Origin of the sequence: Devosia rhodophyticola (genome assembly GCF_028816475.1) — a bacterium.
Taxonomy (GTDB): domain Bacteria; phylum Pseudomonadota; class Alphaproteobacteria; order Rhizobiales; family Devosiaceae; genus Devosia; species Devosia rhodophyticola.
In genome coordinates, this window is the sequence record NZ_CP118247.1 from 2,558,250 (window position 1) to 2,613,490 (window position 55,241).

The window sequence follows — 55,241 nt, forward strand, 5'->3', positions numbered from 1 at the left end:
AGACCGACAGGATGCGCCCGCAGGTTGACGTCTTGTCGGTGGCGCGCAGTTTTGAGCAGACCCGATTGCGGTTGGCCGCGTTACGGCTAGGGCCGGCTGATCCCAAAATTCTTGGTCAGAACCGGATCGCAGACGCCGCTGCCCCAAAGCCGGACGATATCGAGGGGCCGCGTATTTCGGTGGCCGCGATTGATCCAACAAGCAGCGGCGCGCTCAATGCGATTGCCGCGCTCGTCCCAACGGCGGACGCGCCATCGCCAGCGCTGGCTTCAGCAAAGTTGGCCTATGCGCGCGCCAGTGCGCCGGTGACCGGGGAATTTGCAACGACGGAAAAAGTCTCGGTTTCGGACAAGCAGTTGTGGTGCCTGTCGACAGCGATTTATTTTGAAGCGCGGGGCGAAAACTATCGCGGGCAGGTGGCGGTGGCCCAAGTGGTGATGAACCGCACCAAGGCCGAGCTCTATCCCAGCACGATCTGCGGGGTTGTGTTTCAGAACCAGTCGCGTCGCAATGCCTGCCAGTTCTCATTTGCCTGTGATGGCATTCCAGAGAGGATTACCGAGCCCAAGGCCTGGAAGCAGGCGCAGGAAATTGCGCGCAAAGTTGTTGATGGCGAACTATATCTGACCGAAGTGGCGGATGCGACGCATTATCACGCCACTTATGTGCGACCCGACTGGGCGCGGCGCATGCAGCGCGTGACCCAGGTGGGCATGCATGTATTCTATAAATTCAAGAATGGCTGGCTATTTGGCTAACCGGTTCAGCACACGGTAGCGGTTTTGGTGAAAATGCACGTCAGGCCGGAGCTGGAGCTGATGATCTTGCCGGCGGCGGTGTTGAGGTAGGTAATTGAATTGCCCTGGGCGAGGGGCAGGCCGAGCCAGCCGTTACTGCCGGTCCAGGTGAAAAGCGTTGCCTGGGCGGCGGTGTTGACGCGGTTTACCTCGACACCTGGATATTTCACATGAGGCGACAGCATGGCCTCACTGGAATAGGTGCCGGTCGAGGTGGTGGTGATATCCACATAGCTGACCTTGCCATATTCGACTTTTTTGATCCGGACCTGCTTTTGCGGCTCGGTCGAAACGCTATCGTCATAATCGACCGAATAATCGCGCCCATCGACATGGAGCAGTTTGGAGGTGTCGATGCCGCTGGCGAAACCGTCGGCAAGGGCGGTTGAAACAAATCCAGATCCAGTGGCGGAAAGCGCCGTGGCGCTGATAGCGCCAAGAGCGAGGCCGAGCAGGAGATGACGCGTGGGCATTGACATGGTGATTGTCCCGAAATGGCGCAAAGGGCGACAAAGTCTTAAGGCTTTATCAACCATGATTGTTGCGCGCGGGGCAAAGTTTACCTGGCGTTAGGGTTAATATTCACAGGGCGTCAAGTTTGGCGCTGAGGGCATCAAAAGTGGTGACGAAGCGGTCGTGAGCTTCGCGCGTCGGGCAGGGGCGGATCAGACGCTCGAACTGGTCAAGATCAAATTCGGGCACACTGGGGGTGCCGAACAGGCGGCGCGCTTCGGGTGGTTCGAACCCGGCAAGGTGGACAGCTTCGAAATAGGCCGCTTCCCGGTCGGCCTTCTTGATCTGTTTGACCAGCGTGGCCGGGGGTACGGCGGAGAGCGAAAAGCGCAGATGGATGGCGCCGAGCAGGCGGTTTTCCACTTCCTTGTAATTGCCCCCCATCGCCGCCTTGAAGGGGGAAATGATGTCGCCCATGACATATTCGGGGGCGTCGTGGAGCAGGGCGTGCAGCGCCCCGGCGGGGGTGGCGAACGGATTATGGTTCTGGAACAGGTCGAGCACCAGAATGGAGTGCTGGGCCACCGAATAGGGATAATCGCCCTGTGTCTGGCCGTTCCAGCGGGCGACACGGGCCAAGCCATGGGCAATATCGCTGAGTTCAACATCAAGCGGGGAGGGATCGAGAATATCGAGCCGCCGACCCGACAACATGCGTTGCCAGGCGCGGGTTTTTTCGCGTGCCACAGTCAGCCCCCTATTGCTGCTTTAATAGAGTGCAAACGCTAAAGGGCGGGCGGCGATTCGCCAAATGGCTTTGGTGGGCGAGGGGTTATCCGACCGGCTTCCCGGTCGGATAAAGCCTAGAAGCGGCCTTTGGCACCGATATTGGCGGAGACGGTGAAAGCGTTGGTGGTGGAATAACCGGCTTCCATCCCGGCGGTGAAGTTGACACCGTGGTAGGCGTTAAAGGCAGTGTCGAGACCGACAAAGCCGCGTGCCTCGCTGGTATTGGTGCTGCCCGCGAGCGTCAGGCCAGTGCCCAGCAGATTGGCGGTGATCGCGTCGCCCCGGGTGAAAATGCCATCAACACCAGCGCGCACCGAGGTTTTGAGATCGCCATTTTCGATGTGGCGGGTATCAAGCGCGGCATTGACCTGGGCGCGCACTTCAAACACGTGGGTGTTTTGATTGCCAATTGTCAGATTGGCGATCGAGCCGGTTTCGCTATAGCCGTTCTGGAACAGACCGGCATAGCGCAGGCGCAGGCTGGGGGTGATGACCATGCCATTGACCTGTTGGTCGACTCCGACGGTGACCGAGGGGCTGATGAAAAAGCCATTGAAATTGGCGCTGGCGGTATCAACGCCGCCGGGGGCCAGATTGTTGAGCACCTGACGGGTGCTGTTGTTGAGCATGACGCCACCGGTAACGGCGAATTTGGCGAACAGGGCCTGTACCCGCTGGTCGAGATAGGCACCGCCAAACAGGCTGGTGCTGTCGATACGGGTGGCGGTGCCCTGAGGGCGGCCGGTTGCCGCACCAACAAAGACGCCTGCAGTGGTGTTGGGCGCCAGCGATCCATCCAGACCGGCAATGACGCCGCCCTGCACATAATCGCGATTGCCCTGATGACGATAGTTGCCAAAGACTTCGCTCCACCAGGCCAGACCATTGGCGGTGGGTTGGCCAGCGCTGGCCATGGTAGCGGTTGCGTTGGTGGCCTGATTGCCGGGGGCGGCGGCATAGCCAAGAGCCGAGGACGGGCCGGTGCCACCGGTAGCGGGGGAGGCGGTGTGATTATCAATCACATCGGCAATGGCGCGGGTGCTTTGGGTCAGCATGGTGCTGGCGCCATCAAAGCCGGTGGGATTGACCAGCGCCACAATATTGCCGCTGACCACATAGGGCTGGCCATTGGTATTGATGGTTGTCGGCATGCCGGTCAGGGTAAAGGCGGCATTGGCAAAGCCGGGACCGATATCAAGGGTTGCCGTGGCGGGATCACTAAAGGCAATGCCGCCCTGAATGAGCGTGCCGGGCAGCAGGTTCAGCGTGCCATTGTTGCTGTCAAATCTGACGGCATTGGACTGCTGGCTGATGAGCGTGCCGCTATTGGTGACGGTGGCGTTGAGGTCGGTGGCATCAATGCTCATGGCGTTGAAGCCCGTCGCTTTGATGGTGCCGCTATTGGTAATGGTGACAGTGTCGCGGTTGGAACGGATGCCGGCGGCGTTGTCGCCGGAGGTGCTGATGGCGCCGGTATTGGTGACGGTGGCGGTGCTGCCGTAGGCATAAATTCCACTGGCGGCCTTTCCGGTCGTATTGACGGTGCCGTTATTGGTGATAACCGAGTTGCTACCGGCGGAATAGAGGCCCAAGCCGCCGATGCCGGACGTATTGACGGTGCCATTATTGACAATGGTGGCGGTGGCGCCGTTGGAATAGACGCCCAAGGCGCTATCGCCTGAGATGCTGATGGTGCCGTTATTGGTGATGTTGGCGGTGACGCCGGCGGAAAAAATGGCGTAGGCGTTATCGCCCGCGGTGCTGATGGTGCCGCTATTGGTGATGGTGGCGGCGGGGCCGTTGGAATAGATGGCGTTGGCGTACTGGCCCAAGGTGCTGATGGTGCCACTATTGGTGATGCTGGCGGTGACGCCGGCGGAAACAATGCCGGCGGCGTTATTGCCCGCAGTGTTGATGGCGCCACTATTGGTGATAGTGGCAGTGGCGGCGGTACCGCTGGAATAAATGCCGTGGGCGCCGGCGCCGGCGGTGCTGATGGTGCCGCTATTGCTGATGGTGGCGGTGGCGCCGATGGAATAGATGCCGTTGGCGCTGTTGCCGGACGTATTGACGGTGCCACTGTTGGTGATGGTGGCGGTGGCGCCGCTGGATGAAATGCCGTAGGTGGCGGCGCCCGAGGTGCTGATGGTGCCGCTATTGGTGGTTGACTGGCCAGTACTGAGCATTAGGAGAGCGGGGTTAGCGCCGGTTGCAAGGGTGCCGCCCGCCTCGATCGTACCGGTGTCGTTGGGATCGTTCAGGGTCTGCGTGGTGGTTTCGGTTTGGCCGTTGATGATGGTGAAACTGGCGGCCAGCGCGGTGGCGGTGAGCAATAGCGGCAGGATTGCGGTGCCGATTAACAAATTGCGCTTGGACAGAACCATTGTGCGTAACCCTTAAAATGCAGCGACCAAGGGCGGCGTACCAATTGCCAGCCTGCCCCCAAGCGGCCCAAAACAAAATCAAATAATTTCTTATATAATCATTAGTATGCAAAGCGGCGGACATTGCAATAGATGCGGCTAAAATGAGGCGGGAAAGGTAAATGGGCGCGGCTTAAAGATTAAGCGTCGACGGCGAGACTATTTATCTGATTTCTATAGTTTTTTTTGAACAGGCGCGTACTGGCGCGGCAAACTATTGCCAAACGCACCAGCAGCGGACGAATCAAAATTCGTCCATGCGTGGCTGTCGGGCAACAGATTATTGGCGTTGTTTCCAAAAATCCGAAGCTGTTGTTGCAAATATCCCGAATGAGACCGCGCTATTGGGCATATCTACCACTGATCTATTGTTCGGCGGTGGAATCGCCCAACTGGTATGTGGCCCAATCGGGGACGGCGAGGGTAATGGGCGCGTCGGCGGCGGTGATGGTGGTGGGATCGGTCAGGCGATCAAGGCGGAGGATGGCGACGGCCTGATGGTTGAGGACGCGGCCGAGGGTGCCCGCCTCGCGATCATTGGCCATGACCGGGGTGCCGCTGGGGGCGGTGGTATTGGTGATCAGAACCGGGCGGCGGCGGGCGGTGCCGCGGTGTTTCATGCGGCTGACGACTTCCTGACCGACATAGCAGCCCTTGGCAAAATCGATGCCGCCCAGAATATCCATGGCGATATCATGGGCGAAAAGCTGGTTGGGTTCGAAATCCTGACCCAGTTCGCAAATTCCCGCTCTGATGCGGGCGCTGGCATAGGCTTTGTCGTCGGCCCAGTCGGTGGTTTGCTCAACCGGGGCGATGAGACGCCAGCCGAGATTGACCGGGCCGATTTGCTGGCGGTGGGCAAAGTGGCTCGGGCTTTCGGCATAACCGGGGCGGTGGGTCACGCGCAGATCCTCGATTTCGGCCTTGGCGCGGAGGCGGTACATTTTCATGCGCTTGAAAAAATCGTCGGCTACGGCGGCGTGCACATCGAGCCAGAGGGCGTCATCAGCCCAGCCGGCCATGCCTTCGGCCAGAATTTTGCCCTGCGGCGACAGTAGTGCCCACCAGGCGGCAATGTCGCCCGAAGCGGGGATATGGCCAGTAACCACATCGTTGAGCAATTTGTGGGCTTCGGGGCCGGAAAATCTGAAAATGGCGCGGTCGGCACGCAAAGAAATGGTCATACTCGCTTGCCCCTTTGGCGCAGCATCCGCTAAACCGGCGCCAAAGCCCCAATATTTGCGAACGGACCCCAGACATGGCGCACTATGACGTGATTTTCAAGAACGGTACGTTGGTCAATCATGATGGTGAGGGACTGGGCGATGTGGGGGTGCGCGATGGGCAGATCGCGGCGCTGGGTGCGCTTGGCGGCGACAGCGCCGACCGGATCGAGGATTGCAAGGGCCTGCACATTCTGCCGGGCGTGATTGACAGCCAGGTGCATTTTCGCGAGCCGGGTGGTGAATATAAGGAAGATCTGCAGTCGGGATCACTATCGGCGGTGATGGGCGGGGTAACGGGGGTGTTTGAAATGCCCAATACCAATCCGCTGACCGTTACCAAGGAAGCGTTTGACGACAAGATTTCGCGCGCGACCAACCGGATGCATTGCGATTTTGCTTTTTATATTGGCGGCACGCACGACAATGTTGGCGCGTTGGCGATGCTGGAAAAGCTGCCGGGGTGTGCGGGCGTCAAGGTTTTCATGGGGTCGTCCACCGGTTCTCTGCTGGTGCAGGACGATGATGGCGTTGAGGCGATATTGAGCGCGATTTCGCGGCGGGCAGCGTTTCATTCCGAGGATGAATATCGGCTGGAGGCGCGCAAGCCTTTTCAGGTCGCCGGGGATGTTTCGAGCCATCCGGTGTGGCGCGATGCGGAAGCGGCGATGATGTGCACCAAGCGGCTGGTGGCGCTGGCGCACAAGACGGGCAAGCGCATTCACGTGCTGCATATTTCAACGGCGGAAGAAATGGTGTTTCTGGCCGAGAACAAGGATGTGGCCAGCGTTGAAGTGACCCCGCACCATTTGACTCTGGATGAGACGGCCTACACCAGATTGGGCACTTATGCGCAGATGAACCCGCCGGTGCGCGATGCGGCACATCGCGCCGGGATCTGGGCCGGGGTCGATAATGGGGTGGCCGATGTTTTGGGATCGGACCACGCCCCTCACAGTCGCGAAGACAAGGCCAAACCCTATCCATCGTCGCCATCGGGGATGACCGGGGTTCAGACGCTGGTGCCGATCATGCTGGATCACGTCAATGCCGGTCGGATGAGCCTGGCGCGCTTTGTCGATATGAGTTCAGCAGGGCCGAACCGGCTGTTTGGCATTGCCAGGAAGGGACGGATTGCCGTGGGCTATGACGCGGATTTGACCATTGTTGATCTTAGGCGCACCGAGACGATCACCAATGATTGGGTGGCGAGCAAAACCGGCTGGACGCCCTATGATGGGGTGTCGGTTACCGGCTGGCCGGTGGGCACGATTGTGCGCGGGCAGACAGTGATGTGGCAGGGCGATTTGGTGACGCCGTCAATCGGCCGGCCAATGCGGTTTCTGGAAGCGCTACCGGCACAGGGTTAGTCGCCGAGCGAAAAAGTGCTGAGTTCGCCACTGGGCTCGATGGTCAGGCTCCAATAATAATAGGCGCCGTCCGAGGAAAGGCCTGCAGCGACGTCGGCTGGCAGGATGCGATAGGCGTCAACCAGTTGGCCGGGGGTGAGGCTGGTGACGTCGATGGCGGCGAGATAGGGCCAGATGTATATGGTGCGACCATCGGTGAAGCTGGTCTTGCCGTAAGGCATTTCGAGCGCGTTGCGTAGATCGGCCAGCACCTCGACGCCCTCTCCATCGCGGGAAAATTCCTTCAGCGTTGCGATGGGGTCGGCGACTTCACCATAGCTGACCTGAGGCGGGTATTGCTGGGCATCGAAGATGGGTTTGAGCGCAGCGATGTCGCCAGTCTCGGTGGCTGTGATCAATTGGGCGCGTTTTTGCTCAACCAGCTTTGGGAGCGCTGAAAGATCGGCGCTGATCTCGGTTTTGGCCTCGGTTTGATTCTGCGCCTGGGCGGGATGAACCAGCGTGAGGGCAAGCGCTGCGGCCAATACCAGTTTATGCATGACGCGTTATCTCCGAAAGCGTCGGCATGGTGACTGGGAAAGGCCAGCATTTCAAGCGGGTAGGGGTGGCATTTACCGAAAACTACTGCAGGACGCGATCGAGATTATATTCGCCCGAACGGATACGGTCGGGCAGAAGATCGACAAGGGCAGCGGTGGCGTCGTCGCCATGCATTTTGACAAAAGTGGCCAATGCCGCAAACAGGGAGGCGTGGGCCAGGGCCAGGGTTTCGACGCCTTCATCCTCGGCTGCGTTCCAGGCTTCGGCCAGATATTCAAGCGCAAGCTGGCGCTCGGACTGGTCCTGATCCAATGGGCCATCGGCGATGGATGATGCAAATGTGGGTTTACTGACGCTCATGAAAACTGGGTAGCATGGCATTTTGCGAGAGGCGCGCAAGAAGTCACTCAAAGGTTAATGTCTCCCCACAAATTGGATGTTGCTGTGGAAAACCGGTGCGACGGGCCGATCTATTCAGCGTAGCGGGCGTGAATTGAGCGGGCGAGTTTTTCAGCTTCGGCCAAAAGGCGGGTCAGTGCCTCGTGAGCGGACGGGGTGCAGGAGCGGTGAAAACGGGCATAGGCGGTGTAGCCTTCGTTAAAGGCACCAGCCAATCGTTGGCGGCGGTCCTCGTCGGGTTCGTCCAGATTGATCAGGTCGGCCATCTGGGCGCGCCAGTCATCGGCATCGGGCTGGCAAAGCGGTTGCAGGAAATAAAGGCTGCCCATGATTTCGGAAAGGCGCTCCATCTGGCGCTGATAGAGCGGGTCGAGTGCCGTGGCCGGGGTGGCGAGCGCCACGATCAGCGTCAGGGGCAGCAATATTCTTGAAATCAGGGACAAGGCAATTTCCGGCGTGCTGGGATGGGGCTGTCTAGCAGGTCAACGGCTGAGCGCGAAGGCTGTTTCAAGCACAAAATCGAGACGAGCGGTGGTGCGCAGCGCGCCAATGACATTGGGTGCGATCCATTGATGCGCTTTGATTTCGCTCGATGGCAGGATCTGGCCTTCGAATGTGGTGGTGGTAAAAATGGCCAGCTGGAACTGCTCATTTTGTCCCAACGCCTGGGTCATGACCGGGGTGAGGTCGAATACGGTCAGGCCCAGTTCTTCCTTGATCTCGCGGGCGGCGCATTGCTCAATGGTTTCGTCGGGTTCAATGCGTCCACCGGGCAGGGTCCAGAGATTTTGATAGGGCGCAAAGGCGCGCTGGATCAGCAAAACCTTGCCCGAGCGGATCAGGGCGACGCTGGCGGCGTTGGGAAGGGTGGACATTGGGCATCCGTTTGCGATTTCGATCCGGGCAGATTAGCGCTAAAAGATGAATGAAGGAGCCTGATATGTGCGGCCGGTTTGTGATTTCGATGTTGCCCCGACAGTTGCCAAAGCTGTTCAAGGTGGTCAATACGCCCGAAATGGTGGCGCGGTTCAATGTTGCGCCAACCCAGCCGGTGCTGGCGATCTGGGAAAGTGCAGGGCAACGAAACGCGGAACTGGCGCGATGGGGATTTGTGCCGGGCTGGGTGAAGGACCCGCGCGAATTTCCGCTGATCATCAATGCACGGGCCGAGACAATGGCGGAAAAGCCGACTTTTCGCGATGCGCTCAAGCACGGGCGCTGCATCATTCCGGCCAGCGGTTATTATGAATGGCGCACCGGGCCGGACAAGAAAAAGCAGCCGTTTTATATCACATTGGCCAATGATGATCCAATGGCGCTGGCGGGGTTTTATTCGACATGGGTCGGGCCTGAGGGCGAAGAGGTCGATACGGTGGCCACAATCACGGTGCCGGCCAATTCCGAGCTATCGGTCATTCATGACCGGATGCCGGCCATTCTGGATGCGGAGGGGATCGAAGAATGGCTCAATGTTCGCGATGTCCGGGCCAGACGGGCTGCCCAACTTGTGCTGCCGCTGGGGCCGGGACGGGTCAAATTTCATCCAGTCTCGACGCGGGTCAATTCGGCCCGTATTGATGAGCCTGGTTTGATCGAACCGGTACCGCTCGACAAGCCCGAACCGCCAGAGCCGAAGAAAGCGGGCGGGCAGTTGGATCTGTTCTAGACACCAATTTCGAAATAGCCCAGTGCATCGCCGATTGTCTCTTCCTCATAGCCAAGGTGGGAGAGCAGGACTTTTTCGAGCGTGTGATAATGATCGCGGGCGGCGGTGAAATTGACTGGACCAGGGTCGCGGGCCAGATCGTTGAGGGCGTCGACCAGCTTTAGCAATAGTTGATGTACGATGCCATGTTCTGCCTGCAAGCGGTTGGCGATTTTAGCAAAAATATCGCCCTGTTTGGCCAGTTCAGGAAAGATGGCATAGTCTTCGATGGAATGGTGGGTGTTGACGATCTGGCAGTGCTGGCCACACAGATTGCCGAAGCGGCGATAATTATGAACCATGCTCAGGGCCGAGGTTTCGGCCTCGATTTCGGCGGGCGTCACGGTGCCGGCGCTGGCGCGTTCGATCATCTTGCCGAGCACTTCCATGTTCTGGCGCAAATGATCGTGGATCATCTTGAGATGCTGGCCTGGCTGCTTTTGTGCTTCGGTCAGACCCTCAAGTTTTGGCGGCTGGGGACGCGTGGCATCGTCCAGAAATTGGATTTCATCGTCGTGCATAAAAATTCTCGTATTGGGTGGATGCGAGATAGGGTGCGCGCGCCGCGCGATCAAGGGGCGACGTAACTGCCAAGGTGGCGGCACGTCGTCAGGTTTTTGGTGTGGATCGACTATTTGCCGGCTTTTTGTTCGGCCAGCATCTCGTCGATGATCTTGTAGCCGCTGCCCCAGCCATTATCCATGCCGGACATCTTGTCGGCAAAGCAGGTGATTTCGGCCTCGGTCGGGTCGATGGGGATCTGGGTAAGGCGCACTTTGGTTCCGGCATCGGCGTCAGAGAAAGTGACGGTGGTCAACAGGGTGCGTGGCCAATCCGGCATCATCGGATTGGCAGCAATATTCCAATCGGCATCGGTTGAGGAATGGTGCCAGACCAGCTTTTGTTCGGTCTCGACCTCCATGAACAGGGCCTTGCTCTTCATGGATTTGTCGGCCCATTTCATTTCGTTGAGCCAGATGCCGCCGGGCTCGAGATCGAATTGGTGAATGATGGTTTCCACCCCCGGGCCATACCAGCGCGCCAACAATTCCGGCTCGGTCCAGGCGCGCCAGACAAGGGCGCGGGGGGCGTTAAACAGGCGGTCGAGCTGATATTCCGGGAGCTTACTCATGGTTCTGTTCCTCGGTGGTTCTTGATTGCAGGTCGGCCAAAACATCGTCCAACCGATCAAAGCTGGTGCCCCAAAAGGCTCTGAATTCGTCGAGCCAATTGACCGCCAGCGCCATATTGTCGGCGCGCAAGCGGGCGGGGCGGCGTTGTTCGTCGACTTCGCGCTGGATCAGGCCGGCTTTTTCAAGAACTTTCAAATGGCGCGAAACGGCAGGCTGACTCATCTGGAAGGGCGCGGCCAATTCGTTGACAGTGGCCTGGCCGGCGGCCAAGCGCGACAATATTGCCCGCCGGGTCGGATCGGCCAGGGCGCCGAATATGACGTCCAAATCAGGTTGTTGGCGTGTATAACCATTTTCTTCCATAACGAGAATGTTATATAAACTGCGACAGTGAGTCAAGCTCGACTGCTCTGGCGCTCAGGTCAGCATTTTGCCGGGGTTGAGGATGTTGTTGGGATCGAGCGCCTGTTTGATGGCATGCATCATTTCAAGCGCGACGGGGTCCTTGACCTGTTTGAGCAGTTCGGTCTTGAGCTGGCCGATGCCATGTTCGGCTGAAACGGAGCCGCCGAGTTTGAGCACGATTTCGTAAATGGCGGCGTGGACGGGGTCTGCACCGGCCATGAAGGTTTTGGGGTCGGCCCCGACGGGCTGGCTGAAATTGAAGTGAATATTGCCATCGCCCATATGGCCGAACGGCACGGCGCGAATGCCGGGGACAAGATTTTCAACAGCCTGTGTGCCCTCCACAATCAGGGCAGGGACATTGGCTATGGGCACGGATACATCGTGCTTGATCGAGGCGCCTTCGCGGGACTGGCATTCGCTCATCTGTTCGCGGAAGGCCCACATGCGGGCGCGGTCGGCCAGCGATTCAGCGAGCACGGCATTGGTGATCCATTCCTGCTCAAAGGCGGTTTCGAGTGCTGCCTGCAGCGTGCCGGTGGGGCCGCCTTTCATGCGCGAGACTTCGATCAGTCCGTACCACGGCGATGTGTCTGCGGTTGGATCGGCATCGAGCATATTGTGGCGCAACTGAATATCGAGGCCGATCCAGGGGATCAGTTCAAAGGCATTGAGGCGCGCGCCGGTGCGTTCGCGCATGGCCTGAAAAAGGGTAAGCGCCGCCTCGGGCGACTTGAGGCTGACCAGCGCTGTTTCATAATCTTCGGGCTGGGCGAAAATTTTAAGGGTGGCGGCGGTGATGATGCCAAGGGTGCCTTCGGCGCCGATCAGAAGATCCTTGAGATCATAGCCGGTATTGTCTTTTTTCAGAGAGTTGAGGCCGTTATAGAGGCGGCCATCGGCCAGGACCGCTTCAACGCCCATGCAGAGTTCGCGGGCATTGCCATAGGCCAAAACGTTGACCCCGCCAGCGTTGGAAGAGAGGACGCCACCAATGCGGGCCGAGCCTTGCGAGGCAATCCACAGCGGGAACATGGCCCCTTCGGCTTCGGCAGCATTGTGGGCTTCTTCAAGGATGAGACCGGCTTCAACGGTCATGGTGCCGGCGGCGACATCAATATGGCGCACGCCATTGAGTCGGGAGAGGGAAATGATCACCTCGTGCCCGCTCAAGGGGACCTGGGCGCCGACAAGACCGGTATTGCCGCCCTGGGGGATCAGCGCCACTCCACTGGTGTTGGCAAAGCGGGCGATGGCCTGCACTTCGGCCACGGTGCCGGGCAGGACAACCGCGAGTGCTGGCTGGTGGAAGCGCTTGCGCGGTTCGTTGAGATAGGGGCCCATCTGTTCGGGCGCTGTAATCAGGTGCGCGGCGCCGGTAATCCGGGTGAGCGCGTCGACAATTTGGGAAGTGGGCAATGACATGGGCGCACCATAATCGCCGACGGGGATTGGGAAAAGCGAAACCTTGCCGGTCTGGGCGGCCTGTGGCACAAGCGAGACAAACAGGAATGAGGAATTTACGATGGCCAATGGTTTGATGGCGGGTAAGCGCGGCTTGATCATGGGGCTGGCGAACAATCGGTCAATCGCCTGGGGCATTGCCAAGGCATTGCATGCGCAGGGCGCGGAAATGTGTTTTTCCTATCAGGGCGAAGCGCTCAAGCGCCGGGTGGAACCGCTGGCCGCTGAAGTTGGTTCCGATTTTCTGGTCGAATGCGACGTCAGTGATGAAGCGGCAATGGACATGACATTTGCCGAGATCAAGAATCGTTGGGGCAATCTCGATTTTGTCGTTCATGCCATCGGCTTTTCCAACAAGGATGAGCTTGAAGGGCGCTACATTGACACCAGCCCCGACAATTTCGCGCTGACGATGAATATTTCGGTCTATTCGTTTACGGCGGTGGCCAAGCGTGCCGAAGCGTTGCTCAATCCGGGCGGATCGCTGCTGACGCTGACCTATTATGGCGCGGCCAAATATGTACCCAATTACAATGTGATGGGTGTGGCCAAAGCGGCGCTGGAGGCCTCGGTGCGTTATCTGGCGGTGGACATGGGCAAGAAGGGCATTCGGGTCAATGCGATTTCGGCGGGTGCGATCAAGACGCTGGCAGCGTCTGGCATTTCCGGGCTTCGCGACATGCTGCACTGGCAGGAAGCCAATTCGGCGCTGCGCAAGAATGTGACGACCGACGAGGTCGGCGGTTCAGCGCTTTATCTGCTCAGTGATCTGTCGAGCGGCGTTACAGGGGAAATCCATTATGTGGACGCTGGTTTTAATGTCGTGGGTATGAAGCTGATGGATCAGGATACCCCGGCTGCCGAATAGTCGTTTTGCTGTAATATCGGTGCGCTAAACGCATCCAATACCCAACCAAGTGAGCCCGTTATGACTGCCCTGGTCTGGCCCGAGGTCTATTTTATTCGCCATGGTGAAACCGCCTGGAATGCGGAGCGCCGCTATCAGGGGCGACGCGATATTCCGCTGAACGAAAAAGGACAGGGGCAAGCCGACCAGAACGGGCGAACACTGGCGGCGCTACTTGAGGCGCGGCAGGTCGATCCGGCGGGGCTGGAATGGCACGCATCGCCTTTGGGGCGGACGCGCGAAACCATGGAACGGGTGCGCGCCTCGATCAAAGCAGATTTGCCCGAAATCATCATTGATGAGCGGTTGGTGGAGATTTCTTTCGGGGCGCTCGAAGGGCTTTTGCATGAGGAACTGGACCAGCATTTGGCGGTTCCTCCGGGACAGCGCGACGCCAGCTATTGGGAATTTCGCCCCGAGGACGGGGAGAATTATGTCGATGTGGAAGCGCGGCTCAGTGATTTTGCCCTGAGCATGGGCGGCCCATCGGTGGTGGTGGCCCATGGCGGGATTGCGCGGGTATTGCGGGTTCTGATCGAGCACGCCCCGATCGAGAAAATTCTGAACTGGTCGCCGCCGCAGGATGTGATCCTGCATTTCAATGAGGGCAAAGTCGAGTTCATCGGTTGGGATGATGTGGCAGGCGCCAAGGGCTAATTGACCTTAGCGGTGGCGGTGCCTAGAAAGCCCTATCTCGCGCAAAGGGTTTTTTGCAATGTCGTTCAATACATTCGGCCAGATGTTCCGCTTTACCACCTGGGGCGAAAGTCACGGACCAGCGTTGGGCGTCGTGGTGGATGGTTGCCCGGCGGGCCTGACATTGACCCCGGAGATCATTCAGCGCGATCTTGACCGGCGCAAGCCGGGGCAATCCAAATTCACCACGCAACGGCGCGAGGCGGACGCGGTCAAAATTCTGTCGGGGGTGTTTGAAGACGAGCGCACCGATGGCCCCCGCACCACGGGGACGCCAATTTCGCTGGTGATCGAAAATACCGATCAGCGCTCCAAGGACTATTCGGAAATTCGGGACAAATATCGCCCGGGCCATGCTGATTATACCTATCATCAGAAATATGGCATACGCGATTATCGTGGCGGCGGGCGCACATCGGCGCGCGAAACGGCTGCGCGGGTGGCGGCGGGCGCGATTGCACGGCTTGTGGTGGGGGATGTCAATATCCGGGCGAGCCTTGTGCAGGTTGGACCGCACAAGATCGACTATGCCAATTTTGACTGGGAACAGGTCGGTCAGAACCCGTTTTTTTGCGCCGATGCCAAGGCGGCTGCGCTGTGGGCGGACTATCTCGATGATATTCGCAAGCAAGGCAATTCGGTGGGGGCCGTGATTGAAGTTGTGGCAGAAAATGTCCCTGCCGGGTGGGGCGCGCCGATTTATGGCAAGCTCAGTTCTGACCTGGCGGCGGCAATGATGAGTATCAACGCGGTCAAGGGCGTGGAAATTGGTGCGGGAATGGAAGCAGCGAGCCTGACGGGCATTGATAATGCCGACCAGATGCGCGCCGGACAGTCCAAACCCTATTTTCTGTCCAATCAGGCCGGTGGCATTCTGGGCGGGATTTCGAACGGCGATCCGGTGGTGGTACGGTTTGCAGTCAAGCCGACCTCGTCGATCATCACGCCGCGCCAGACGGTCACGACGGACAATCGCGATACCGATATTGTCACCAAGGGGCGGCACGATCCGTGTGTTGGTATTCGGGCGGTGCCGGTGGGTGAGGCGATGATGGCGTGCGTTTTAGCCGACCATTTTCTGCGGCATCGCGGCCAGACCGGCCGCGAGGGCGCGGTCGGATTTCATCACGAGGATATTTAGTGGGCCACAGCAAAAACGCCGCCCACAAGGGGCGACGTTGTTGTCTTCAGGGCCGAAAATCTACCAGGTCTGATAGCTGGTGATCTTGTTGTTAAACGTACCCAGATGGGCCTTCGAGCCGGTCAGTGTGCGGCAGCCAGCGGCATAATTTACACCCTTACAGACCTGCACCTGGGCGCCACCGAAAAGTTTGATCGACGAAATCTTGTTGTTCCAGCCGGCGCTGAGATGGCCCTTTACCTTCCCGGCCTGGACGCAATAGTTGGCGCCGCCGAAGTTGGAATTCTTGTAAAAGCAGACCTTGGCAGCAACTGGGACCGGAGCTGGTGGTGGCGCATCGCCCAGGCCGAAGGAGAAGGACGGTCCGCCGGGGCCAACTGTCACCCCGAAGTTGAACGGAATGTCGGGCTCCGGTGCTGGCGCTGGCGCGCCGCCACCACCGCCACCTGTGGCAGCAAGGTAGTTGCCTGAGACCCAGCCATCGGGGCCAATGTGCTGGATTTTACACCAGGAGCCGTTACAGCCTTCAACATCGACGGTTTCGCCGGCATGCAGGCTATCCACGATGCCGTAGCCGGTGCCGGGGCCGGAGCGGACGTTGACCGCTGTGGTTGCCACAGCGGCGGCAGCAAGCGCTGCGCCGGTTGTGCCCAGAATTGCGATGGCGACGATGCTCGAAACGATAGTCTTGCGATTGTTGATCATTGTTCAAATCCCTGTTTTGACTGTTCAAGGCTCATAAGTGAGCCAAGTTGATGAACAGCAGTAAACAGGAATTGGGCTGAACTCGTTCTGAACGCGATGTTTATCGGGACCAGCATTTCATTCAGATTGACACCGGCCCGGCGATTTACTTTGGAGTCAATAGACTCGGATCGAAGATACGTTGTTGTTGAGGTAGGTGTTGAGTACCGGCTGGCTTTTGACGATGCGAGCGCAATAACTAGAGAAATAGGCGTCGCGACAAACCGTGGCACCTGCGGTGCCATTGACCTTGATCGAGGAATAGCGATTGTCGTTGCCCCAGAACACGAGGTCGCGGAACACTTGTCCGGTGCTGGCGCACAGGGAGGTACCGGTATAGTTGGTGCCGGTGTAAAGGCAGACGCTGCCGCCAGAGCCGTAGTTCAGGCGGGGACCGGACCAATGATCGGCCGAAGTCTGGCCAAATGTGATCGCGTGTTGGGGTGCCCAGCCATATTGACCACTGCCGCGCACCTTGCACCAGCGCATAGAGCAGCGTTCGACGCGAATGGCGCTATCTTCGGGAATGGTGCCGACGGCGGCATAGCGATTGCCGGGGCCTGCCTGCAAGAGAAGCGGGGTGGTGCTCCAGGCGGCGGACCCGTATGGAGGCGCTGCGCTTGCGGGCTGGCTCAAGAGTAATGGAGCCAGGAGCGCCAGTATAGAGAAAAAGACTTTGGCCGAACGGGCGAATACGCGATGCATCATCTTGGCTCCATATTGCAGCAGCTTTGGGGCCAGAGTAACGGCTGGTCTTGTGTTCTCCAAGTCCTAAATTTGATCAAGGCACCGCCGAAGCGATGCCTTTTCCGGGGAGGAAGATTATCGGACGCGGGCCGACACTATCGTATTGTTGAAGTTGCGCAGATTGGAAGCGCTGGTGGTGTAGGTGCGGCAATCGCGGAAGCGCGGGCGGGCGCAGACATCCACGCGCAAACCAGCAGGATTGCGGATTGAGGATATGCGATTGGCGAAATCGCCCAGATTGCGCAGGCTCTGGCCGCGGCTGAGGCAGAACCTCTGGCCGCGATAGCGGCTGCGGTCATAGAAACAGACGTCGCGATCAACGGGGCGCACGACCGGCGGACGCTGATTGCCGGTGCCAATGCTGAAGGACGGGCCGTTAGGGCCAACGGAAAATCCGAAGTTGACACTGGGTTGCCCATTATTGCCGCCCGTGCGGCTCAAATAGCTGGCCGATACCCACCCTGAGGTGCGGCGGTTACGCACTTCACAGAAATTGCGACTGCAGGAGCCGACCTCGACACTGGTGCCCCGCACCAAGGTATCGACAACGCGGTAATTGGTGCCAGGGCCCGAGCGCACATTGACGTTTGCCGTTGCCTGGGCCTGTGCCGCCTGGGTTGCGGGCAGGAAAACAACCGTGGCGGCCATGGCTACGGCGATCCCGGTGGCGATGTTCAGCAGCAGTTTACGGGTCTGGCGTCTCATTGGTAGCTCCTGATGTGCTGCATGGGCGCCATTTGAACCATGGCAGAATTGCAGCATCGTTTCTGTGAGGGTAGCAACGGGGAAAGTTGGGAAAGAGTTCCAGTGAGGTGGAACGCCGTTGGCCGCCAGCATCGTACTGGCGGCCAAAATATCGGGTTTTGATCAATAGACTTCAAGCGAGCTGATATCGCGATCAATCTGGCGGGCAAGGCGGCTGCGGCTGCGATTAAGGGTTTGGCAGGTGCCGAACAAGTTGCGGTCTGTACAGATGTCGACTGTGGCGCCATTGAACAGTTCGACCGAACGAATGCGATCGTTCCAATTGGGTCGCAGGGCACGAACGCTTTCGCCTTCCTCGACGCAGAAGCTGTTGCCGGAAAAATTCTGGCCGCTGTAAAAACAGGCCTGGGCGATATCATCGACGGGTGGTGGCAGGGGCACGGGCTGTGGCTGCGGACGCGGCGGACGCGGACGTTGGGGACGCTGTGGCCCGGGCTGGTTAGGCGGATTGATGCCGAAATTGAAGCTGCGCTCGCCATCGGGGCCGATCTGGATGCCGAAATTGAAACCGGGCGTGGTGGGTTGGGTCGGCGTTGGCCGTTGCGGGCGGGGCTGGCCAATATAGTCTGCTGAAACCCAACCAGCGGTACGATTGGCCGAAACATAACACCAATTGTCGCGACACTGGGTTACCTCAACACTGGTGCCGATGCGCAGCATGTCAACGATGGCATAGCTGGTGCCGGGGCCGGTGCGGACATTGACATTGGACGTGATCTGGCCGGGAGCGGCAAGAGCGGCGGCGGCGCCGGCCAAAAGGGTGGCGGTGGCTAGAATGGCAGTGATGGCGTGGCGGAAGGTTTTCATAGGATTCCCCATAGTCAGCCGCATTGTCGGGCTCTGTGCCAGATATGACGCAGGTCAGCTGAACGCTGGCTGAACAAAACCCACAATCACGCCGAAGGTATGGCGCGCTTGCTGCCGTCCTCGCCCAGCGCCACATAGACAAAGCGCGCGTCAGTTACCTTGACGCGGTCGTCGAGGCGATTGCGGCGGGCCCAGGCTTCGAGCGCAATGGTAATGGAGGTGGTGCCGACGCGCTCAACGGTTGTGTAGACGCACAGGATGTCGCCGACCTTGACCGGGGCAATGAAAGTCATGGCTTCGACGGCAACGGTCACGACACGGCCATGTGCGCGTTCAACAGCGGCGATGGCGCCGGCAATATCCATCTGGCTCATGACCCAGCCGCCGAAAATGTCCCCGGCAGGGTTGGTATCGGCGGGCATGGCGAGCGTGCGGATGGTCAGTTGGCCGGTGGGCTCGGTGCCGTTGGGTTGCATCATTCGGGTCCTTTCACGGGCCAGCGGCCAATGGCTTCTTCCCAATGTTTGCGGCACAGGGAAACATAGGCCGATTTTTCGACCGATACCTGTTCGCCTTCGGTCAGAACGCGGCCATCCAGACTCTGGCGTACCACCATGGTCGCCTTGGCGCCACAGGTGCAGATGGTGCGGATTTCGCGCAGGGTATCGGCGATAGCCAGCAATTCGGACGATCCGGGAAACAATTGTCCGCGAAAATCGGTACGCAGGCCAAAGCACATTACCGGCACCTTGAGCCGGTCAGCCACGCGGGCAAGCTGCCAGACCTGGTCGTAATTAAGAAACTGGGCTTCATCAACAAAGACGCAATCGACCTTGGCTTCGGCAATGTGATCCTTGATCACCTGATAAAGATCGACACTTTCGTCATAAAGCTCGGCGACTTCGGAAATGCCAATGCGCGAATGAATCCGACCGACGCCGCCTTCGGCATATTTGGCGCTGGTGAACAGCAGCGGGCGCATACCGCGTTCGCGATAATTGTAGGCGGCCTGCAGCAAAAGCGTTGATTTGCCCGCGTTCATTGTGGAATAGGAAAAATAGAGTTTTGCCATGTTCGTCCGCCAGCCTTGTCGGTTCTGTTATTGCGGAGCAGGGGCGAGGTGGCGAGGATAAAGCGCGTGGGTCCACAAAAAAAGACCGCCCAGGGCGCGGGCGGTCAGAGGCCGGTCAATGCCGGACAAGAGGCGGGATGGCAACCCGACCTCCTGGAAATTGCCATGCGCGGCACCTTTGGCGTGCGGGGCAGGCTTTCGATCCAGACGTCTTGGGAACGTTCAGGATCGGTTCATAAGCTAGCCATTATCTGTGACGACAGCGTGACGCCGCCGATTTGGCCGGGGGTATCATAGCGGTGCCAAAATTGGTTGCAAGATTAGCCGCCAAAAGCCGGAGAATTAGAGTGATGAAGACATTGATTATTGCCGCAATGGCCATGATGGGAATTGCCATGGCTGGCCTGCCGGTTGCGGCGCAAACACTAAACCCCGAGGGGCGCTGGGAAATTGAGAGCCGCGATTCACGTTATGACGTGAAACTGTGTGGCGATGACGGTACCAGACTGTGTGCGACGCTGGTGTGGCTGGGCAATGGCGGGGATTCGCCGGAAAATCGGCCCTATCTCAACACGATGATCTTGGACACAATTCCGCTGGTTGGCTCGGCCAAATGGCGGGGTACGCTTAGTCTTTATGGCCATCAGGCGCGCGGGACCGTGACCATGGTTGGCCCGGACCAGATGAGTTTGCGCGGCTGCTTTTTGGGGATTATCTGCCGGACCTACCAGATGTACCGCTATAACGGGTAGCGGTCAGGGGTGCATGATTTCGGCGGCGGAAACGCGAAGCCGCCGTTTTTCAAGCACTGCTGGCACGGTTTCGACCACAACAATGGCGATGAAAAGCACGCTGGCGCCGAAATAGCCGACCAGCGGCAGGCGCTCGCCCAGCACCACCGCTGCGCCAAGGGCCGCGAACAGGCTTTCGGCTGACAGGATGATGGCAGCGTTGGCCGAGGGGACATATTGCTGGCCGATGGCCTGGAAGGTGAAGGCAACGGCGGTGGAGAGAATGCCGGTGTAGGCGATCTGGATCCAGCCGGCCTGCAGCGCCGCGATATTGGGTTGTTCAAGCACCAGAGCGAAGACGAGCGCCATCAGGCCCGCCGCTAGAAAGCTGATGGCGGACACATAAATCGGCAGGCCGGTGGCGCGGGCAATGTAGCCGAGCATGAGCACGTGACAGGCCCAAAAAACTGCGCTGAAGACGATGATGCCGTCGCCGAGGTTGAAACTGTCGAGGCCGCCACCGTTCAGATAGTAAATACCCACCAGTGCCAGCGGTACGCAAATCAGCACCACGGGATGTGGTTTGGTGCGCATGACGATAAAGGCGATAGCTGGCACGAAGAACACATAAAGCCCGGTGAGAAAGCCGCCATTGGTGACGGTTGTCGAAATCAGGCCTTCCTGCTGCAGCCATGAGCCCAGGAAAAATACCACGCTCAGGACCATGACCAGACCCCAGTGGCGAGGCGACAGCGGGGTTTTCTTGCGCTTATGCTCGAACAGGGCCAACGGCATGATGACGAGGCCGCCCAACAAATAACGGGCGGCGGCAAAGGTCAGCGGTCCCATTGAATCCATGGCCGACTTTTGCGCCACGAAGGCAAAACCCCACAGCATGGTGCAGGCAAGGAGCAGGAGGGTGGCAAGAGGGCGGGTCATGGCGGCTCACATAACAGACATGATTGGCTGTAGAGCACAGATCGACATTGAATTCCAAGCCTCCCATGCTCCCAAATGAAACGTTGATCTAGGCGAGTTCGGCTTCGAGCGCGCCGATCAACTGGTCGATTTCGGCCGGGGTGGTGTAGTGGGTAAATGACAGGCGCAGAACGCCATGGTCAGGCGCAATCCCGAGGGCTTCAAGCAGGCGATAGGAATAGAAATGGCCAGCACCAGCCATGATGCCATGCCGGGCCAATCGCGTTGCCACGTCGCGACCCGGTTCGCGCAGGACCATTGAAATGGTTGGGGCGCGGTCGGCGGGATTTTTCGGGCCAATCAGGCGTACCGAATTTTTGTTGGCCAGATAGTTCAGCAACGGCGTTGCCAGCGCGATTTCCTGGGCACGCATGGCGGTGTGGGCGCGGCGGAACGGGTTTTCGCCCGTAATGGCGGGATCGGCCAGTCCGGCGACGGCTTCGAGATAATCAGCGATACCAGCGCATGCGGCGATCTGGGCATGGTCGGGGCCAGCGGGCGTCAGGCGGTAGCGGGGCTTGTCATTGTTGAAATAATGCCCCTGATTGGGCAATTGTGCCGCCAACTCGGGGCGAATGGCCATGACGCCCTGATGCGGCCCATAAACCTTGTAGGCGGAGAAAAAATAGATATCGACGCCGAGCGCTTGCAGATCGGGCAGGCCGTGGGGGGCGTAACTGACGCCGTCGATGATTGTGAGGGCGCCTACAGCCTTGGCGCGGGCGGCAATATCGGCGACCGGATTGATTTCACCAACAATGTTGGAGCAGTGCGGCGCGGCGATCAGTTTGACGTCCTTGTCGAGCAAGGCATCCAGATCGACCAGATCAAGGTGTCCGGTCTGGGGATCGACTTGCCATTCGCGCACGATGATGCCGCGATCGGCCAGGCGTCGCCAGGTGCCGGTATTGGCCTCATGGTCCTGATTGGTGACGATGATGACGTCGCCGGGCTTGAGCCAGGCGCCAAAGGCCTGACCGAGCACATAAGTGTTGGCGGAACTGGAGGGGCCGATGTGGATCCAGTCAGGGGAGACATTGAAGGCCTCTGCCATGCGCTCAAAGGCCAGATCCATGGCCTCGCTGGCGACAATTGAGGCGGGAAAGACTCCATAGGGCTGCACCTTGGTGCGGCGATAATAGCCTTCGAGACGATCAAGCACCTGCCGGGAAGTGTAAGAGCCGCCCGCACATTCGAAAAATGCCTGACCGGCCAGAGACGGTTCGTCAAATGACGGAAAATTGGCGCGAACGCGGGCAGAATCGAGCGGTAGGGAGGAAAGGGGCATCGGTTGGTTCCATTGAGCAGTTACCGATTGGTAATCGGTGTGTCCGAATGAGGCAACCCAGATGCAGCGATCCCCGGCCGTTGAGGGCCGAGGACCGTTATGCGCGCTGGCTGAGGGGGAGGTTCAGCGCGCGCAGGGTGACGGCGTGCCGGGTCCGCAGGAGGGACGGAACCGGCAGCCGAACTATTGTCAGTTAGCCGTTGATGACTGGGGCATCAGTGGGGGCTACGGTGTTGGTGACTTCGGGCGCACCGCGACGGTCACTGTCATGCTGGCGGTTGCGGTCCTCGTGGCGCTGGTTGCCATCGCCGCGACCCATCTGGCGGCCGTTTTCACCGGCACGGCGTTGGGGCGCAAGCTTGGTTTTCTGTTCGTCGGTCAGGCTATCGGCGAAGGCCTCAAGCCGTGGCAGCACTTTGGTCAGTGCATCGGCATGGGCGGTTTCAATCGCGGCGCGAGATTTGATCCTGTCAACCATATCGGGTTGCGTGTTGGCATCGGCGGCGGGTCGGGCAGCGCTGACTGTGGCGGCGAAATTGCCTTGAGCGGCCAAAGCCGTGGTCTTTAGATCGTCCAGCAAAGTCTTCTGCTGATCGGTCAGATCAATGGCGTGGGATATTTTGACTACCGCAATTTCAATGCCTTCGGCGCCGCGGCGGAAGTTGAGCAGGCCACCGAGGGCACCGCCACGGGCGTTGCGATTGGCCAAGTTGCCATGTTGACGCTGGCCATTGCCGCGCTGGCCCATATCAGCCATTTTGGTGTTGTCGCCAGCTTTGGTCTGGGCGACGGGAGTTGCCGACTGGGCGGCGACTGGGGCGACGGCGGAAAGGCCTAGTGCAGCTGTCATCAAGGCAATGATGGCGGTTGAGTGAATGGTCTTCATCGGGGTCGTTCCTTTGCATGGGATGCTGGACTGTCCAGCACGAGAACGACCTTAGCGGGGACAAGCTATACCCAGCCTTGCGGCCAGATGAAGGTTTGGAAAGGATGGTAAGGTGACGGACGCAAAACCCCGGTCAGCGCCGCTGGCGCTGGGGGAAGTGATTGCGCGCCGATCCCCGGATCAGGAGGCGATATAGTCGCGCAGGGCTTCGGCGTCGCGTTCAGCCTGTTCGATCTTGAATTTGACCACGTCGCCAATCGAAATGATGCCGATCAGCTTGCTGCCTTCAAGCACCGGCACGTGGCGAATGCGGCGACTGGTCATGCGCTCCATCACCTCATCGATGCTGGTGTCGCGGGAGCAGGTGACGACCGTTGAGGTCATCAGGGCTGATATTGGTTTGGTCAGGGAATCGGCGGGCTGTTTGCCCAGGTGACGCACAAGGTCCCGTTCGGAAAAAATGCCCATTACGGAGCCGTCGTCTCCGGCAACAATGACCGCGCCGATATTGTGGGTGTTGAGCATGTCAACGGCGTCGGCCACGGTGGCGCTGGCAGGAAGAGTTTTAACGTCGCTGCCCTTGGCGCCCAGAATGGTGTCTACAAGCATGATGCAATCCTCCACATGTTCATCAAAGAGTTTGCACCGCTATCGGCCCATCGGCAAGCCCAATGCAAAAAGGGCTGGCATGGCGCCAGCCCAGTATTAATCCATGGAGTTTGGAGGTCAGCCCTCGCCCTGTCCTGGTTTCCAGTATTGGCGGACATTGCGCGGGGCAGGCGCCTGTTTGGGAATAGCGCCGCGCCAGCTTATGCGCGCGACTTCAAACAGGATTGCGAACACCAGCATGGTCAGCGGCACCATGAATGCCGCGATCTGGGGATCGATGGTTCGGGCGAGGCTGGCGGCGCTGGCAGGTGTAACCCCAACCAACAGCGCCATCACGGCACCACAAACAACGAGCGCAGACGAGGCAATGGCGTAAAGTTTGAAACTTTTGCGCTGACCAGACGTAGATTTGTGCATGGGATCGTCTCAACTTGCGTTCACAATGATGCCATCTAACGCTGCAAATGCGGATGGAGTTTGTGTCGAACGGGGTGATGCGCGTACCATTTGAGGGCAAAACTGTGGCAGAGCCCACCGTTGGAGCCGTTCAGACATCAACTGGCAGGAGGCTGGGATGCGTTACGTGCTTGCAATTGCATTGATGCTATTTTCTTTTTCCGGATTAGTATTGGCCCAATCCACAACGGATGACACGCCCTGGCAGGCGGTGGTCACTCAGCAAGTTGAGGCGTTTCGGTACGGTGACAGTGCTGCTGCGCTGGCGGTGGCGGGACTCAAGTTCAAGGAAAGTTTCGCCAATCCTGACGATTTTTACGCCGCAATCGAGCGCTCCGGCTACGCGCCGATCATAAAATCGCGCTCGCACAGCTTTGGTGATTTCCAGAAAATCAGCGATGCGCTGGTTGTGCAGGTGGTCAAGTTTGTCGGCCCCGACTATGGGCTCTATGAGGCGCTTTACCAGATGGGCAAGGAAAGCGATGGCTGGCGCGTGCTTGGGGTAGCGCTGAAGCGTGAGCAGGGGATTGGCGCGTGAGACGCGCTCGAATGGAGACGTCATGAAATTGCGGATTGCGGGGGCGCTAGTGCTGTTGGCGTTGAGCGCGGTTGGCATCAAGGCACAGGCGCGGTTGCCCGATGGCGACGTGGCCGCGGCGCGTGGACAGGGGGCTGTCAGGGCGTGGTATGCCAACCCCACGGATCGCTATGATCACGGGATATTGGGCGATGCCATCGAGGCAGGAAGCCTTGTGGCGGAGGATGCTGGCGGGCAACGCTATCAACTGGATTTGCCGCAATCCCAGGTTTTTGAAGATATTACGCCACGGTTGGCGGATCTTGATGGGGATGGGCGCAACGAAGTCATCGCCATCCGCACCACGATCAAGGCTGGTGCAGCGGTTGCAGTTTATCGGATCGGCGCATCTGGCCTTGAGGGGGTGGGCGCAACGGCCCCGCTGGGGCGGACGCATCGCTGGCTCTCGATTGCCGGGATTGCTGATTTTACCGGTGCGGGCGGGGCGCAGATCGCGATTGTCAAAACGCCGCATATAGGGGGAATTCTTGAGGTTCTGGCGCTCCGCAAGGGCAAACTGGTTTCGCTGTTTCAACCGGTCGGCGGCTATTCGAGCCATTTCATCGGTTCGCGCGATTTAAGCCTGGCGGGCGTCGGAGATGTCGATGGTGATGGGATCGCTGACCTGGTATTACCCGCTCAGGCACGCCGCAGCGTGACCGTCTTCAGCTTTGCCAAGGGCGTTCGGGCGCTGTTTGAAGCGGGCTTGCCCAGCGCCATTAGCCGGCCGATACGTGTTGACGGGGTCGGTCGGATCCGGGTGCCGCTGGAGAGCGGCAAAATTGTTGAGGTCAAGAGTCGCTGATTTGGCGGGCATAGCTTGCCCAATTTCGGGGCGCGTTCTATCAGAACCCATTATCAGGAGGCGATGATGGGTTTTTTGTCGGAAGCTTTGGGGCGTGTGGAGCCATCGGCAACCATTGCCATTAGCCAGAAGGCGCGGCAATTGGCGGCGGCGGGACGTGATATCATTGCCCTGTCGGCGGGTGAGCCGGACTTTGATACGCCCGAGCATGTGCGCAATGCGGCAATTGAAGCCATCAACGCGGGCAAGACGCGTTACACCAATGTCGATGGCATCATTGAACTCAAGGAGGCGGTTGCCGCCAAATTTTCGCGCGACAATGGGCTGAACGTAACGGCGGCGGACTGTTTTGTCGCCTCGGGCGGCAAGCAGATCATTTTCAATGCATTGATGGCAACGCTCAACCCCGGCGACGAGGTGGTTGTGCCGGTGCCGTTTTGGGTGAGCTATCCCGAAATCGTGCGCTTGTGTGGAGCCGAGCCGGTGTTTGCCGTGGCCGAGGCTTCCACGGGTTTCAAGCTGTCGCCCGAGGTTCTGGACGCAGCGATTACGCCCAAAACCAAGTGGCTCATACTCAATACTCCATCGAATCCCACCGGGGCGGCTTATTCGGCTGACGACCTGCGCGGGCTGGCCGATGTGCTGCTCAAGTATCCGCAGGTACATATTCTAACCGACGATATTTATGAGGCGCTGGTCTATGACGGGGGTGAATTTGCCACCATCGCGCAGGTGGAACCGAAGCTGATCGAACGCACCCTGACCATGAATGGGGTTTCCAAATCCCATGCGATGACCGGTTGGCGGATCGGCTATTGCACCGGGCCGCGCCCGCTGTTGCAGGCGATGACAAAGCTGCAGGGGCAGTCAACCAGCAACCCGACCTCAATTTCGCAATGGGCGGCGGTGGAAGCGCTCAACGGGCCGCAGGATTTTCTGGGTGAATGGCGCAAAGTGTTTCAGCAACGGCGCGATCTGGTGGTCAAGGGGCTCAATGCCAATACCGGGCTTGATTGCCTGACCCCGCAGGGCGCGTTTTATGTGTTTCCGTCGTGTCAGCGCCTATTGGGCAAATCCAGTGCGGGTGGCGCGGTGCTCAAGACGGACGAGGATTTTGTGATGGCGCTGCTCGAGGAGACCGGCGTGGCGCTGGTGCATGGCACGGCGTTTGGCCTGCCGGGACATTTCCGCCTCAGCTACGCGGCGGCGACGAGCGAATTGGAAGAAGCAGTACGCCGCATTCAGGCGTTTTGCGCCGGGATCAGCTAGAGCGCCCTGACACGGCCCACAAACCCATAAGGAAAGGCCTCGCCCGAGGGGATGGGCGAGGCCAAGGGGCCTGACACCTAAGCATCAAACCTTTCCGGTTCGGCGCCAATGGCTGCCGGAATGTCAATGCGACTATCGTTGAGATCGTCGTCCAGCACAAACGCGCAATCGGAAGATCAGCTATGCGGATCGAGCTGAAACAGGGCAAAAAAAAGCCCTGCTCGAAAGCAGGGCTGGTGATCGACAGAGCCGATCAAAAGTGGCGGCATCGGGCAAGGGAGGAGGATATGCCGTCTGCCGGGTGGGCCCAAGTCGAGGGAGGAGGATACGACTTAAACCCGGTCGTTGGGCAACGTGGTCCGCGGGAGGAGGATGCGGAGGACGTCGCGTCAACGTGGCCAATATAGGTTTTGACCAATCGGTCAGCAATGGGGCTATGGGTATGTCAGCCATGCGTTTTTTGCAGCGACAAGTTGTCAAGTCGCGGCGCTGGGAAGCGGGCAAAAAGAGGCTCCACTCTAAGAGTGGAGCCTGATGAGCGGCCGAAGCCAAATCTCAAGTAAAAGTAATGCGCAAGGGAGGAGGATATGCGCCTTACCGAATGGGCCTTGATCGAGGGAGGAGGATACGATCACGACCCGATGTTGCGATACAGCGACCCGAGGGAGGAGAATACGGGGCGCGTCTCAGCAACAAGTTCTAAATGGGCCACGAGGCGGAAAGTTGCAAGAGGCGGTTGGTCATGCCAGCCATGCATTTTTTGCGGGGGCTGAACTCGGGCCTGATCGCCGCAAAAGAAAAGGCCTCGTCCGAGGGGAACGAGGCCTTTTCTGTGTGGAGCAGGCTCCACAGGAGGGAACGCAACGAGCTAGAAGGGAGGGAGGGAACAGCTCGTTGTGTGACGGTGATATAGTACTGGGCTATGTGCCTATCAATTGGTCACATCGTTATGGCAGCCATGCGCTCAGTGGGAAGGTGTGCCATATTACAGGTGCTCCCTAGAAGCTCCACTCGCGGGCCTTGGCGACCAGAAAGTCGCGGAAAACCCCAACGCGCTTGGAGTTCTTGAGGGCCGGCGGATAGACGAAAAATGCTTCATATTCCGGGATCTGGATTTCATTGAAGACCTGAACCAGATTGTCTTCCTGCTCGGTAACGTAATCGGGAAGCATCGCGATGCCGGCGCCGGCGCGGGTCGCCTGCATCATGCCGTAGATGGCATTGACCTTGAGTGCGGCGCGGCGCGGGTTATTGTCGGCGCGGCCAAAGCGTTCAAGATAATTGATGTCACCCAGATAGGAGGGCACCGGTTCACCAAAACTGATGATGCGGTGATTATCGAGATCCTCGACATCCTTGGGCATGCCGTGCTCGGCAATGTAGTCTTTGGAGGCATAGAAGTGATTGTGCACGGTGAACAGCTTGCGCAGAATCATTTCGGACTGATTGGGCCGATGCAGGCGAATGGCAACGTCGGCTTCGCGCATCGCCAGATCAAGCTCGGCGTCGTTGAGCCGGATTTCAAGCTGGATCAGCGGATAAAGATTGAGGAATTCATCAAGACGCGAAGAGAGCCACGCCGAGCCGATGCCCACGGTGGTGGTGACAATCAGCGGGCCGGTGGGATCATCCTGGCTCTCCGACATCTGGGTTTCCACCTGCTGGAGTTCCCAATGCATGCGGTGGGCGGTGCGGAAGAGTTGTTCGCCCACTTCGGTCAGCACAAGACCGCGGGCGTGGCGAATGAACAGCTTCAGGCCAAGATCGTCTTCAAGCGCCGAAATCTGACGGCTGACCGCAGATTGGCTCATGCCCAGCTTTTCAGCCGCGTGGGTAAAGCTCCCCGACTCGGCAGCCGTATGGAAGATGCGGAGCTTGTCCCAATCCAGCATTTGACGCTTTCCCCTCATTGAAACGCGCCATTTTGGTACGGCGCGTCATCCCATTCTTGTTCCCGCCCTGCTTGTAACGGTTCTGGCACGAATTGGCTATTCGGCAGCTTCAGCCAATTCGTGTTCGGCCAGAAAGCGTTCGGCATCGAGCGCGGCCATGCAGCCCATGCCCGCAGCGGTTACAGCTTGACGGTATATATCGTCAGTGACATCGCCTGCGGCAAAAACGCCGGGGATATTGGTCTGGCAGGTGCCGGGCTGAACCTGCAGGTAGCCCCCCTGTTTCATGTCCAGCTTGCCCGCAAAGATTGCGGTCGCAGGTGCGTGGCCAATGGCGACAAACACTCCGTCAACGGGTTGTTCGGTGGTCTGGCCAGTGACGGTATCGCGCAGGGTGATGGAATTGACCGATGGTGGCATGGGGGCGCCGCCGATTTCGACGACCTCGGTATTCCAGCGCACTTCGATCTTGGGATTCTTGAACAGGCGATCCTGCAGAATTTTTTCAGCGCGGAATTCGTCGCGGCGGTGTACGACAATGACCTTTGAAGCAAAATTTGTGAGAAACAAGGCCTCTTCAACCGCCGTATTGCCGCCCCCGACAACAACCACCTGCTTGTCGCGGTAAAAGAAACCGTCGCAGGTGGCGCAAGCAGATACGCCAAAGCCCTGAAACTTTTCCTCGGACGGCAGGCCAAGCCATTTGGCCTGAGCACCAGTGGCGATGATAAGGCTGTCGGCGGTGTAGCGCGTGCCGCTGTCACCGGTCAGAACGAAGGGGCGCACATCCAGATCAACTGCAACGATCAGATCGTTGACGATTCTGGTGCCGACATGTTCGGCCTGCTTTTGCATCTGTTCCATCAGCCAGGGGCCCTGGACGACATCGGCAAAGCCGGGATAATTTTCAACATCGGTGGTGATGGTAAGCTGGCCGCCCGGCTGCAGGCCCTGGATCATGAGGGGTTCAAGCATGGCGCGAGCCGCATAGATGGCAGCCGTGTATCCGGCGGGACCTGAACCGACAATGATGACTTTCGCGTGCATCGCAACGCTCCCAGAATAACAAGAATTCCCTTCCCGCCAATAAAGAGGGGAAGGGAGGATGATTCAAGATAAAGTCGCGATCTTGCGACATTGTGACGGCGTAACGCACCGAAAAGTCGCGTTGAGGCAGCTATTTTCCCAAAGATCAGGCGCTAGAGGTACTTGACCTTGATGATCTCGTAGCTTCTTGCCCCGCCGGGGGCGGAAACCTCGAACGAATCGCCTTCTTCCTTGCCAATCATGGCGCGAGCGATGGGCGAGGAAATCGAAATGCGGCCAGCGCTGGCGTCAGCTTCGGGATCGCCAACGACCTGATAGGTTTTTTCTTCCTCGGTGTCCTCATCAATATAGGTGACAGTGGCACCAAACTTGACGCTTTTGCCGCCAAGCCTGGACACATCAATGATATCGGCCAGCGCCAGGGTGGATTCCAGCTCCTGAATGCGGCCTTCGTTGAGGCTTTGCTGTTCCTTGGCAGCCGAGTATTCGGCATTTTCGGACAGGTCGCCATGCGCACGTGCCTCGGCAATGGCCTCGACGATGCGCCGGCGCTCATGGGCCGTGCGGTGCTCATATTCAGCACTGAGGGCTTTGTGCCCCGAAATCGTCATTGGAATTTTTTCCATTTGTCTGGCCTCCATCGGCACGCATACAGGTTTACTTCCTGCCAAATTCCGTTCGGCATCACCGCGACGATATTTTTGGGGGAAGTTTTAACTAGACTGCCCGCCCAAACCGTTTCGGTCAAGCGGGCCCATACGACACAAGGTGGGGATTTGCTCTGGACTTACAAGAGGCGACGATTTTACCCCCGCTCGTACCAGTAGCTCCGGATATGGTTCGGGCGCGACGCTGCAGTGGCCGCGCCCGAACCGATGTTGTCAGTGTGATCAGGAGGCCGTCAGATTGTCGGCGGTGGATTTACCCGTCCGCTTGTCCTGAACGATCTCGTAAGTCACCTTCTGGCCCTCGTCGAGCCCGTTGAGGCCCGACCTTTGAACCGCAGAAATATGGACAAATACGTCCGCCCCGCCCTCGTCAGGTTGAATAAATCCGTAGCCCTTTTGACCGTTGAACCATTTTACGGTGCCAGATGCCATGATGCGCGTTCCCTCGTGCAGTCTGCTGTATGGCGACTAAAAACATACTGTTTTCAATCGGTTATCAATCGAAATTCGCTAATCACTTCAGCAGGCAGACTATTCGTCAACACGCCTTTGTCGATTGGTCGCAAGTTCCGACCCTAAATTTCTAGCTTGAAATATAACGTTCATCAATATGGCACATTAAACTTGGCCGATGAGTCGTTGGATGGGGGATGCAAGATGGTGCTTGATTTTGCCTGCGGAATAGTGGAAATGGCGATGCCGGTGTCTGACCGGTTTTTTCCCGGACAATATCGTCTTGCTCAAGGCGTTTTTATCATCTGGCGATATGATCGCTGATCGGCGGGCGGATCGCGCACGTCAGTATGCCGACGACGGCGACTATGCCGCAGCAGCTGAACTGATGGAGCAGGCGCTTGGACTGACGCCCTATTGGGCTGCCGGATGGAGCCTGTTGGGTGATTTTCATGAAAAGGCGGGCGCGATATCAAACGCGATATCGGCCTGGCGTTCGCTTGAGGCGCACGACGATGAGGGGCTGTTCGGCGCCAAGTTGAAACTGGCGGCCTATGGTGCGGGCAGTGCCGAAAAGGGCACAGCGATCAGCTATGTCGAGGCATTGTTTGACCAATATGCGCCGCATTTTGAAACCGCGCTGGTGGAACGGCTGAGCTATGGCGTGCCCACCATGCTGGCCGGGCTATTGTCCGCCACCATGGCAGAGACGGCGTGGGAGCGGTTTGAGCTGGCACTGGACCTTGGGTGCGGCACCGGGCTGATGGGCGACAGGATCCGGGCCGTGGTTGGGCGACTTGAGGGCGTTGATCTGTCGGCGGCGATGATTGCCGAATGCGCGGGCAAGCAATGCTACGACGCGCTGCACAAGGGCGAACTGGTTGAATATCTCAATGGGTTTGACGGGCAGGCCGATCTGGTGACCGCTGCCGATGTCCTGATTTACTGCGGCGCGTTGCCGCCTATTTTCATAGCCGCACACAAGGCGATGCGCGCGGGCGGGCTGCTGGTGTTTTCGCTCGAAGAGCATGAGGGCAGCGAAGCGCTATTTCTACGACCATCGCTGCGCTTTGCCCATAGTGTCGAGGCAACGCGCATCGCGTTGCTGGCCTCGGGATTTGAAGTGCTGCGGCTTGAGCGGGATACGCTGCGTCAGGATCGCGGCGCGCCGATCAAGGGCATGCTGATCGTGGCGCGTCGGCTTTGATTTTTGACTGAAAGCCGGGGTGGCTTTGGCGATTGGTTGGGGGTATCCCAAGGCGGTATTTTGTTTCTGAAGGCCCGCCACATGCATCCGATCCGCCATGATTTCCGTTCTGACACTGTTACCCGCCCAACCCCGGCAATGCGGGCGGCGATGGCTGAAGCCGACGTCGGCGACGATGTTTATGGCGAGGACCCAAGCGTCAATGCCCTGCAAGAGCGGGTGGCAGCAATGTTGGGCAAGGCGGCGGGGCTGTTTGTCCCTTCGGGAACGCAATCGAACCTTTTGGCGCTGATGAGCCATTGCGAGCGGGGCGACGAATATATCGTGGGTCAGATGGCTCATTGCTATCGCTGGGAGGCGGGCGGGGCGGCCGTTCTGGGTTCGATCCAGCCGCAGCCAATTGCGCATCTGGCCGATGGCACCATGGCACTGGCCGACATTGAAGCCGCCATTAAATCCGACGATATGCATTTTGCCCGCACGCGATTGATTGCGCTGGAGAACGCTTTTGGCGGCAAGGCATTGCCAATGTCCTATATGGAGGTGGTCGCGGCGTTGGCGCACAGCAAGGGGCTGGCGCTGCACCTCGATGGGGCGCGGGCTTTTAACGCCAGTGTGGCACTGGGCGTTGACATTGCCCAGATGGTGGCGCCCTTCGATACGGTGTCGATTTGTCTCTCGAAGGGATTAGGGGCGCCGGTTGGCTCAGTGTTGGTTGGGGCGCGGGCGCAGATCGACAAGGCGAGACGGTTGCGAAAAATGCTGGGCGGGGGAATGCGGCAGGCCGGAATTTTGGCGGCAGGTGGGCTATATGCGCTTGCGCATAATATCGACCGCCTGGCGGAGGATCATGCTCGGGCCAAAAAACTGGCGCTGGGATTGGACCAGTTCGCCGAATTGAATGTTGAAATGCCTGATACGAATATCATCTTTGTGCGCACCGAGCCCGACCTCGGTGAGCGGTTGGTGGCATATCTCGGGGCAAGGGGGATTGCTGTTGGCGGGCTTTATGGCACCCAGCGCTGGGTCACGCATCTTGACATTGACGAGGCGGCGATTGAGGCGGCGTTGGATGCGGTTGCTGGCTTTTTCGCCCGAAACTAGGAAAAAATCAGGCGAGTGCCGACCAGTACCAGGATGCAGCCGAGAAGCACGCGCAGCAGCGCCTCATTGACGCGTGGCGCGAAATGGCTGGTGATCAGCACGCCGGGAATGGAACCGATCAGCAACGAAACCAGCATGTTCCCGTCGATCGAGCCGATGGCCCAATGGCCCATACCGGCGACCAGCGTCAAGGGTACGGCGTGGGCAATGTCGGAGCCGATGATGCGGACTGTGGGCATTTTGGGGTAAAGCAGCATCAGGGCGACAACGCCTCCGGCGCCGGCGCCAACCGAGGAAATCGAGACCATGATGCCGATGATGAGGCCGGTCAGGAGCGTCAGCACGGCTTGTCGCTTTATGCCCATTTCGGGACGGCCGGCGGCCAATTTTATCAGTTGTGGGCGGAAAAACATGCTGAGAGACGTCAGGAGCAGCATGACACCCAAGGCAATGGAGATGACGCGCGAGACGTCATCATTTTGAATACCGGTTTTGGAGAGCAACCAGACGGTGATGATGGCGGCGGGGACGCTGCCGCTGGCCAAAAGGCCGACGATGCGCCAGTCAATGACCTGATTAAAACCATGGGCCAGGGTGCCAGCAGATTTGGTGGCGGCGGCATATAGCAGGTCAGTGCCGACGGCAGTGGCGGGGTGAACGCCAAACAGAAGGATCAGCAGCGGGGTCATGAGCGAGCCGCCGCCGACGCCCGTCAGCCCGACAATGGCGCCGACGACCAGGCCCGAAAGCGTATATAATGGGTCGATAAAGCCGAAAAGCGCCATGAAAACCCTCGCCGCCGCGTTCGCATCAAACTAGCATATTCGGGAAATGGCGCAGGGGCCAAATGGGAAAAGCAATTGCGTTGGCCGCGTCGGGAGAAGGATCTTCATCCTCCCGACGGGCGCTTTTGCGCACATTACGGTTCTCGCCGGTCGACCGACTAATCTAGGAAATAGTCCTGCAATGGCCGTACGTTGAGGTTGCCATGTTGGTAGGCGATGATGCCATTGATAGCGGCAACCGCGCCGGGGATTGTGGTGTAGTAGGGGATTTTTGCCAGTAGCGCGGTGCGGCGGATGTCGCGGCTGTCGGAAATGGACTTGGCACCATCGGTGGTATTGATCACCAGCTGGACGCCGCCGTTTTTCATCGAGTCAACGATGTGCGGACGACCTTCGAGCACCTTGTTGATCTTGGTGGCGGGGACGCCGTTTTCGACCAGATATTTCTGGGTGCCGCTGGTGGCCAGGATATCAAAACCTGCCGCAACCAGATGGCGGATGCTATCGACAATATTTTCCTTGTCGGCATCGCGCACCGACACAAAAGCAACGCCCGAGGCGGGCACCTTGTAGCCAGCACCCATCTGCGACTTGGCGAAAGCCATGGCGAAATCGGTATCGAGGCCAATGACCTCGCCGGTCGATTTCATTTCCGGGCCAAGCACGGTGTCGACGCCAAGGAAGCGATTGAATGGGAAGACGGCTTCCTTGACCGCGATGTGCTTGAAGTTCTTTTCGACCAGACCAAAACTGGCCAGCGATTCACCGGCCATGATGCGGCTGGCGATCTTGGCGATGGGCTGGCCGATGACCTTGGCCACGAAGGGCACGGTGCGGCTGGCGCGCGGATTGACCTCGAGCAGGTAGATGATGCCGTTCTTGAGGGCATATTGCACATTCATCAGGCCGCCAACCTTGAGGGCGAAGGCAAGCTCTGCGGTCTGGCGCTTGAGCTCGGTGATGATTTCGGGGCTGAGATTTTGCGCAGGCAGCGAACAGGCGCTGTCGCCTGAGTGAATACCGGCCTCCTCGATATGCTCCATGATGCCGCAGACAAAAACATCCTTGCCATCGCACAGGCAATCGACGTCGATTTCAATGGCGTCGGAAAGATAGCCATCAAACAGCAGGGGGTTGTCCGAGAGGACCGAATTGATCTGGCCGGTCTTGTCGTTAGGGTAGCGGTGCAGGATATCGGGTGGCACCAGACCGGTCAGCGTGTCCTGCACATAGCGCTCAAAATCATTGGCCGAATGGGCGATGGCCATGGCGCGGCCCCCTAGAACATAAGAAGGGCGAATGACTAACGGATAGCCCAGCCGCTCGGCAACAAGTCGAGCCTGTTCAAGGGAATAGGCGATTCCGTTCTTGGGTTGAGTCAACTCGAGCTTGTTGAGCAATTTTGAAAACAGGTCGCGATCTTCGGCCAGATCAATGGCATCGGGCTGGGTGCCAAGAATGGGCACACCGGCCTTTTGAACGGCTTCGGCCAGATTGAGCGGTGTCTGGCCGCCGAACTGAACGATGACGCCGAGCAGCGTGCCCTTCTGCTTTTCGATTTCGAGAATTTCGATGACGTCTTCTTCGGTCAGCGGCTCAAAATAGAGGCGGTCGGAGGTGTCATAATCGGTCGAAACGGTTTCGGGATTGCAGTTGACCATGATCGTTTCATAACCTGCATCGGACAGCGCGAACGCGGCATGGCAGCAGCAATAGTCGAACTCGATACCCTGGCCGATGCGGTTGGGGCCGCCACCAAGAATAACCACCTTCTTGCGCTCGGAGGGAAACGCCTCGTCGGCCAGCCTGCCGGCAAATGGGGTTTCGTAGGTCGAGTACATATAGGCGGTGGGGGAAGCGAATTCGGCGGCCGAAGTGTCGATGCGCTTATAGGCGGGACGCACGTCGAGGGCGCGGCGCAGCTTGCGCACGTCGCTGGCATGCTGGCCGCAGAGGTCAGCCAGACGCGCATCGGAAAAGCCCATGGCCTTGAGGCCACGCAGGGCGGGCGCGTTGTCGGGCAGACCGAGTTTGCGCACCTTGGCCTCGGTATCGACGATGCCCTGCATCTGCTCAAGAAACCAAGGGTCGATCTTGCAGGCTTCGTGGATGTCCTCAAGGCTCATGCCAAGGCGCATTGCTTCGGCAACGTGGAGCAGGCGATCTGGCGTCGGGGTGCCGATAGCAGCCTTGATGGCGTTCTTGTCTTCGCCTTCGCCCAAACCGGGAATGCCAATTTCATTGAAACCGGTAAGGCCGGTTTCAAGCGAACGCAGGGCCTTTTGCAGGCTTTCCTGGAACGTGCGGCCAATGGCCATGGCTTCACCGACCGACTTCATGGCGGTGGTCAGGCGATTGTCGGCACCGGGGAATTTTTCAAAGGCAAAGCGGGGAATTTTTGTAACGACATAGTCGATGGTGGGCTCAAACGATGCCGGGGTGGCGCCGCCGGTGATGTCGTTTTCCAGTTCATCAAGCGTATAGCCAACCGCGAGACGCGCGGCGACCTTGGCGATGGGAAAGCCAGTGGCTTTTGAGGCCAGCGCCGAAGAGCGCGAAACGCGCGGGTTCATTTCAATAACGACCATGCGCCCGTCAGCCGGATTGATGCCGAACTGCACGTTGGAGCCGCCGGTTTCCACCCCGATCTCGCGCAGAACCGCCAGCGAGGCGTCGCGCATGATCTGATATTCCTTGTCGGTCAAGGTCAGGGCCGGGGCGACAGTAATGCTGTCGCCGGTGTGCACGCCCATCGGATCGACATTTTCAATCGAGCAGATGATGATGCAGTTGTCCTTCTTGTCGCGGACAACTTCCATTTCAAATTCTTTCCAGCCAAGAACTGATTCCTCGACCAGAACTTCGTTGGTGGGGGAGGCGTCGATACCGCTTTCGCAGATGGCCAGATATTCTTCGCGGTTGTAGGCGATGCCGCCGCCGGTGCCACCAAGGGTGAAGCTGGGGCGAATGATGCAGGGTAGGCCGATGACTTCGAGCGCCTGAAGCGCTTCAATGGTATTGTGCGCCAGCATTGAGCGGGGCGTATCCAGCCCGATCTTTTTCATGGCGTCGCGGAACAGTTCGCGGTCTTCGGCCTTGTCGATGGCGTCGGCGGTGGCGCCGATCATTTCGACATTATATTTTTCGAGAACCCCCATCTTGCGCAGCGACAGGGCGCAGTTCAGTGCTGTCTGACCACCCATGGTGGGCAGGAGTGCGTCAGGGCGTTCCTTTTCGATGATCTTGGCGACAACTTCGGGGGTGATCGGCTCCATATAGGTGGCATGGGCCAGATCGGGGTCGGTCATGATGGTGGCAGGATTTGAGTTGACCAGAATGATCCGGTAGCCCTCTTCCTTGAGCGCCTTGCAGGCCTGCGTGCCTGAATAATCGAACTCACATGCCTGTCCGATAATGATCGGTCCGGCACCGATGATGAGGATCGATTTGATGTCGGTGCGTTTTGGCATGGCTCACTCAATTTCGTTGTCGAGGCGCGGCTTGGTTGTCGAGGCGCGGCCGCGGCGCAGGAGAATCGCCGGGCCAGATTAACCGCCCTGCGTAAACCCGCGTGGCATCTGGCGCTGCAACACGTGTGTCAGGATTGGGCATGGTGGTTAAGTGGGCTGTCTAACGGAAGAGCAGCGCAAAGGGAAGGGGGCGCGGGCCGCGTTTGGCGCTTTGCTGTTAGTGCGCCGGGTGACGGGCAACATTTGATCAGTTGTGCCCGCACGAATTCGATTGTCGGCTGCGATGGCAGAGCGCAAGGATAATATTGAGGTCCGCCCATCGCGACAAGGTTGTCGTGGGGATATTCAGGGCGCGATGGAGTGTCTGGAAATGGCGCTGTCGGTTCAGGAACATTACGGCTCATCCTACATTGTTGAAAAAATTCTGGTGGCGGTGCCCTGGTCAAAGCAAGACGGGCGCAAACTCCACGCCGAGGCGCTTTATCCGTTTGATCAGTTTCATGGTCGGGAATTGTTGGCCACCCAGGAACATGCGCGGCGGCTGGAGCCGGGCGCTGGCGAGCATATATTGGATGTGGGGTCTGGCATTGGCGGGCCAGCGCGTTATATGGCCAACACCTATGGTTGCCGGGTAAGCGGCATTGATATTACCGAGCGGTTTGTTGCGGCGGCTAATGAACTGACGGCCTTGTGTGGCATGGAGGGTCAGGCAAGCTTTGCGCGCGCGGATGCTGCGGCGCTGCCATTTGACGATGATGTTTTCGAGCACGGCTATTGCTTTTATGTCGGCATGAACTTGCCGGACCGGGCAAAAGTGCTGCGTGAATGCGCGCGGGTCGTGCGGCCAGGTGGGCGCTTCGTGTGGAGTGAAGCTGTGCTGAATGAGGGTAATCCGATCTATCCATTGCCGTGGTCATTGACGGCGGAAGGCAGCCATCTCGTCGGTAAGGAGGCCCTGGTTGCCTTGATTGAAAAGGCGGGCTTTGAAATTTTGACGGTCGCGGATGAAAGCGCGGAGCAATTGCAATTGGCCGCGAAAATGAAAGCCGCGGGCAAAAGCCTGTCGAGCGGTCAGCATCAGGCCAATGAGGTGGTTTTGGGGCCTGACTTTGCCGAACGCCGGGCCAACTATATCCAAAGCCTTGGCCGTAATTGTCTGGCGGCACTGGTGATTGTGGCGCGGGTGGCAAAGTAAAGGGTGGGAACCAGCGGCGCGACACCTCGTTGTGATCCGAGTTTAATCACAGGAGCGTCACACCATGTTCGGTCTGCTGATAACGTTGATCATTATTGCCCTGATTGCCGGGGCCCTGGGTTTTTCCGGAATTGCCCGGGGCGCGGCGGGCCTGGCAAAAATTGTCTTTGTTCTGATGCTCGTTGCCATTGTCATCATGCTGATCTTGGGGGCAATGGGACTGGCGGTAATCTTTTAACGTAGTGTTTCGAGCAGGGAACTATCCTCAAGTGGTGTCGCCAAGGCGGCACCGGCAGTTTCGGGGAGCTGAATTTCCAGAAATCGAACGGCGATTCCAGTCTCGGAAGCGCGCACGACTTCAGCCGCAATCGAGCCTATGGCCACGATTGTGCCCGGGCTCGGGCGCTGGGAGGTGACGATTGCGGCGCCCGAAGCTGACACATTGAGAATGCGGCATTGGGTTGGACGCCCGCCGGGCACGGTTAAGGTTGAATTGGGATTGCGCGGAGCAAAGCGGGTGTGTGATCGCAGGCTTTTGGTGCTGCCTGACTGGCGCAGGCGGGTAACATTTTCGCCAAAGATCGGATTGAAACGGGATTCGGGGCGGGGTGAGGACACTGTGGGGTGCACCGCAGCACCGCCGATATATTCGATACCGGCTTCGTAGGCCATGATGGCGCGGCCCATGGTATTTGCACCATAGGCAAAGCTGTGCAGCCCCTTGCTGGTGGAGAGGCGGGCAAACCGGAGCAAGTCGCGGCCAAGATCAGCGTCATCGGCAGCCTGCTCGGCGATGTTGATCGAAACACCCCAGATCAGCCTAAGCAGTTCTGCATCAAGTCGCGGATCTTGCGGGGTCGTTTGCAAGATGATGGTTTCGGTTATCTGGCGGGTCAGAGTTACGATATCACGCAGGGTTTCGGTCGATCCGGTGGCCGGGATGCCAACAATGTCGAGCGTGATAAATTTCTTGTAGTCGGGCGGCAGTTGGGACGCCAGCTTAAGAAAATCCTCGGCATGCTTGCCGCTCAAGGTCAAATAGTTGACCGGGACGATGATGCCGGCGCGCTTGAGCACCTTGAGCGCGTCATGCAGGCCTTCAATGGATTTGGTGTACAGAACGCTGTCCAGTCGCGCCAGGACTTCAATGAGGCTTTCTGCTTCATCAATTTCGCTGATGCGACGGGCAGTTACAGATCCGGCTACCGGGTCGAGCAAACAACGGTTGCTGGTATGGCCATAGTCCTGGGAAGACCAGATTGGTTGGTAGAGCGCGCCGACGTGCAACAGGTTGGGAATGTTGCCATGGCGACCGACGCTGGCCTCGGCGCGAATGCGCTCCAGCGAATTTTGTAAGACCTGAGCCGGGTCTGCGGCGTTGCGGATGGGTTCAACTTCAACCCGGGAAACGAAAGTGTCGACTTGGCGCGGGCCTTCCAGATCAAGCAATTCGGTGAGCAGGCGCACTTCGATGGCACTCGAAATACGCTGAGCGCACATATGTGCATAGTCTTCGTCGGTTGAATCAAAGCAGATTAGATAGCCGTTTTCACCGTCGGGCTTATAAATGTCATCGGGGCCGATGAGGGAGTCTATTTCGGTTTCGGCAATGGCGGCAGCGCGGTCGGCGACAACTTGCCATTTATCGCCAAGCCGCTGTTTCAAATCGGCAAAGCCAACAAACTGCACCGATCCGGCCAACAAAGTCGGCGAGGCGAGCTCTTCCATGTGGCCGACAATGCGGCGGATGCCGTCTGCGTAGGCATTCGAGATCGATCTGGCCGCCTTGCCGCCGCCGCTAGGGGCACTCTTACCCATTATCAGCTCGGCTACTTTGCCAAACAGGGAACTGGCGGCCATTTCTGATCCTCAGTGGTTCTTGTCGTTCCACGCTAGATTACGTTCGTGAGCAGAATATTAAGTGAATCTACGTGGATGCGCCACAACAACTCTAAATGATCAAACGCAGCACACCGGGGATGGTTCCCAATGGCAGGGTATCGCCGGGCGGATACTGTTTCAATCGCGCCGGGGGCTGATCAATTTGGCGAAACCCAGTACCAGAATGGCCAGAATGGCGGGCGCCAGAGCCAGCCATGAGGAAGAGGCCCAAAGGGCACCGGTGCCCGCCCACATGATTGAGGCGAAGGCCTCGGACAGGGTTGCGGCGCGCGAGGCGACTTGACGGCGGCGGAACATGGCGCGTCGGGCAACCACACGGAACCACAATTGTATCGCTGTTGCCGAGCCTGCCGATAGCAGCGCGCAGACCGCCGTTACCAGAGCAATCTGGGGCGATGACAGGGCCAGCAGGGCAATCAGTGGCAACAGGATGATGGCAATGATGGTCAGGACTGCTTCAATCTTGGCCGTCAGGATCATGCGGGCGGAAACGGGGGCGGTGACGACCAGATCGTGGGCGTCTTCGCCCGAAATGGCGAGCCATGCCAGTCCGCCCGCCAATTGGCCCGCCGCCATGACCAGCACTGGAACGACAACGACATAGGCGCCTGAATGTTCGCCATAATTGATCCACAGCATCAGGGCGGGTGGCGCCAGATAGAGGATCTGCATAAGTGTTTGCGACAAGAGCCATGGATCGCGCTGGAGCAGTTTCCATTCCTTGAGGCGCAGGACATGTTTTGGCGAGCCGCTTTTGAAGGCGCGGGTGGCGGGACGGCGTTCGGTGCGAATGTGGCTGACGCTGGCGGTCGAAATGGCGTGGTGACCATAGCTGGAGGCAGTGACGGCAATGACGGCGGCGAGCGCGCCAAAGCCCAATAAGGCAACGGGCAGCAATGCAGACAGATCGCCCATGGCGGCGCGGGCGGGGAGCCAGACAAAGCTTGTCAGATCGGGGGTGACTTTGATGACGTCTGAGGATTGCAACAGCGTGAAGCGGGAGAATTTGCCATAGTAGATGATGGCGGCGGCCTGAATGCCGATGATGAAGCCCGCCCCGACGATGGCGGCGATGATCTGGGCGATGAGCCGGGTACGCTTGGCGCCAACGGTATGGAAAAGCGCAATGGTCACCGCGACGGCAATGGCGGCGGACAGGGCGGATATTGCCCCCAACACGCCGAAGGCGGCAAGCCAACGCGGTCCATCGAGCAGCACCAGCACGTCAATTAGCGGGCTAGTCAAAAGGCAGGCCATGGCAAAAGTTGTCAGGGCAACGGCGCCGGTGCGCACCGCAAACAGCCGCTTTGCCGAGGCAGGTGAGGACAGGATGAGATCAAGATCGGCGCGGGCATAATAGACACGGGTCACCGACTCCAGCGCCTGGGACAGCATGACCGACCAGAACAGCAAACCGCCACCAGTCAGCATGACCAGGGTTGGCTTATCGGGGCCAATACCCGTGGCCAGCCAAGACGAAACAATGCCATAGGCGATCAAATGCATAATGAGGGCAGCGACAATAAGGATTGCGCCCAGCACCATGCCGCGAGTGCGGCGACCGCCGGTCATCATGGCGGCCCAGTCGCGCCAGGCGAGGCCCAGTTCGTGGCGGGCAAACCAGGTGATGCTGGCAGGCTGGGCCATCAGGCGGCAACGCCCTGTGCGTCGGTCTGCACCAGATCGAGGAAGATTTCTTCAAGGCTTGTGTTGCCGCGACCGATCCGATTGCGCAATTCGGCCAACGAGCCCTCGGCGATCAGGCGGCCATTGGATATGACGCCGATCCGTTCGGCCATCCGTTCGGCAACCTCAAGAATATGGGTGGTCATGATCACGGTGACGCCTCCGCGAACCTTATTGAGCAGCACATCCTTGACCTGACGAGCCGACCCTGCGTCGAGACCGGTCAGCGGTTCATCGAGAATGATCAGGCGCGGCTCGTGCACCAGCGCGCCGGCAAGGGCGACTTTTTGCAGCATGCCTTTGGAAAAACTGCCGCAAAGGGCATTGGCGTGGGGCGCGAGGCCGAGCCAGTCGAGCAGATCGAGCGCACGTGCCTTGGCGGTGGTCGCATCGATCTGCCAGAGACCGGCGACAAATTCGAGATATTCCAGCGGGGTCAAGCGATCATAGACCATGGGTTCATCGGAGACCCAGGCGATGATCTTTTTGGCGGCGATAGCGTCCTTGCGAGCATCGATGCCAAAGACCGAAATCGCCCCCTCATCGGGCCGCAACAGACCAGCGACCATGCGCAATATTGTCGTCTTGCCCGCGCCATTGGGGCCGAGCAGCGCATAGAATTCGCCAGATCGAATGGTCAGGTCGAGCGCATTGACGACGGGCTTGTCAAAACTTTTGGACAGGCCGGAAATTTCAAGGGCGGCGTTGGGCATGGCGGGCTCGCAGGTCGGAATAGGCGACCAGCCTAGCGGGCAGGCGTTGAAGGGGGTGAACGAGTAGCGTTAACAATTTGGCCGCGTCGCGGCGTCGGTCGATCAGAATTTGAATAGTCGCGATAGATAAAATGCAATGTATTTTGCGCAGCTTTTTCTCAGCTTCGGCCCTGATACTGGCAACCACAACGGAGGTTGACCGGTGGTCGGGATTACGAGCGCACAGAGATTGCAGTTGTCGCGGGCAGACTTTTTTGCCGCGCTGCAAAATTATGGTCGCCCCGCCACCTTGCCAGTGCCGACTGTTCAACAGCTTAGCGCCCGGCCCGAAGTTGCCCGCGAAGCGGCGACGCTCTCGGGATTGAAAAAACTCGATGCCGCGTTGGGCAATGCGCGGTTTCTTGAGCAATCGCGATATGGCGTGACTTCGTTTGAAGAGCGTTACGACACGGCTCCCAAATACAAATTACAAGCCAGCTACCGCACCGAACCTGTAACCCAGTTGGTGCCGATATATGAAGCGCGCGATGTTACCGAGCAACGGGCGATTTTTGGACAGCGAGATGTGTTTGAAACCCGGGACGTATTTGAAGAACGCGACGTATTTGAGGATCGTCCGATATTTGAAACGCGCAATGTCTATGAGACGCGGGATGTTTTTGAGGATCGCCCGATCTATGAGACCCGTGACATTTACGAAACTATTGTCGATGGTTCGCGCGATATTTCCAGCTTTTCCAATCGTAGTGCGTCAGGAGTCGATATCGGCGCCGACTTTTCGGTAAAAGTTGGTGATGGCTCGTTGGCGGTGGTCAAGTTCAGCACCAACAATCGCATCGCGGTGACGAAGGATGGCACGACCACCAATTTCAATTTCAGCACCGGCACCGGCGAATTCGGCAAGGCGCTGGTTTTGGCGCTCGACAGTATCGAGGGGTTGGACGCCAGCCTGTCCGGCGACGGCAAGCTGGGTTTGCAGACGGTGGATGCCCAATCGCTGACGCTGGCCAGTGTTGCCAATGGCTTTCTGGACTTTTCCGGCGATCCATTTGCCGATCTTGGTTTGCAGGCAGGGACGACAGAAGCCAGCGTTACGGGCACTGAGCAAGTGCAGATTGGCACTGAGCAGGTCAAGATCGGCACAGAAGACGTGCTGGTGGGGACCGAAGAGGTGCAGGTGGGGACCGAGCAGGTCAAGATTGGCACCGAGCAGGTCAAGACCGGCGCCGAACAGGTCAAGACAGGCGAAGAGACAGTGCAGACCGGTGTTGAAACTGTCGTGGTCGGCACTGAGCAGGTGCAGGTGGGTACGCAAACCATTACCACCGGAACACAGCAGGTCGAGAGTGGGCGCAGTTATGTTCGGGATGGTGAGCAGCAGATATTTCGGGGCTATCGCGTTGTAAATGACAGAAGTGATCCCGACGACGCACGGCTGACCACGGAAAGTCGCCGCGCCATCGTGGCGGCGGTCCAGGCGCTCGACACGGCAATCGGACCCGACAAGCTGGCCAACGGCGCTGACAACCGATTTGCGGGCCTGCGCGATCAGTTGGACCTCGACAAGGTCCGGTTTGCCTTTATTCGTGGCGATCTGAGCACGCTGGGGCTCAAGCTGGCGGTGGCGCTAAAGGCCTATGGCGACAAGGCGGCCGCGAATGCATCTGCCTCGGGGCGCTACGCCTGAGCGTTGCGGAGCTGCCGGGCGGGTGTTCACGCGAAAATGACATGGAGATGGCGCTATTGGTACGTGCTGTAACCCATCGCTAGGCAATTGCGAATAGGGTTGGTGTATTGCGTGAGGCACAAATGGCGATCAGTACCGATTATCCCAGGCCCATCATTGTAAATGGCTACCAATGCCGCAATTGCGACGATGTTGCAGAGGCCAAGAAGTTCATTGATCCCGCCCATCCAGACGCGGCATTGTCCGGGACGGATGCGCGCCAGGATAATTTGGTGACGGACATCCAGAACAGCAAATCTGGCATTGAACCCAGGCCGAATGCCGTCAGTTTCGGTGGTACATTGAGCCAGCGCGAAGGCGATAGCGGCCGTGGAGCGGTGAGTGCGCCGAACCCGCCATCCGGTTTAGGGTTGGTGTTTGACAAGTCGGCTTGATGTATCGGAGGCGGCACCCGATGATGCCGCCTCGATTTTTGTCGGCTAGAGCGTAATGCGGTAGATGCCGAACCCATCGTCGCTGGTCTTGCCGGTCGACTCTATTTTTACCGCCGAAACGTCAGCAACGTGATCGGCTGCCTTGGGGCCGGTTTCGAACAACACCGTTGTGCCCCCGATTGGCGCCAGCGCCCAGTTGCTATCAGCAGAGGGGTTGATGGTGCCGTTTTCAACGATGAAGCGGACCAACAGGTCGCGGTTGGTGTCCGGTCCCTTGAAGATGATGACGTCGGGGCCGATGCCGGGGAAGTTGCCGCCGCCACCGGCGCGATAATTGTTGGTGGCGATGACGAATTCGGCGGCTGGATCAATCGGCTTGCCTTCATACATCAGATCAATGATGCGGCTGGCGTCCGGATTTGGCTCTTCCTTGCCGTCGGCAGAGAAGCGCGAGGGCTGGGTGAGGTCGATCTTGTAGGTGACCCCGTCGATGACGTCGAAATTGTAGGACGGGAAATCATTGTTGATCAGGGGCGCGTCGACGGCACCTTTTTCGACCTGATTAAAGATGCCTGCGGAGCGTTCCAGCCAGTTCTTGACGTCGGCGCCGGTGATTTTTACCGCCTGAATGGTATTTGGATAGAGGTAAAGATCGGCCACATTCTTGATGGCGACAGGACCGACAGGGACGTCGGTATAATAATCAGCGCCGCCACGACCACCAGCCTTGAAGGGGGCCGCTGCAGACAGGATGGGGAGGGCTTCCCATTGGGTGCCCTTCATCATCTGTTTCAAATACCAGGTCTGTGCCTGTGAAACGATCTGGACGGACGGGTCATCGGCGACCAGGGCAAAATATGAGTAGAGTGGTGCGGAGGTTTCGCCAACCGGGCGGCGCACATATTCAATGGTTTCGTCGTGATCGGTCTGGGCAGCGGCGGCAACCGTGGCTTCGTTTTCAACCAAGGGCTGAACCTTGCCATCGACACGCTCGAAAATCGGGCGGGCTTCGGAGGTATGGGAAAGGACAGCCCATTTGCCCTCGGCATCCTGTTCGAGCAGCAAGTCGATCAAGCCCATATGGGAACCCCAGAATCCAGCCATGACGGCAGGCTTGCCGTTCAGGGTGCCAGCGTCGGTATCGGCACCGGGAATGTCGGCATAATCGGGGCCGGGGAAGACGCGATGCTGGTGGCCAGTCAGGACGACGTCGATGCCATCAACAGCGGCGAGCTGAAGCGAGGCGTTTTCCGCGCCGGGGGTGTCGTCGTCAGCAATGCCGGAGTGCGACAGGGCAATCACCAGATCAACGCCCATAGCGCGGATTTTGGGAATATAGGCCTTTGCGGTTTCAACGATGTCGCGGGTGCTGACCTTGCCCTGCAGATGGGTGGCATCCCAAGTCATGATCTGGGGTGGCAGAAAGCCGATAAGGCCGATCTTGACGGTGGATTTGGCACCGGCACCGTCGGTTACTTCCTTTTCGATGATGCGGAACGGCTCGAGATAGGTTTCGTCGTCCAGCGGATCGGCGGCAAGCGTGTCGCCCTTGACCAGATTGGCGGAAACGAACGGGAAGTTGGCACCCGACAGGGCCTGATCGAGGTAATCGAGACCATAGTTGAATTCGTGATTGCCCAAGGTCGCGGCTTCGTAGCCCAGCGTGTTCATGGCTGCGATCATGGGGTGAACATGGTCGGTGAGGCCCTTTTCATAGGCGATATAGTCGCCCATTGGATTGCCCTGAATGATATCGCCATTGTCGATCAGCATGGAGTTGCCCGCTTCGGCGCGGATCGAGTCGATGATTGAAGCGGTACGCGCCAGACCCATGGTATCGTTGGGCTTGTCAGCGTAATAATCATAGGGGAAGACCGCGACGTGCAAATCGGTTGTTTCGATGATGCGCAAATGGGCCTGGTTGGCCTGCGCGCTGGCAGCAAAAGGATGCAATACAGCCATCGCACCGATGCTGGCAGAGCCGGCAAGGAACGTACGACGAGATAGTTTAGGATCAAATTTCATCACATTTCTCCACGACAGATTACTGGTTGAAACGGGCAGAACGGAACCTAGCCGATTATATTCGATCAGGCCTGGGTGAGCGCTGTTGGGCCTCACGTGCCGCTGCATGGTGACGCTGCGATGACGGCGGCGCCCAGAGTGTTAGGATTTTTGGACCATATGGTCAAATATTTTTACATTACGATTTGCCCTGCACCAGATATGTATGTTGGGGACAGTAAAATGGAGACAAATCCATGAAGTGGCGTGGGCGGGAGCGCAGCTCCAATATTGACGATCGGCGCGGCGCGGGTGGCCGACCCGGCGGCTTGAGCGGCGGTCTCGGGCGGGGCGGTTTTCGCATTCCGACAGGCGGGGGCCGCGGCGGCGGCGGTCGTGGTGGCGGGATAGGGCTGGTTGGGATTGTAGTGATTCTGGGTCTGATCTGGGTCACGACCGGGCAAAATCCGATTGATATCATTTCAGGTATGAACGGGGCACCGACCACTTCGAGTTCGGCAGCCCAGCGTCCGTTGCCATCAGCCGGGCAGGACGAACTGGCCGATTTTGTTGGCGTGGTGGTCAAGGAAACCGAAGATTTGTGGACGCAGAAATTTGCCGACGCCGGGTCGCAGTATAGTGCGCCGGTCGTGGTGCTGTTCAGCGGCGGCACTCAATCGGGGTGCGGCGTGGCGGACGCAAGAACCGGGCCATTTTATTGTCCCGAAGATCAGAAGGTTTATATAGATCTGGCATTCTATGATCAGCTTAGGCAGGAGTTCGGGGCGCCGGGGGATTTTGCCCAGGCCTATGTGCTGGCCCATGAAGTGGGGCATCATGTGCAGAACCTGACTGGCGTATTGCCGCAGTTCAATCGGGCGCGGGCGAGCATGAGCGCCACCGAGGCCAATGCTTATTCGGTGCGGGTGGAATTGCAGGCCGATTGCTATGCCGGCATTTGGGCCAATTATGCCGGTGAGCAAAATCTGGTTGAAACCGGTGATTTCGAGGAGGCTTTGAACGCCGCCGACCAGATTGGTGATGATACGCTGCAAAAACGAATGCAGGGCTATGCGGTGCCCAAGACCTTCAATCACGGCACATCCAAGCAGCGCCAGACCTGGTTTGCGCGCGGCTATCAGAGCGGCGATGTCAGCCAGTGTGATACTTTTTCAGGCTCGGTCTGAACAGGCACGAATTGAAAAAGGCCGCTCCCATCGCTGGGGCGGCCTTAACTTTTTGGTCACGGCGCAATCAGGCGGCGGGCGCTACATATTCCGGTTTCTGGGCGAGCCCTTTTTGTGCCCGCACGTGATTAAGAAAGCGCGTGAACAGATAGTGGCTGTCGCGCGGGCCGGGGCTGGCCTCGGGGTGGTACTGGACCGAGAATACCGGCTTGCCATCCACCGATAGACCAGCATTTGAGCCATCAAACAGCGAAACGTGGGTTTCGGTGATGCCTGGGGGCAGGCTGGCTTTTTCGACGGCGAAGCCATGGTTCATTGAGGTGATCTCGACCTTGCCGGTGGTCAAATCCTTGACCGGATGGTTGGCGCCGTGATGACCCTGATGCATTTTTGTGGTGGTGGCACCCAGTGCGAGGCCGAGCAACTGATGGCCCAGGCAAATGCCGAACATGGGCTTGCCGGTATCGAGCAGGGTCTTGATGGTGGGGACCGCATATTGGCCGGTGGCCGCCGGATCGCCAGGGCCGTTGGACAGGAAAATGCCATCGGGATTGTGTGACAGAATATCGGCCGCCGAGGCGCTGGCAGGGACAACCGTTACTTTGGCGCCCTGATCGGCGAGGCAGCGCAGGATATTGCGCTTGGCGCCGAAATCGACGGCGACGATATGAAATTCGGGGTCTTCGAGGGTGCCGTAGCCTTCGCCCAGTTTCCAGCCAGTCTGATCCCAGTGGTAGGTCTGGGCGGTGGTGACTTCGCGCGCCAGATCGAGGCCAACAAGACCGGGGAAGGCGTTGAGTTCGGCCTTGATCGAGGCTTCATCGAAATGGCCGTCGGGGGCGTGTGCCACAACGCCATTGGGCATGCCCGACTGGCGGATCAGCGCGGTGAGCGCCCGCGTGTCGATGCCGGTGATGCCAACGATGTTGCGTTTCTTGAGCCAGGTATCGAGTTTTTCGAGGGAACGATAATTGGACGGGTTGGTAATGTCGGCCTTGAGCACGACGCCGCGTACGCCCGATAGCGCGGCCATATTGACGGTTTCGGTATCTTCGTCATTGGCCCCGACATTGCCGATGTGCGGGAAGGTGAAGGTAACGATCTGGCCAGCGTAGGAAGGGTCGGTCAGAATTTCCTGATAGCCGGTCATGGCGGTATTGAAGCAGATCTCGCCAGCCGAATGGCCGACGGCACCAATGCCGCGGCCTTCGAGGCGCGTGCCATCGGCCAAAATCAGGAGGGCGGTCGCGGGTGATTGTTCCCAGCCGGTCATGGTGGAGCTCCTTGGTGTGTGCGTCGTGTGGCAACGGCACGAATAGTGCGGGGCACTGTTCGTTGTCACGGTCTGCGCAATGGCGGTTGAGAGCTTCTCTTAAGAGGGGCGTCTTCAACACGCAAGTGGCATAGTGGCGTTTGCAGCGCTATATGGGGGTGAAACAGCATTGGGCAAGAGGACTAAATAGATGCGCGAACAATTCAGCGAAGGCCTCAAACTGGCTCTTAAGGCCCGCGATGCACGGCGCACGTCGACCTTGCGGATGATCAATTCAGCGATCAACGACAAGGACATCGCCGCGCGCGGCGAGAATCGTGGCCCGGCAACCAACGAAGAAATTCTGGTGCTGCTGCAAAAAATGGTCAAACAGCGCGAAGAAAGCTTTGCCATTTATGTCGAAGCGGGTCGCACGGATCTGGCGACCGTGGAGAAGGAAGAGATCGACATTCTCAACGAGTTCCTGCCCAAAGGGCTGAGCGAGGCGGAAGTGGATGCCGCTATTGCTGCTGCGATTGCCGCGACTGGCGCTGAGGGGCCCAAGGACATGGGCAAGGTCATTGGTCAGCTCAAGGCCGATTATCCGGGGCGGATCGATTTTGGCAAGGCTTCGGGCAAGGTCAAGGCGGCCTTGATCGGCGGTTAGGCTGGTGTTGCGGCCAGTGACGGGGGTATTGCGCCCGTCCGGCGCTCCCAGACGTAGGAAATGAACGCCACCGCGAAAGCCAGGGTCAGCGTTCCCGCGCCGACCCAGGGAAGGGCGCGATAGCCAGCGGGCGATTGCAGCACCAAGCCGCCCACAGCCGCGCCGATGGCGATGCCGATATTGAAGCCGGTGGGGATCAGCGATGAGGCCAGGTTTGGCGCATCACCGGCCCATTGCAACACCCGCGATTGGACCGGGGCGCTGAACGAAAAATTTATGCCACCCCAGACGAACATGGCGATCGCCATGGGCAGCGGATAGGGGCTGGCGAGAAAAAGCACTACATGGATTGCAGCCAATAGCGCCAGAATGGTGATCAGCGACGGCATCAAGCGCCAATCGGCAAGGCGTCCCCCGGCGAAAACGCCAATTGTCGAACCGGTGCCCAAGAGCAAGAGCAGCCAGGGGAGCAAACTTGCGTCAACGCCGGTGATGGTAAGCAGCAACGGGGCTATATAGGTGAAAATGCTGGCCTGTCCGATCATTGCCAGAATGACGATGAGCAGGGACAGAATGATCTGCTGGCGCCCCAACGCCTTGAACTCGCGACGAAAACTGGACCTGGTCGATGCAGTGCTAATGGTTTTGGGCAGGTAGAGCGCGATGGCGATGGTTGCCAGCAGGCCTAGGCCACCGACCGCCCAGAACGTGGCTCGCCAGCCCAGAACATTGCCGATTGCCGTGCCGCCGGGCACGCCTAGAATAGTTGAGACGGTCAAGCCGGACAGTATGAGCGCGACTGCGGAACCGCGTTTATGGGGCGGTACCAGACCGGTCGCAACGATCGAGGCGACGCCAAAATAGGTGCCGTGCACGGCGGCCACCAGAACGCGGGCCGCCATGAGGGTTTCAAAATTCGGGGCGAGCGCACACAGAACCTGCCCAATGGTGAAAATGGTGCTGAGACCCAGAATCAGCGTCTTGCGACTGAGTTTTTTGGAAAAGACCGCCAACACCGGACCGCCCAGTGCAATGCCGACAGCATAGCCGGTGACGAGATAGCCCGCCGTAGGGATGGAAATGGTCAGGCCGGTTGCGACCTCCGGCAAGACGCCAGCGATGACGAATTCGGCAGTGCCGAAAGCGAAAGCGGCGACAAACAGGGCGATTAGCGGCAGCGACATGGGTAAACCGGCGAGCGGGTCTCAAGGGAAAGCCTGCTCAGACCACGGGGCGGTGGATGACGCAACGCACATTTGTTGTTGATGAGTTCTCAAAAACTTGAATGGCGAATATTACCAGCTACATTTGAGGGAGGCCCATGATGGGGAATGGAGACTGAAATGGCGGTATCTACAGAGACCAAGCGCCGGTTTGCGGCGGCGACGGCGTTGCGCGGCGTGCTGATGCTGTTGGCGGGGCTTTATACGCTGATCTGGCCGGGGCAGGCGCTGACGGTGCTGGTGCTGTTTGGCGGCATATTGCTGATTGTTGATGGCGTGCTGGGGCTTTGGAGCCTGACGTTTGGTGGCGGCAAGAGCGGCAATTACTGGTTTGACGTGGTCGCCAATGCGCTCAGCCTTATTCTCGGGATATTGATTTTCATCAGCCCACTGATCGCAACCATCCTGACCGCTTCATTGTTGGCAACGCTGGTCGGCATTGTGGCACTGGGCGTTGGCATCATGCAGATGGTTGTGGTGGTGCGGGAGCGGGCGCTTTATGCCCATATCTGGCCCGTCATCCTGTCTGGCGTCAGCTATGTCGTCATTGGGCTGGTGTTCCTGTTTTTTCCATTGGTCAGCACCACGGTCATGGTGATGTTTGGCGGGATCATGTTGATCGTTTTGTCGCTCGGTCTTTTTGGCTGGGCGTGGAAACTTTATCAGCGGACGCGCTCGGCCTAGTACCGAAAATCAGTGACAGAGCGCAGGGTAACGCTTAGGTAGAGCCATGCGTTTTACCGACCAGTTTCTTGAAGAGATCCGCCAGCGCCTGCCGATAACGCAGGTGGTGGGCGAGCATGTGCTCTGGGACAAACGCAAGAGCCAGCCCGGGCGCGGCGACATGTGGGCGTGCTGCCCGTTTCATGGCGAAAAGAGCCCCAGTTTCCATGCAGACGATAATCGCGGCATCTACCATTGCTTTGGCTGTGGGGTGACGGGCGATCATTTTCGGTTTCTGACCGAAAAAGTGGGCATGAGTTTTCCCGAAGCTGTGGAGCGATTGGCCGAAATGGCCGGAGTGCCGATGCCGGCGCGTGACGAGCGGCAGGAAAAGCGCGAAGCGGCGCAGCGCAGCCTGATTGATGTTATGGAACTGGCGGCGAAATATTTTGAGGCGGGGCTCGTGCACAATATCGGGGCCAAAGCGCGCGGCTATCTGTTTGATCGCGGCGTTTCGGCGACCGCGCAAACACGGTTTCGGCTGGGCTTTGCGCCCGACAGTCGCAATGGATTGAAGGAGCATCTGGCGCTCAATGGGGTGTCGGCGCAGGACATGATTGATACCGGGCTGGTGACCAGCCGCGAGGGCGATCCGCTGACATATGACCGGTTCCGCAATCGGGTGATGTTTCCGATCACTGATTTTCGCGGACGGGTGATTGCCTTTGGCGGGCGAGCGCTGTCCTCCGATGTACCGGCAAAATATCTCAATTCGCCCGAAACCGAACTGTTTCACAAACGGCAGGTGCTTTATAACGGACAGGCGGCGCGGCAGGCGGCGCGCGATGGCAAGAGCGTCATTGTGGTTGAGGGCTATCTTGATGTGATCGCCGCCGTTTCGGCCGGCTTTGAGGGGACGGTGGCGCCGTTGGGCACGGCCTTGACCGAAGAGCATCTGGTATTGTTGTGGCGAATGAGCGATGAGCCGGTCTTATGCTTTGATGGCGACAAGGCGGGGTTGAAGGCTGCCGAGCGCGCCGCCGACATCGTGATGCCGCATCTAAAGCCCGGACAAACCGTAAAAATTGCGACGTTGCCCGAGGGGCAGGACCCCGATGATCTGATCAAGGCGCAGGGGCGCGGTGCCTTTGCCGATGTGATCGAGCGGGCGCGGAGCCTGTCGGATATGATCTGGAGCATGGAAACTGGCGGGCTGGTGCCCGAAACACCCGAAGCGCGGGCGGCTTTGCAGGCCAAGCTGCGCGAACGGGCCAATTCGATCCAGGATTCATCGGTGCGGTTTCACTATGGCCAGGCGTTCGATGAAAAGCTGAAGGCGTTTTTTACACCCAGCCGCAGCGGTTATGATCCGCGTGGCGGTGGGCGAAGCAATTATGGACAGGGTGGCTACGGGCAGAAAAATTACGGGCAAAAGGGATTTGGGCGCGGCAGTCCCAAGCTGGTGTTGTCGGATACGCTGCGCAATTCGCGCATCGTCAAACCCAATTTGGCCAATAGCGATGCGACACCGCGCGAGGCAGCGATCATCATGTCGCTGGTCAATCATCCAGGCCTTGTCGAAGATCATTTTGAAGAACTGGCGATGCTGGATCTGGAAACGCCCATGGCGCACAAAATCATTGGGGCCATTCTCGACCTTGTGATGCGGGATCACGATATTTCGGCGGCCAATCTGGGCGAGGCGCTGGGGGTGCGCGGATTTGGTGAAACTATCGGGCGGATGCGCCAGTTATTGAACAGGCAGGGGGTGTGGCAAATATCTTCTGAGATCGCACAAACTGATGCGGAGACGGGATTGAGTCACGCGCTGGCCTTGCATAACAAGAAAGTTCAGCTAAATAAGGAACTCAAGGCAGCCGAAGCGGCGCTGGGCGAAGCCCCGAGCGAAGAAACCTTTGAAAGGCTGCGAGACATTAAGAACCAGATAACCACTGTCGATGGCACTGAGGCATTGATCGAAGGATTTGGTTCGCTATCGGGGCGCGCTACACGCAGTTTCTAGAAAAATTTCTAGAACCGGCGCGTATGCGCGATTTTGCGTATGGCGATATATGCAAAAGGCCGAGCGAACCACAGGAAGCCATGTTAACACTTGGTTTACCAAACCTTTACCTAGTCTTGAGCTATCCCCATTTATGACCTTACCGGCACCCGGCCGCTGACGGGTCCCGAGGAGCACCAGATGGCCACTAAGGCAGCTACCAAAACGACCAAGGATGCCGAAAAGCCCGAATCGGGCACACCGGCTGCGGGCGCTGAGACCACCAACGACAGCCCGTTACTCGATTTATCCGATGCCGCGGTCAAAAAACTGATCAAGGTCGCCAAAAAACGCGGCTATGTGACGTACGAAGAACTCAACGCCGTGATGCCTGCCGAGGAAGTTTCCTCCGAGCAGATCGAAGACATCATGTCCATGTTCTCCGACATGGGCATCAATGTGGTCGATGAGGACGAGGTCGAAGAGACCGAGGTGGAAAAGGACGAAGAGGAAAGCCAGGAACTGGCACCTTCCACCGGGACCGCCGTTGCCTCGAAATCCAACACCCGCGAAGGCAGCGACCGGACCGATGATCCGGTGCGCATGTATCTGCGCGAAATGGGTTCGGTTGAGCTTTTGTCACGCGAAGGCGAAATTGCCATCGCCAAGCGGATTGAGGCCGGCCGCGAGACCATGATCGAAGGGCTTTGCGAAAGTCCATTGACCTTCCAGGCCATTATCATCTGGCGCGATCAGTTGGGTGAAGGCGAAATCCTATTGCGCGACATCATTGATCTGGAAGCCACGTACGCGGGCCCCGA

56 protein-coding genes (2 of these 56 cut by a window edge) are annotated in these 55,241 nt (G+C 58.7%); 21 read left to right on the forward strand and 35 right to left on the reverse strand.

Going from position 1 to position 55,241, the window contains the following annotated elements:
* Positions 1-758, forward strand: the 3' portion of a protein-coding gene (locus tag PSQ90_RS12540; RefSeq protein ID WP_282210633.1) for a cell wall hydrolase. 205 nt of this gene lie to the left of the window's left edge; 758 of the gene's 963 nt are visible here — the last part of the coding sequence; its start codon lies beyond the left edge, outside the window; the stop codon is at positions 756-758.
* Positions 759-763: 5 nt separating this feature from the next.
* On the opposite strand, the gene PSQ90_RS12545 is transcribed toward PSQ90_RS12540, so the two are convergent.
* The 4 genes from PSQ90_RS12545 to ygfZ all read right to left on the reverse strand — a co-directional run bounded on the left by PSQ90_RS12545 (position 764) and on the right by ygfZ (position 5,646).
* Positions 764-1,276 (reverse strand): hypothetical protein, encoded by a 513-nt coding sequence (locus tag PSQ90_RS12545; RefSeq protein WP_282210634.1) that lies wholly within the window; start codon positions 1,274-1,276, stop codon positions 764-766.
* Positions 1,277-1,379: 103 nt separating this feature from the next.
* On the reverse strand, positions 1,380-1,964 hold the full coding sequence (locus PSQ90_RS12550; protein ID WP_282213061.1) for an HD family hydrolase: 585 nt from the start codon (positions 1,962-1,964) through the stop codon (positions 1,380-1,382).
* 149 nt (positions 1,965-2,113) lie between these two features.
* Positions 2,114-4,423, reverse strand: a complete 2,310-nt coding sequence (locus PSQ90_RS12555) for an autotransporter outer membrane beta-barrel domain-containing protein (protein ID WP_282210635.1) — start codon at positions 4,421-4,423, stop codon at positions 2,114-2,116.
* 404 nt (positions 4,424-4,827) lie between these two features.
* On the reverse strand, positions 4,828-5,646 hold the full coding sequence (gene ygfZ / locus PSQ90_RS12560; RefSeq protein WP_282210636.1) for a CAF17-like 4Fe-4S cluster assembly/insertion protein YgfZ: 819 nt from the start codon (positions 5,644-5,646) through the stop codon (positions 4,828-4,830).
* Between the two features lie 74 nt (positions 5,647-5,720).
* Between ygfZ and PSQ90_RS12565 the strand changes: the two genes are divergently transcribed.
* Positions 5,721-7,055: a dihydroorotase gene (locus PSQ90_RS12565; RefSeq protein WP_282210637.1), complete on the forward strand. Its 1,335-nt coding sequence runs from the start codon at positions 5,721-5,723 to the stop codon at positions 7,053-7,055.
* Here PSQ90_RS12565 and PSQ90_RS12570 read toward each other — a convergent pair.
* The 4 genes from PSQ90_RS12570 to PSQ90_RS12585 all read right to left on the reverse strand — a co-directional run bounded on the left by PSQ90_RS12570 (position 7,052) and on the right by PSQ90_RS12585 (position 8,869).
* Positions 7,052-7,594 (reverse strand): hypothetical protein, encoded by a 543-nt coding sequence (locus tag PSQ90_RS12570; RefSeq protein WP_282210638.1) that lies wholly within the window; start codon positions 7,592-7,594, stop codon positions 7,052-7,054. The two genes, PSQ90_RS12565 and PSQ90_RS12570, sit on opposite strands and share 4 nt — an antisense overlap.
* Positions 7,595-7,676: 82 nt before the next feature.
* Complete coding sequence (locus PSQ90_RS12575) at positions 7,677-7,955, reverse strand: hypothetical protein (RefSeq protein WP_282210639.1); 279 nt, start codon at positions 7,953-7,955, stop codon at positions 7,677-7,679.
* Between the two features lie 110 nt (positions 7,956-8,065).
* Entirely contained in the window at positions 8,066-8,437 is a 372-nt protein-coding gene (locus PSQ90_RS12580) for a TIGR02301 family protein (RefSeq protein ID WP_282210640.1), read from the reverse strand.
* A gap of 39 nt (positions 8,438-8,476) precedes the next feature.
* Entirely contained in the window at positions 8,477-8,869 is a 393-nt protein-coding gene (locus PSQ90_RS12585) for an NUDIX hydrolase (RefSeq protein ID WP_282210641.1), read from the reverse strand.
* 65 nt (positions 8,870-8,934) lie between these two features.
* Between PSQ90_RS12585 and PSQ90_RS12590 the strand changes: the two genes are divergently transcribed.
* The gene (locus PSQ90_RS12590; RefSeq protein ID WP_282210642.1) at positions 8,935-9,660 is read left to right on the forward strand and encodes an SOS response-associated peptidase; all 726 of its coding nucleotides are present in this window, start codon (positions 8,935-8,937) and stop codon (positions 9,658-9,660) included.
* On the opposite strand, the gene PSQ90_RS12595 is transcribed toward PSQ90_RS12590, so the two are convergent.
* The 4 genes from PSQ90_RS12595 to PSQ90_RS12610 form a co-directional block, all read right to left on the reverse strand.
* Positions 9,657-10,220: a hemerythrin domain-containing protein gene (locus tag PSQ90_RS12595; protein WP_282210643.1), complete on the reverse strand. Its 564-nt coding sequence runs from the start codon at positions 10,218-10,220 to the stop codon at positions 9,657-9,659. The genes PSQ90_RS12590 and PSQ90_RS12595 overlap by 4 nt on opposite strands.
* Positions 10,221-10,330: 110 nt before the next feature.
* The gene (locus PSQ90_RS12600; protein WP_282210644.1) at positions 10,331-10,831 is read right to left on the reverse strand and encodes an SRPBCC family protein; all 501 of its coding nucleotides are present in this window, start codon (positions 10,829-10,831) and stop codon (positions 10,331-10,333) included.
* The gene (locus PSQ90_RS12605) at positions 10,824-11,195 is read right to left on the reverse strand and encodes an ArsR/SmtB family transcription factor (RefSeq protein ID WP_282210645.1); all 372 of its coding nucleotides are present in this window, start codon (positions 11,193-11,195) and stop codon (positions 10,824-10,826) included. The genes PSQ90_RS12600 and PSQ90_RS12605 overlap by 8 nt, the downstream gene beginning before the upstream one ends.
* Before the next feature lie 54 nt (positions 11,196-11,249).
* Entirely contained in the window at positions 11,250-12,662 is a 1,413-nt protein-coding gene (locus PSQ90_RS12610; protein ID WP_407648218.1) for an FAD-binding oxidoreductase, read from the reverse strand.
* Between the two features lie 100 nt (positions 12,663-12,762).
* Here PSQ90_RS12610 and fabI point away from each other — a divergent pair, with 100 nt between their 5' ends.
* Genes fabI through aroC form a run of 3 tightly spaced genes read left to right on the forward strand, consistent with a single transcriptional unit; the run spans position 12,763 to position 15,445 of the window.
* Positions 12,763-13,569, forward strand: a complete 807-nt coding sequence (gene fabI, locus PSQ90_RS12615; RefSeq protein WP_282210647.1) for an enoyl-ACP reductase FabI — start codon at positions 12,763-12,765, stop codon at positions 13,567-13,569.
* A gap of 60 nt (positions 13,570-13,629) precedes the next feature.
* The gene (locus PSQ90_RS12620) at positions 13,630-14,265 is read left to right on the forward strand and encodes a histidine phosphatase family protein (protein WP_282210648.1); all 636 of its coding nucleotides are present in this window, start codon (positions 13,630-13,632) and stop codon (positions 14,263-14,265) included.
* A gap of 58 nt (positions 14,266-14,323) precedes the next feature.
* Positions 14,324-15,445: a chorismate synthase gene (gene aroC / locus PSQ90_RS12625; RefSeq protein WP_282210649.1), complete on the forward strand. Its 1,122-nt coding sequence runs from the start codon at positions 14,324-14,326 to the stop codon at positions 15,443-15,445.
* Positions 15,446-15,505: 60 nt separating this feature from the next.
* Here the strand turns inward: aroC and PSQ90_RS12630 are convergent, their stop codons facing one another.
* The 6 genes from PSQ90_RS12630 to PSQ90_RS12655 form a co-directional block, all read right to left on the reverse strand.
* Positions 15,506-16,150: an SH3 domain-containing protein gene (locus tag PSQ90_RS12630; RefSeq protein ID WP_282210650.1), complete on the reverse strand. Its 645-nt coding sequence runs from the start codon at positions 16,148-16,150 to the stop codon at positions 15,506-15,508.
* A 156-nt stretch (positions 16,151-16,306) separates the two neighbouring features.
* Positions 16,307-16,897: a peptidase inhibitor family I36 protein gene (locus tag PSQ90_RS12635; RefSeq protein ID WP_282210651.1), complete on the reverse strand. Its 591-nt coding sequence runs from the start codon at positions 16,895-16,897 to the stop codon at positions 16,307-16,309.
* A gap of 114 nt (positions 16,898-17,011) precedes the next feature.
* Positions 17,012-17,641, reverse strand: coding sequence for an SH3 domain-containing protein (locus PSQ90_RS12640; protein WP_282210652.1), 630 nt, complete (start codon positions 17,639-17,641; stop codon positions 17,012-17,014).
* 162 nt (positions 17,642-17,803) lie between these two features.
* Positions 17,804-18,508, reverse strand: a complete 705-nt coding sequence (locus tag PSQ90_RS12645) for an SH3 domain-containing protein (RefSeq protein WP_282210653.1) — start codon at positions 18,506-18,508, stop codon at positions 17,804-17,806.
* Between the two features lie 86 nt (positions 18,509-18,594).
* Positions 18,595-18,987: an acyl-CoA thioesterase gene (locus PSQ90_RS12650; RefSeq protein WP_407648120.1), complete on the reverse strand. Its 393-nt coding sequence runs from the start codon at positions 18,985-18,987 to the stop codon at positions 18,595-18,597.
* On the reverse strand, positions 18,984-19,580 hold the full coding sequence (locus PSQ90_RS12655) for a thymidine kinase (protein WP_282210654.1): 597 nt from the start codon (positions 19,578-19,580) through the stop codon (positions 18,984-18,986). Before PSQ90_RS12655 ends, PSQ90_RS12650 begins: the two co-directional genes overlap by 4 nt.
* A gap of 350 nt (positions 19,581-19,930) precedes the next feature.
* Between PSQ90_RS12655 and PSQ90_RS12660 the strand changes: the two genes are divergently transcribed.
* Positions 19,931-20,332, forward strand: a complete 402-nt coding sequence (locus tag PSQ90_RS12660) for a DUF2147 domain-containing protein (RefSeq protein ID WP_282210655.1) — start codon at positions 19,931-19,933, stop codon at positions 20,330-20,332.
* 3 nt (positions 20,333-20,335) lie between these two features.
* Here the strand turns inward: PSQ90_RS12660 and PSQ90_RS12665 are convergent, their stop codons facing one another.
* The 5 genes from PSQ90_RS12665 to PSQ90_RS12685 form a co-directional block, all read right to left on the reverse strand.
* Positions 20,336-21,250: a DMT family transporter gene (locus tag PSQ90_RS12665; RefSeq protein ID WP_282210656.1), complete on the reverse strand. Its 915-nt coding sequence runs from the start codon at positions 21,248-21,250 to the stop codon at positions 20,336-20,338.
* An 88-nt stretch (positions 21,251-21,338) separates the two neighbouring features.
* Positions 21,339-22,577, reverse strand: a complete 1,239-nt coding sequence (locus PSQ90_RS12670) for an aminotransferase class V-fold PLP-dependent enzyme (protein ID WP_282210657.1) — start codon at positions 22,575-22,577, stop codon at positions 21,339-21,341.
* Positions 22,578-22,770: 193 nt separating this feature from the next.
* Positions 22,771-23,463 (reverse strand): Spy/CpxP family protein refolding chaperone, encoded by a 693-nt coding sequence (locus tag PSQ90_RS12675; RefSeq protein ID WP_282210658.1) that lies wholly within the window; start codon positions 23,461-23,463, stop codon positions 22,771-22,773.
* A gap of 180 nt (positions 23,464-23,643) precedes the next feature.
* Positions 23,644-24,072 (reverse strand): CBS domain-containing protein, encoded by a 429-nt coding sequence (locus PSQ90_RS12680; protein ID WP_282210659.1) that lies wholly within the window; start codon positions 24,070-24,072, stop codon positions 23,644-23,646.
* A gap of 117 nt (positions 24,073-24,189) precedes the next feature.
* Entirely contained in the window at positions 24,190-24,489 is a 300-nt protein-coding gene (locus PSQ90_RS12685; RefSeq protein ID WP_282210660.1) for a hypothetical protein, read from the reverse strand.
* Positions 24,490-24,646: 157 nt separating this feature from the next.
* Here PSQ90_RS12685 and PSQ90_RS12690 point away from each other — a divergent pair, with 157 nt between their 5' ends.
* The 3 genes from PSQ90_RS12690 to PSQ90_RS12700 all read left to right on the forward strand — a co-directional run bounded on the left by PSQ90_RS12690 (position 24,647) and on the right by PSQ90_RS12700 (position 27,179).
* Complete coding sequence (locus tag PSQ90_RS12690) at positions 24,647-25,066, forward strand: DUF4864 domain-containing protein (RefSeq protein WP_282210661.1); 420 nt, start codon at positions 24,647-24,649, stop codon at positions 25,064-25,066.
* Between the two features lie 22 nt (positions 25,067-25,088).
* The gene (locus PSQ90_RS12695; RefSeq protein WP_282210662.1) at positions 25,089-25,910 is read left to right on the forward strand and encodes a hypothetical protein; all 822 of its coding nucleotides are present in this window, start codon (positions 25,089-25,091) and stop codon (positions 25,908-25,910) included.
* 66 nt (positions 25,911-25,976) lie between these two features.
* Positions 25,977-27,179, forward strand: a complete 1,203-nt coding sequence (locus tag PSQ90_RS12700) for a pyridoxal phosphate-dependent aminotransferase (RefSeq protein WP_282213063.1) — start codon at positions 25,977-25,979, stop codon at positions 27,177-27,179.
* A gap of 998 nt (positions 27,180-28,177) precedes the next feature.
* Here the strand turns inward: PSQ90_RS12700 and PSQ90_RS12705 are convergent.
* From PSQ90_RS12705 to PSQ90_RS12720, 4 genes are all read right to left on the reverse strand, one after another.
* The gene (locus PSQ90_RS12705; protein WP_282210663.1) at positions 28,178-29,089 is read right to left on the reverse strand and encodes a LysR family transcriptional regulator; all 912 of its coding nucleotides are present in this window, start codon (positions 29,087-29,089) and stop codon (positions 28,178-28,180) included.
* Between the two features lie 78 nt (positions 29,090-29,167).
* Positions 29,168-30,118, reverse strand: coding sequence for a thioredoxin-disulfide reductase (gene trxB, locus PSQ90_RS12710; protein WP_282210664.1), 951 nt, complete (start codon positions 30,116-30,118; stop codon positions 29,168-29,170).
* Positions 30,119-30,270: 152 nt separating this feature from the next.
* Positions 30,271-30,744, reverse strand: coding sequence for a transcription elongation factor GreA (gene greA, locus PSQ90_RS12715; RefSeq protein ID WP_282210665.1), 474 nt, complete (start codon positions 30,742-30,744; stop codon positions 30,271-30,273).
* 264 nt (positions 30,745-31,008) lie between these two features.
* Positions 31,009-31,218: a cold-shock protein gene (locus PSQ90_RS12720; protein WP_282210666.1), complete on the reverse strand. Its 210-nt coding sequence runs from the start codon at positions 31,216-31,218 to the stop codon at positions 31,009-31,011.
* A gap of 304 nt (positions 31,219-31,522) precedes the next feature.
* Between PSQ90_RS12720 and PSQ90_RS12725 the strand changes: the two genes are divergently transcribed.
* The gene (locus PSQ90_RS12725) at positions 31,523-32,446 is read left to right on the forward strand and encodes a class I SAM-dependent DNA methyltransferase (RefSeq protein WP_282210667.1); all 924 of its coding nucleotides are present in this window, start codon (positions 31,523-31,525) and stop codon (positions 32,444-32,446) included.
* 60 nt (positions 32,447-32,506) lie between these two features.
* Positions 32,507-33,550 carry a low-specificity L-threonine aldolase gene (gene ltaE / locus PSQ90_RS12730; protein WP_282210668.1) on the forward strand — a complete coding sequence of 348 codons (1,044 nt, stop codon included), beginning with the start codon at positions 32,507-32,509 and terminating at the stop codon, positions 33,548-33,550.
* On the opposite strand, the gene PSQ90_RS12735 is transcribed toward ltaE, so the two are convergent.
* Positions 33,547-34,335, reverse strand: a complete 789-nt coding sequence (locus tag PSQ90_RS12735; RefSeq protein ID WP_282210669.1) for a sulfite exporter TauE/SafE family protein — start codon at positions 34,333-34,335, stop codon at positions 33,547-33,549. The genes ltaE and PSQ90_RS12735 overlap by 4 nt on opposite strands.
* 158 nt (positions 34,336-34,493) lie before the next feature.
* A complete protein-coding gene (gene carB, locus PSQ90_RS12740) occupies positions 34,494-37,805 on the reverse strand; it encodes a carbamoyl-phosphate synthase large subunit (protein ID WP_282210670.1) in 3,312 nt (1,103 codons plus the stop codon).
* A gap of 370 nt (positions 37,806-38,175) precedes the next feature.
* Here carB and PSQ90_RS12745 point away from each other — a divergent pair, with 370 nt between their 5' ends.
* Entirely contained in the window at positions 38,176-39,000 is an 825-nt protein-coding gene (locus tag PSQ90_RS12745) for a methyltransferase domain-containing protein (protein WP_282210671.1), read from the forward strand.
* Between the two features lie 64 nt (positions 39,001-39,064).
* Positions 39,065-39,238, forward strand: a complete 174-nt coding sequence (locus PSQ90_RS12750; RefSeq protein WP_282210672.1) for a DUF1328 family protein — start codon at positions 39,065-39,067, stop codon at positions 39,236-39,238.
* Here PSQ90_RS12750 and PSQ90_RS12755 read toward each other — a convergent pair.
* From PSQ90_RS12755 to PSQ90_RS12765, 3 genes are all read right to left on the reverse strand, one after another.
* Complete coding sequence (locus tag PSQ90_RS12755) at positions 39,235-40,860, reverse strand: PilZ domain-containing protein (RefSeq protein WP_282210673.1); 1,626 nt, start codon at positions 40,858-40,860, stop codon at positions 39,235-39,237. The genes PSQ90_RS12750 and PSQ90_RS12755 overlap by 4 nt on opposite strands.
* Before the next feature lie 159 nt (positions 40,861-41,019).
* Positions 41,020-42,549 carry a permease gene (locus PSQ90_RS12760; protein ID WP_282210674.1) on the reverse strand — a complete coding sequence of 510 codons (1,530 nt, stop codon included), beginning with the start codon at positions 42,547-42,549 and terminating at the stop codon, positions 41,020-41,022.
* Positions 42,549-43,301, reverse strand: coding sequence for an ABC transporter ATP-binding protein (locus PSQ90_RS12765; protein ID WP_282210675.1), 753 nt, complete (start codon positions 43,299-43,301; stop codon positions 42,549-42,551). The genes PSQ90_RS12760 and PSQ90_RS12765 overlap by 1 nt, the downstream gene beginning before the upstream one ends.
* A gap of 235 nt (positions 43,302-43,536) precedes the next feature.
* On the opposite strand from PSQ90_RS12765, the gene PSQ90_RS12770 reads away from it, so the two are divergent.
* Positions 43,537-44,988 (forward strand): hypothetical protein, encoded by a 1,452-nt coding sequence (locus tag PSQ90_RS12770; RefSeq protein ID WP_282210676.1) that lies wholly within the window; start codon positions 43,537-43,539, stop codon positions 44,986-44,988.
* A 122-nt stretch (positions 44,989-45,110) separates the two neighbouring features.
* Positions 45,111-45,422, forward strand: a complete 312-nt coding sequence (locus tag PSQ90_RS12775; RefSeq protein ID WP_282210677.1) for a hypothetical protein — start codon at positions 45,111-45,113, stop codon at positions 45,420-45,422.
* Positions 45,423-45,467: 45 nt separating this feature from the next.
* Here PSQ90_RS12775 and PSQ90_RS12780 read toward each other — a convergent pair whose 3' ends face one another.
* Complete coding sequence (locus PSQ90_RS12780) at positions 45,468-47,447, reverse strand: bifunctional 2',3'-cyclic-nucleotide 2'-phosphodiesterase/3'-nucleotidase (protein WP_282210678.1); 1,980 nt, start codon at positions 47,445-47,447, stop codon at positions 45,468-45,470.
* A 236-nt stretch (positions 47,448-47,683) separates the two neighbouring features.
* Here PSQ90_RS12780 and ypfJ point away from each other — a divergent pair, with 236 nt between their 5' ends.
* Positions 47,684-48,613 carry a KPN_02809 family neutral zinc metallopeptidase gene (gene ypfJ / locus PSQ90_RS12785; RefSeq protein WP_282210679.1) on the forward strand — a complete coding sequence of 310 codons (930 nt, stop codon included), beginning with the start codon at positions 47,684-47,686 and terminating at the stop codon, positions 48,611-48,613.
* A 67-nt stretch (positions 48,614-48,680) separates the two neighbouring features.
* Here the strand turns inward: ypfJ and carA are convergent, their stop codons facing one another.
* A complete protein-coding gene (carA, locus tag PSQ90_RS12790) occupies positions 48,681-49,886 on the reverse strand; it encodes a glutamine-hydrolyzing carbamoyl-phosphate synthase small subunit (protein ID WP_282210680.1) in 1,206 nt (401 codons plus the stop codon).
* Between the two features lie 190 nt (positions 49,887-50,076).
* Between carA and PSQ90_RS12795 the strand changes: the two genes are divergently transcribed.
* The gene (locus tag PSQ90_RS12795; protein ID WP_282210681.1) at positions 50,077-50,532 is read left to right on the forward strand and encodes a GatB/YqeY domain-containing protein; all 456 of its coding nucleotides are present in this window, start codon (positions 50,077-50,079) and stop codon (positions 50,530-50,532) included.
* Here PSQ90_RS12795 and PSQ90_RS12800 read toward each other — a convergent pair.
* On the reverse strand, positions 50,529-51,716 hold the full coding sequence (locus tag PSQ90_RS12800) for an MFS transporter (protein ID WP_282210682.1): 1,188 nt from the start codon (positions 51,714-51,716) through the stop codon (positions 50,529-50,531). The genes PSQ90_RS12795 and PSQ90_RS12800 overlap by 4 nt on opposite strands.
* A 159-nt stretch (positions 51,717-51,875) precedes the next feature.
* Here PSQ90_RS12800 and PSQ90_RS12805 point away from each other — a divergent pair, with 159 nt between their 5' ends.
* From PSQ90_RS12805 to rpoD, 3 genes are all read left to right on the forward strand, one after another.
* A complete protein-coding gene (locus PSQ90_RS12805; protein WP_282210683.1) occupies positions 51,876-52,439 on the forward strand; it encodes an HdeD family acid-resistance protein in 564 nt (187 codons plus the stop codon).
* Between the two features lie 46 nt (positions 52,440-52,485).
* Positions 52,486-54,441 carry a DNA primase gene (gene dnaG, locus PSQ90_RS12810; protein ID WP_282210684.1) on the forward strand — a complete coding sequence of 652 codons (1,956 nt, stop codon included), beginning with the start codon at positions 52,486-52,488 and terminating at the stop codon, positions 54,439-54,441.
* A gap of 180 nt (positions 54,442-54,621) precedes the next feature.
* Positions 54,622-55,241, forward strand: partial view of an RNA polymerase sigma factor RpoD gene (gene rpoD / locus PSQ90_RS12815; RefSeq protein ID WP_282210685.1) — the 5' portion only. The gene runs 1,468 nt beyond the window's last position; only the first 620 of its 2,088 coding nucleotides appear in the window; its start codon is at positions 54,622-54,624; its stop codon lies off the right edge, out of view.

What these genes read in the sequence shown, in the direction of transcription:
- PSQ90_RS12595 (WP_282210643.1), bottom strand. Translation starts at nt 10,220, where the DNA reads ATGCACGACGATGAAATCCAATTTCTGGACGATGCCACGCGTCCCCAG.
- PSQ90_RS12600 (WP_282210644.1), bottom strand. Translation starts at nt 10,831, where the DNA reads ATGAGTAAGCTCCCGGAATATCAGCTCGACCGCCTGTTTAACGCCCCC.
- PSQ90_RS12750 (WP_282210672.1), top strand. Translation starts at nt 39,065, where the DNA reads ATGTTCGGTCTGCTGATAACGTTGATCATTATTGCCCTGATTGCCGGG.
- PSQ90_RS12735 (WP_282210669.1), bottom strand. Translation starts at nt 34,335, where the DNA reads ATGGCGCTTTTCGGCTTTATCGACCCATTATATACGCTTTCGGGCCTG.
- PSQ90_RS12645 (WP_282210653.1), bottom strand. Translation starts at nt 18,508, where the DNA reads ATGAAAACCTTCCGCCACGCCATCACTGCCATTCTAGCCACCGCCACC.
- PSQ90_RS12650 (WP_407648120.1), bottom strand. Translation starts at nt 18,987, where the DNA reads ATGATGCAACCCAACGGCACCGAGCCCACCGGCCAACTGACCATCCGC.
- PSQ90_RS12745 (WP_282210671.1), top strand. Translation starts at nt 38,176, where the DNA reads ATGGCGCTGTCGGTTCAGGAACATTACGGCTCATCCTACATTGTTGAA.
- PSQ90_RS12570 (WP_282210638.1), bottom strand. Translation starts at nt 7,594, where the DNA reads ATGCATAAACTGGTATTGGCCGCAGCGCTTGCCCTCACGCTGGTTCAT.
- greA (WP_282210665.1), bottom strand. Translation starts at nt 30,744, where the DNA reads ATGGAAAAAATTCCAATGACGATTTCGGGGCACAAAGCCCTCAGTGCT.
- PSQ90_RS12565 (WP_282210637.1), top strand. Translation starts at nt 5,721, where the DNA reads ATGGCGCACTATGACGTGATTTTCAAGAACGGTACGTTGGTCAATCAT.
- PSQ90_RS12765 (WP_282210675.1), bottom strand. Translation starts at nt 43,301, where the DNA reads ATGCCCAACGCCGCCCTTGAAATTTCCGGCCTGTCCAAAAGTTTTGAC.
- PSQ90_RS12620 (WP_282210648.1), top strand. Translation starts at nt 13,630, where the DNA reads ATGACTGCCCTGGTCTGGCCCGAGGTCTATTTTATTCGCCATGGTGAA.
- PSQ90_RS12610 (WP_407648218.1), bottom strand. Translation starts at nt 12,662, where the DNA reads ATGTCATTGCCCACTTCCCAAATTGTCGACGCGCTCACCCGGATTACC.
- PSQ90_RS12800 (WP_282210682.1), bottom strand. Translation starts at nt 51,716, where the DNA reads ATGTCGCTGCCGCTAATCGCCCTGTTTGTCGCCGCTTTCGCTTTCGGC.
- carA (WP_282210680.1), bottom strand. Translation starts at nt 49,886, where the DNA reads ATGACCGGCTGGGAACAATCACCCGCGACCGCCCTCCTGATTTTGGCC.
- PSQ90_RS12585 (WP_282210641.1), bottom strand. Translation starts at nt 8,869, where the DNA reads ATGTCCACCCTTCCCAACGCCGCCAGCGTCGCCCTGATCCGCTCGGGC.
- PSQ90_RS12575 (WP_282210639.1), bottom strand. Translation starts at nt 7,955, where the DNA reads ATGAGCGTCAGTAAACCCACATTTGCATCATCCATCGCCGATGGCCCA.
- ypfJ (WP_282210679.1), top strand. Translation starts at nt 47,684, where the DNA reads ATGAAGTGGCGTGGGCGGGAGCGCAGCTCCAATATTGACGATCGGCGC.
- PSQ90_RS12665 (WP_282210656.1), bottom strand. Translation starts at nt 21,250, where the DNA reads ATGACCCGCCCTCTTGCCACCCTCCTGCTCCTTGCCTGCACCATGCTG.
- PSQ90_RS12670 (WP_282210657.1), bottom strand. Translation starts at nt 22,577, where the DNA reads ATGCCCCTTTCCTCCCTACCGCTCGATTCTGCCCGCGTTCGCGCCAAT.
- PSQ90_RS12700 (WP_282213063.1), top strand. Translation starts at nt 25,977, where the DNA reads ATGGGTTTTTTGTCGGAAGCTTTGGGGCGTGTGGAGCCATCGGCAACC.
- PSQ90_RS12630 (WP_282210650.1), bottom strand. Translation starts at nt 16,150, where the DNA reads ATGATCAACAATCGCAAGACTATCGTTTCGAGCATCGTCGCCATCGCA.
- trxB (WP_282210664.1), bottom strand. Translation starts at nt 30,118, where the DNA reads ATGCACGCGAAAGTCATCATTGTCGGTTCAGGTCCCGCCGGATACACG.
- PSQ90_RS12635 (WP_282210651.1), bottom strand. Translation starts at nt 16,897, where the DNA reads ATGATGCATCGCGTATTCGCCCGTTCGGCCAAAGTCTTTTTCTCTATA.
- PSQ90_RS12805 (WP_282210683.1), top strand. Translation starts at nt 51,876, where the DNA reads ATGGCGGTATCTACAGAGACCAAGCGCCGGTTTGCGGCGGCGACGGCG.
- PSQ90_RS12680 (WP_282210659.1), bottom strand. Translation starts at nt 24,072, where the DNA reads ATGCTTGTAGACACCATTCTGGGCGCCAAGGGCAGCGACGTTAAAACT.
- PSQ90_RS12660 (WP_282210655.1), top strand. Translation starts at nt 19,931, where the DNA reads ATGAAGACATTGATTATTGCCGCAATGGCCATGATGGGAATTGCCATG.
- PSQ90_RS12550 (WP_282213061.1), bottom strand. Translation starts at nt 1,964, where the DNA reads ATGTTGTCGGGTCGGCGGCTCGATATTCTCGATCCCTCCCCGCTTGAT.
- PSQ90_RS12640 (WP_282210652.1), bottom strand. Translation starts at nt 17,641, where the DNA reads ATGAGACGCCAGACCCGTAAACTGCTGCTGAACATCGCCACCGGGATC.
- aroC (WP_282210649.1), top strand. Translation starts at nt 14,324, where the DNA reads ATGTCGTTCAATACATTCGGCCAGATGTTCCGCTTTACCACCTGGGGC.
- PSQ90_RS12590 (WP_282210642.1), top strand. Translation starts at nt 8,935, where the DNA reads ATGTGCGGCCGGTTTGTGATTTCGATGTTGCCCCGACAGTTGCCAAAG.
- PSQ90_RS12795 (WP_282210681.1), top strand. Translation starts at nt 50,077, where the DNA reads ATGCGCGAACAATTCAGCGAAGGCCTCAAACTGGCTCTTAAGGCCCGC.
- fabI (WP_282210647.1), top strand. Translation starts at nt 12,763, where the DNA reads ATGGCCAATGGTTTGATGGCGGGTAAGCGCGGCTTGATCATGGGGCTG.
- PSQ90_RS12685 (WP_282210660.1), bottom strand. Translation starts at nt 24,489, where the DNA reads ATGCACAAATCTACGTCTGGTCAGCGCAAAAGTTTCAAACTTTACGCC.
- PSQ90_RS12780 (WP_282210678.1), bottom strand. Translation starts at nt 47,447, where the DNA reads ATGAAATTTGATCCTAAACTATCTCGTCGTACGTTCCTTGCCGGCTCT.
- PSQ90_RS12720 (WP_282210666.1), bottom strand. Translation starts at nt 31,218, where the DNA reads ATGGCATCTGGCACCGTAAAATGGTTCAACGGTCAAAAGGGCTACGGA.
- carB (WP_282210670.1), bottom strand. Translation starts at nt 37,805, where the DNA reads ATGCCAAAACGCACCGACATCAAATCGATCCTCATCATCGGTGCCGGA.
- PSQ90_RS12655 (WP_282210654.1), bottom strand. Translation starts at nt 19,580, where the DNA reads ATGGCAAAACTCTATTTTTCCTATTCCACAATGAACGCGGGCAAATCA.
- PSQ90_RS12695 (WP_282210662.1), top strand. Translation starts at nt 25,089, where the DNA reads ATGAAATTGCGGATTGCGGGGGCGCTAGTGCTGTTGGCGTTGAGCGCG.
- PSQ90_RS12775 (WP_282210677.1), top strand. Translation starts at nt 45,111, where the DNA reads ATGGCGATCAGTACCGATTATCCCAGGCCCATCATTGTAAATGGCTAC.
- PSQ90_RS12675 (WP_282210658.1), bottom strand. Translation starts at nt 23,463, where the DNA reads ATGAAGACCATTCACTCAACCGCCATCATTGCCTTGATGACAGCTGCA.
- PSQ90_RS12545 (WP_282210634.1), bottom strand. Translation starts at nt 1,276, where the DNA reads ATGTCAATGCCCACGCGTCATCTCCTGCTCGGCCTCGCTCTTGGCGCT.
- PSQ90_RS12705 (WP_282210663.1), bottom strand. Translation starts at nt 29,089, where the DNA reads ATGAGGGGAAAGCGTCAAATGCTGGATTGGGACAAGCTCCGCATCTTC.
- ygfZ (WP_282210636.1), bottom strand. Translation starts at nt 5,646, where the DNA reads ATGACCATTTCTTTGCGTGCCGACCGCGCCATTTTCAGATTTTCCGGC.
- PSQ90_RS12760 (WP_282210674.1), bottom strand. Translation starts at nt 42,549, where the DNA reads ATGGCCCAGCCTGCCAGCATCACCTGGTTTGCCCGCCACGAACTGGGC.
- PSQ90_RS12690 (WP_282210661.1), top strand. Translation starts at nt 24,647, where the DNA reads ATGCGTTACGTGCTTGCAATTGCATTGATGCTATTTTCTTTTTCCGGA.
- PSQ90_RS12605 (WP_282210645.1), bottom strand. Translation starts at nt 11,195, where the DNA reads ATGGAAGAAAATGGTTATACACGCCAACAACCTGATTTGGACGTCATA.
- PSQ90_RS12755 (WP_282210673.1), bottom strand. Translation starts at nt 40,860, where the DNA reads ATGGCCGCCAGTTCCCTGTTTGGCAAAGTAGCCGAGCTGATAATGGGT.
- PSQ90_RS12555 (WP_282210635.1), bottom strand. Translation starts at nt 4,423, where the DNA reads ATGGTTCTGTCCAAGCGCAATTTGTTAATCGGCACCGCAATCCTGCCG.
- dnaG (WP_282210684.1), top strand. Translation starts at nt 52,486, where the DNA reads ATGCGTTTTACCGACCAGTTTCTTGAAGAGATCCGCCAGCGCCTGCCG.